This window comes from Labrenzia sp. 5N, assembly GCF_012395805.1.
Lineage (GTDB): Bacteria > Pseudomonadota > Alphaproteobacteria > Rhizobiales > Stappiaceae > Roseibium > Roseibium algicola.
Window position 1 is genome coordinate 1 of the sequence record NZ_JAAZTM010000012.1, and the last position, 42,855, is coordinate 42,855.

Consider the following 42,855-nt stretch of genomic DNA (forward strand, 5'->3'; position numbering starts at 1 on the left):
GCATCCGGTCGTCAGACCAACACCCCGACGACCGGATGCATTCACATGCGCATGCGTTCGGCTTTCGGGTCGAACAGCGGTTCGCTGATGATGGTGGCCTTGCGGCGCTCGCCTAGGATTTCGATCTCGAAGGCGCCTTCCTGCGTGTTCGCTGCCAGTTCCGAGGGAATATACCCTTGTGCGAGGGATTTCCGCAGGTAGTGGGCGTAGCCGCCGGAAGTCACCCAGCCGATCACCTTGCCATCGTGCCAAACGGGCTCATCGCCCATGACGTCGGCGTCCGACGCGTCGACCACGAAGCTGACACGCAGGCGCTTCGGTCCTTCATCGAATTCTTTCTGGGCCGCCTCCTTGCCGATGAAGGTGTCCTTGGACAGCTTCACGAACCGGCCAAGATCGGCTTCGAATGCGCCGTAGATCGGGCGGAACTCGCGGAACCAGGTGCCGAAGTTCTTTTCTAGCCGCAGGCAGAGCAGGGCGCGCATGCCGAAGTTGACGATGTTGAACTCGGCTCCGGCCTTCATCAGCGCATCATAGACCTGACGCTGGTACTCCGGCGCCATCCAGATCTCGTAGCCAAGGTCGCCCGTGTAGGTGATGCGATTGACCTTGCAGGGGGCGTTGGCAACGTCCATTTCGCGGAAGTCCATGAACCGGAAGGCCTCGCCCGAGACATCGTCTCCGGTGATCTTCTCCAGAACCTTGCGCGAATTGGGACCGGCGATGGAGAGGCCAACCCAGCCGAGGTTGATTGCGCGGATCGTCACCGAGCCGTCCTCTGGCAGGTGCTTCTCGAACCAGCGCATGTGATAGATCTCGGCCTGGGACGAGCCCCACATGTAGAACTTCTGGTCGCTGGCCCGGGCGATGGTGAAATCACCGATCAGTTTGCCGTTCTCGTTCAGCATCGGCGTCAGGATGATGCGGCCGACCTTCGGCATTGTGTTGGTCATCAAAAGCGACAGGAAGCTTTCCGCGCCTGGCCCGGTGATCTCGTATTTGGCGAAGTTGGCCGTCTCCGTCACGCCCACGCTCTCGCGCACAGCCCGGCACTCGGCGCCGATGTGCTCAAAATCGTTGGAGCGATGGTAGGAGACGATGTCCCTGGCTTCCACGCCTTCCGGAGCGAACCAGAGCGGTGTCTCCAGGCCCCAGCTGTCGCCCATGACGGCGCCTTGCGCCAGCATGCGGTCGTAAAGCGGGGTTGTCTGCTGCGGGCGGGCAGCCGGAAGTTCCTCGTTGGGGAAACGGATCCGGAACCGGCGGCGATAATTTTCCTGAACCTTGGCATTGGTATAGGAGAGCGTTGCCCAGGTGCCGTAGCGGGCAACATCCATGCCCCAGATGTCGTAGCCGGGGTCGCCGTTGATCATCCAGTTGGCGAGCGTCAGGCCGACACCGCCGCCCTGGCTGAACCCGGCCATGACGCCGCAGGCAACCCAGTAGTTCCGAAGACCGCGAACCGGGCCGACCAGTGGGTTACCGTCCGGCGCGAAGGTGAAAGGCCCGTTGATGATCTGCTTGATACCGGCATTCTGCAGGGCGGGGAAATGCTCGAAGCCGACTTCCAGCTCCGGCGCGATCCGGTCGAGATCCGGCGCCAGCAGTTCGTGGCCGAAATCCCAGGGGGTCTGGCGCGGGCTCCACGGGCGGCAGTTCTGCTCGTAGGTGCCGAGCAGCACACCCTTGCCTTCCTGGCGGGTGTAGATCTCACCACCGAAATCCAGAACGCCGATCAGTTCCTTGCCGGTGGCCTCGTTGTGTGAGGTCACTTCCTCCATCTCGTCGGTCAGGAGGTACATGTGCTCCATGGCGAGCACCGGCAGTTCGATGCCGACCATGCGTCCGCATTCGCGTGCCCACAGGCCACCGGCGTTGACCACGTGTTCGGCGTGGATCGTGCCCTTGTTGGTGATGACATCCCAGGTGCCGTCGGGCGTTTGAACCAGTTCTTCCACCTTGGTGTGGCGCAGGACTGTCGCGCCTTTGACGCGGGCCGCCTTGGCATAGGCATGGGTGGTGCCGGAGGGGTCGAGATGGCCTTCAATCGGGTCCCAGAGCGCGCCGATGAAGTGTTTCTCGTCCAGAAGAGGGAACATCTTCTTGGCTTCGGAGACCGAGATCAGCTCCAGGTCCATGCCAAGATAGCGCCCCTTGGCCTGGGCAAGACGCAGGAAATCCATTCGCTCGGGCGTATCGGCCAGCATGACGCCGCCGGTCAGGTGCAGGCTGCAGGACTGGCCGGAGATTTCTTCCAGTTCCTTGTAGAGGTCGACGGTGTAACTTTGCAGCTGGGCTACGTTCGGATCGCCGTTCAGGGTGTGGAAGCCACCTGCTGCGTGCCAGGAGGAGCCGGATGTCAGTTCGTCGCGCTCGATCAGCGTGACGTCTTTCCAGCCGAGCTTGGTCAGGTGATACAGAACGCTGCAGCCGACAACGCCACCGCCAATGACAACAACCTGAGTGTGGGTATTCATGCAATCTGCTCCGGAAGCGCCTGCTCTTGCGCGGCAGGCCGTGTTCGAACGTGAAACGCGAAATGATCAGAAGTCGGTCGGGGCGCCGCCCTCGGCCTTTCGCCTCTCGACAAAGGCGGTGATTTCCTCGTCGATGGCCGGATCAAGCGGGGGCTGCTCATAGGCTTCCAGAGCCTTCTTGTAGAGCATGTTCGCCTTGTCGTAGGCGGTTGGGCTGCCTGCCTCCGACCAGCTTTCGTAATTGCGCCAGTCGGAAACGATGGGCGCGTAGAAAGCGTCCTTGTAACGGTCCTGGGTGTGCTGGGTGCCGAAGAAGTGGCCCGCCGGACCGACCTCGCGGATCGCATCGACGGCAAGGGCTGCCTCTGACACATCAAGCGGCGTCAGGTATTCGGCGATCTTCTGGAGCAGATCGATGTCGGTGATGAATTTCTCGAAACCGGCACTCAGTCCGCCTTCCAGCCATCCGGCGGCATGCTTGATGATATGGGCCCCGCCGTTGATCGCGCCCCATTCCGACAAGGTGGTTTCCAGCGCTGCCTGATAGTCGACCGTGTTGGCCGCGCAAACGCCTGACGACCTGTAGGGAAGATGATAGCGCCGGGCGAGCTGGCCGCCGACGATTGCTGCCTTCATGTATTCCGGCGTGCCGAAGGCTGGCGCGCCGGATTTCATGTCGACGTTGGACGTGAAGCCGCCATAGACCACCGGCACACCCGGGCGGACAAGCTGGGCGAAGGCAATCCCGGCAAGGGCTTCCGCGTTCTGCAGGGTCAGCGCGCCGGCAACGGTGACCGGAGCCATGGCACCGGCAAGAGTGAAAGGCGTGACGATGGAAACCTGTCCGGCCTTGGCCATTTCGATCAGGCCTTGCAGCATTGGTGTGTCGAGCCTCAGCGGCGAGGACGTGTTGATGACCGTTGCCACGCACGGCGTTTCGACGAATTCTTCCGGGGTAAGGCCGTAGCCGATCCGGGTCAGTTCCAGTCCATCGAGGTTGCGCTCCTTGCCGAGCGAATAGATGTGATAGACCTTGTCGGTGAGCCGGAGCATGTCTGCAACGCAGTCGAGATGGCGCACGGAAGCGTGGATATCGACCGGTTCGACCGGGTAGCCCATGACGCAGTGAATGATGTTAAAGAACTGCGACAGTTTCAGGAAGTTGCGATAGTCCTCCTGGTTGCCCGGGCGGCGGCCGTGGTCGCGGTCGACGGCATTGGGCGCGCTGGCCACACAGGAAAAGGCAAGGGCATTGCCGCCCACCTGCAGATCATGCGCCCGGTTGCGCGCACGGATCGTGAATTCGGTCGGGGCCTTGGCAACAAGCTCTTCCACCATTGCCCGGTCCATGCGTACACGGTCTTCACCCGGCTTGATGTCGGCCCCGGCATCCTTCAGGATCTGCTTTGCTTCCTCGTGCAGGAAGTCGATGCCGATCTCTTCCAGAACGCGCATGGATGCGTCGTGGATCGCTTCAAGTTCGTCAGCGGAAACGGCTTCCAACGGCTTGAAGATATGCCGCGGCTGCTTGAAGGGTTTTTGCGGAAAGAGATCCGGACCGGTCTTCTCGCCGCCCCTGCGCCGCCGTCCGCGCCGTGCGGGAGCCGTCTCGGCAAGCGAGGCCGTTTCGATGTCATGCGTCATGTCGTCCGCCACTATTCCTGAAAGCCGGACCTGTTGCCCTGGAAAGGCTTGGGCGCGGCCCGGTCTGCGCCATCTCATCAGACGTTACTTGAGAGGGGACTTTCAGCGGGCAGTCTCAGAACGACGGCCAGTGCTTCAACTCCGACATCCGGCACCGTGTCCTCGATCCAGCCGTGGTCTCGCCAATCGAAGGGCTTGACGGCAAGGGACTTCAAAGCGATCAGAACAAGGAGACTTTTTGTGGGGACCCTTGGTGCGCGTGTTGCTGTCGGATTCGGAACTGCTGGCTTTTCTGAAAACGCTACTGCCGGTGAAGGACTGGTCAGTTGCACGGCTGCGACCGTTGCCGGTCGCGTATACCGCCCGGTTCTGGCGCCTGGATACGCCTGGCCGAAGCTTTGTTATCAAGGAATTCTTCCCCGAAAACGAAGACAACCCTCTGTATCCGACCTTGCCGAGGCAGGAGGCGGACGCCCTTGCCGTTCTAGCCCGCCATGGCCTCTCGCCGGAACTTGAAGCGTTCACCTACAGTCCGGCGAAAACACCGCTGTTGATCTATGGCTATCCGACCCCCGTCGACAACGAGATTGATGTCGGAGAAGCCGCCGAGCTGATCGGTCGGTTTGCCGCCTTGAGTGAACCGGTGCCGGGACACCAGACCGTTCCGGCCGGATATCACGAGGTGCTGGCGCGGGGCGATGCCATGCTGGCGCTCATTCCGCATAGCCGCAAGGCGGCGAACCTGAAGCGGTCGCGCCCGGCGGAGGGCGCCGTCAAAAAGCGCGAGATCAAGCGTTCGCTGGTTCATCGCAGTTTCTGTCTGGGCACGATCCAGGCAACCGGCGATGGTGCCCGGCTGATCGATTGGCAATTCGCCGGGCTTGGTGACCCGGTCGAGGATATCGCCTGTTTCGTCTCTCCCGGTCTTGCAACGCTCTATGGCCTGCATCCGCTTGTCGCCCATGCGGAGGAAATGTTCCTGACGCGCTATCCTGACCAGGAGACGGTCGAGCATTTTCTGAAGGAGCGCGGCGCCTATCACTGGTGCCTTGCAGCCTATTGCCTGTTCCGCCACGAAACACTGATGCATTCCAACGCCCCGGCGGCCAGGGCCTATGGCCGCGCGCTGGAAGAGGAAGTCGATCTGCTGCTGCGTTTGCGGGGCCGATGAGGGGCGTTTGCAGTAGTTGTAATCAATCTGTCATGGGAGAAGGCTAACGGGAGGCATGTCCATCCAGCTTGCTTCCGTTTCCAAGTCCTTCGATGCCCAAAAGGCGCTGAACAGCGTGTCCCTTTCGATTGAGGGCGGCACGTTTTTCGTGGTGCTCGGCCCGTCCGGTTGCGGCAAGTCGACCTTGCTGCGCGCCATTGCCGGGTTGGAGCCGGTCGATGCGGGAGAGATCAAACTCAGTGGGCAGGCCGTTGCCGGCAAGGGCCTGCACCTGCCGCCCGAGCAGCGCCAGGTGGGAGTAGTGTTTCAGTCCTATGCGCTGTGGCCGCACATGAATGTTGCCGCCAATGTCGCCTTTCCGCTGGAGACGGCGGGTGAAAGGCGGAGCGCGGTGACGGCCCGTGTGGCGGAGTGCCTGGAAACGGTGGCCCTGACACCGTTCCGGCAGCGCAAGCCGGCCGAACTTTCCGGTGGTCAACGCCAACGGGTGGCTCTGGCGCGGTGCCTGGCGCAGGGCGCGCGCACCGTGCTGATGGACGAGCCTCTCGCCAATCTCGATCCGCATCTGCGCAGCACGATGGAAGAAGAGCTGGCGGCATTCCACAGGGCGAGCGGCGCGACGACGCTTTTCATTACGCACGACCAGCGCGAGGCAATGGCCCTTGCCGACAAGGTGGCGGTGATGTGGGATGGCTCCATCCTGCAGGCGGACGATCCCGACACGCTTTACCGCCGTCCGAATTCGAAGAAGGTCGCCGGTTTCATCGGCCGCAGCACACTCATTCCGGTGGATGTGCTGCGAGTTGAAAACGGCGAGGCGCAAGTGCGCTTCGGCAATGTCATCGCGGTCGTCGATTGTCCTGACCAAACAGTTTCGGGCCCAGCAACGTTGTTGCTCAGGCCGGAACATCTGGTGCTCGCAACGGGCACTTCCGGCTTCGAGGCAACGGTCGAACGGACGATCTACCGGGGTGGCTATTGGGAAGTCTTCGTCCGTCTCGAAGGCCTTTCGCAGCCGCTTCTCATGGTGCTTCACCGAAAGGCGGACCCTGGCGAGCTCCTTCAGCTCGATATCCTGCACGGGTGGGTGTTGCCGGAGTGAGTTTTGTTCCTTGTTATCACCCAGGGTAAAGCGCAGTGCAGACCCGGGATGACAAGAGCTTCGACTATCCCTCAATCCTTCCAGGGAATCGTCCCGGCCGGAACCTTGCGGGCCAGTGCATTCATTGTCAGCATGATCAAAATCGTTGCGGCGACGACCACAACCGACATGGCGGCGGCAAGCGTAGTGTAGCCGCCGTCTTCGTAGTTGAAGATTGTCGTGCCGATGGTCTCGTTGCCGGTGGACCAGAGCAGGGCGGAGACCGTGACCTCGTTGTAAGCGGTCAGAAACACCAGAATTGCACCGGAGGCAGCCGCGGGAGCTGCGAGCGGGGTGAAGATCCTTGTCATGCGCCGGTAGAACCCGGCGCCAGCCACCCGAGCCGCATCTTCCAATGTACCATCCATTTGCAGGAAGGCGGCGGCAACCGGTTTCAGGCCCACCGCCAGGAAAACGGAGACATAGGCAATCAGAATTATCCAGAGGGTGCCGTAGAGCGAGATGTTCAATACCGGCAGAGGGCGGATGAATGCCAGGATGAAGGCGATCGACATCACCAGGCCGGGCACGGCAAAGGCTATTTCCGACTGTGTGAGCGCAAGGCTCGCCCAGGTTCTGTGAGCCGGCTTCCGATGGGCGAGGAAATAGGCCAGGAACAGGCTGATGACAGCAATGACAAGTGCGGCAACCCCGGCAACGAGAGTTGAGTTGGCGAAGGCCCTGAGCGTGACGGACTGGCGCCAGAGCACCTCGGTGAAGTTTTCGAGTGTCAGGGTTTCCGCAGACAGCGGCAGGCCGTACGTGCGGACCAGCGAGGTCGCCAGCAACGAGGTTGCCGGCAACAGCAGTACGAAGGCCACGAACAGCCAGAGAGTGGCTTCCACAAAGGGACGCTTACGGCCAAGGGAGATCGCCAGAGGGTCTTGCGGCAGACCGATGAGGCTGGTGCGCAGGCGCCGCTGCAGCACACCTTGCAGCAGGATCGCGGCAAGGGCGACAACGGCCAGGATAACCGAAATGACCGCCACGTTTGGCAGGACATCCGGACCGAAGCTTGCCAGTCTCCGCCAGACCAGAACGGGCAACGTGGTGTAGCGTGCCGGAATGCCGATCAGGGCATTGATGCCGAAATTGCCAAGTGCGGCAACGAAGGCGAGCGCAAAACCGGCCAGCAGGGATGGCGCGAGCAACGGCAAGGTGATCCTGCGCAACATCAAGAGGCTTCCGGAGCCGGAAACGCGGGCTGCGTCTGAGAGTTCGCGCGGAAACGACCTCAACGCGGCACGGACAAGCAGGAACACCAGCGGGCTGTGCTGCAGGGTCAGCAGCAGGACGAGGCCTTCACGGGAGTAGAGAGGGTGGGTGGAGCCGAGTTCCGGAGCCAGCCCAAGCCAGCGCAGCACCGGGCTGCCCGGGCCGAGCGCCTGTATCCAGGCAATAGCCGTTACATGCGGCGGGATCATCATCGGCAGCAGGATCAGGAAAACCAGCAGACCCTTGGCGCGAATATCGGTGAGGCCGATCAGGAGTGCGAGCAGGGTGCCGAGCGCGGTTGCTGCCAGTGCCGACAAGAAACTGCTCTCAACGGAATGCCATAGCGCGCTTCGGACCGACCGGCTCTGCACGGCTTCCGTCAACGGGCCTAGGTCGAGACCGCCATCACCCGTCAGTCCGGTCTTGAACAAAAGCAGCAGCGGCAGCCCGCAGATCAGCGTTGCGCCGAGAAAAAGCGCGAGAAGGGTGGTCTTTTCGGAAAGCTTCGATAGCTGCACAGGGATTTGCCGTTGCTTCTCGCAGTCATTCCGGACAAGTGAGGCGTAGCCGAGCGATGATCCGGAATCCAGACATGTTTCGCGCCGGAGGCGCGGCCAAATTCCAAATGGAACAGTATTCGCTTTGCTCATGCTGATGTCTGGCTTCCGGATCAGCATGCAGCAACGCCGCATTTGTCCGGATTGACGGGGGAACGGAAAAAAGCAGCGAGGCTTCCGCCACGCTGCCCGTTGTCGAAAGGAGGCGTTGGCCTTACCCGCCGAAGATCTCGGAGAATTTCATCTTGTCGGCCTGGTCCTGTTCCAGGGCCTTGGCCGGATCGAAATCCATGAGCTTGATCTGGTCGCGCGCGGGAAAGCCTTCCGGAGCGGGGACGCCCGGGTGTGCCGGCAGGTAGCCCTGGGATGCGGCGAGCTTCTGACCGTCTTCGGAAATCAGGAAGTCGACAAATGCCTTGGCGGCATCCGGGTTCTGGGCAGTGGAGAGGATCGCAACCGGCTCGGTGACGGCGGAGACGCCTTCTTCCGGGAAGACGAACTCAACCGGTGCGCCTTTTACCTTTTCGCGGATCGGCAGGAAGTCGACGACGAAGCCGTAGAGTTTCTCGCCACCGGCAATCGCCTTGTAGACGCCGCCATTGCCGCCCTGCGGGTTGGCGCCCTGGTCTGCGAGGCCTTCGTAGTAGGCCCAGCCAAGCTCCGGGTTGGAGGTCAGCGCAGTCATGTGGATGGTCGCGGCGCCGGACGTCAGCGGCGACGGCATTGCCAGCTTGTCCTTTGCTTCCGGCTTCAGGAGATCCTTGTAGGACGTCGGCTTCATCGGCGCGTTGGTGTTGTACATGATGCCGGTGGTGATCAGCTTGGTGGAGAAGTAGCTCTTGTCCTTGTCCATGATCGCCGGATCGTAGGCGGAAACGTCGGCCGCCTCATGCGCCATCAGACGACCTTCCTGCTTCAGGCTCTCCATGGTCACCATGTCGGCGATCAGCAGTACGTCCGGCTTCGGCGCGCCGGCTTCGAATTCGGCCAGCAGCTTCGCCATGATCTTGGTGGTGCCGTCACGGACCCACTCGACCTCAACGCCCGGATGCGCCGCGGTGAAGGCATCGACGGTTGCCTGGGCGTCGGCGTTCGGCTGGGAGGTGTAGAGCACGAGCTTGCCGGTAACATCTTCGGCGTAAGCGGAGGCGGATGCCGCGGCCAGGAGGCCGGCTGCGATCAGAAGCTTTTTCATGTGACAGATCCTTTGCACAGAGCAGCAAAAGGGTTGCGGATGAAAATCGCCTATCAGCTCTACATGACAGTTTTATTCAGACAGCGAGTATTTTTACGTGTAATTTTGCCGGCTAAGTTTAGTTTATTGGAGGCGTTTGCGGCAGCCGGCATCTCCTTTGGAGACGCCGGTGCCCCGTTGTTTTCGTGGTCAGACGTAACTTACGCAGGTGCCTTCCGAAACAAGATCCAGTCCCTGCGTCTTGCCGGCAAGCGCAGTCGGCAGGCTGGTGACGGGTTCAAGATAAAGCGCGTAAGTGGAGTGATGGATCGGCAGTACCTTGCCAGGCCGGAGCTTATCCACGAAATCGGCGGCATGATTTGCGCCCATGCTGATCTGCCCGAGAGGTCCTGAAGTGCCGACGCCGCCAAGATGTGGAATGAGCACGTCCGGCGATCCGAAACCCTTGAGCGCGTCGAGGACATTTGGCGTCGGGAAGGTATCGCCGGTCCAATAGACCGACTTTGCCCAGTCGCCCTGGCGGATCTCCAGCCAGTAGCCATTACCTGGGCCAAGCAGCGAGGCAATCTCCGGGTTTTCCGAGTGTTCGGCAGGTAGTGCGGTCAGCGAGAGCGTGACGTCACCTCTGGTGATCACGTGAGGTTTCATCCAGTCGGCCACCTGAACCTGCGTGAACCCCTTTGCGGTCAATCGCTCCCGGTCATGTGAGGGAACGAGGAATGGCATGTCCGGGGCAATTGCGCTTTCCGCCGTCTGGTCGAAATGATCTTCATGCAGGTGGGACAGCAGGACTTGATCCACCCTGGAAAGATCGACACCGCGAAACGGGGTCAGCCGTTTGTGTGTCACCACATCGGGTCCCGTGGCGAGATCGAACATCTGGTTGGGATCACCCATGCGAAACGCGTGCTCACCTTCGCCGAAGGCCGGGTCGGTCAGGAGGGTGAGGTCCCCGCATTCGATCAGCATCGTTGCACCGCCGAGCCAGGTGATGTCGAGCCGGGGAGATCCTGTTGCGGTTCTTGCGGGAGCGGACGAAACACCGGTCAAGATTGCGGGAGCAGCCAGCGACATGGTGCCGGCTGACTTCAGAAAACTGCGCCGTTTCATGGGAATACCTCTTGGGACCATTGATGGTGCGTTGTAGGTAGACCGCAGATATTGTTCGGTGTAGCTGTATAAAAATGAACAGTCTGGCTGAAAATGTCGCGCAATGACAACGTTGGCACATCTGGAAACCTTTGTTGAAGTGGCCGGTCTTGGCAGTTTCGCTGCTGCCGCCCGGCAGCTTGACTTGCCGAGGTCGACAGTGACGGCTCGTATCAAGGCACTGGAGGAAGAGCTTGGCGTCGCCCTGTTCCAGCGCACGACCAGGCAGGTGCGCCTGACGGTGGAAGGCGAGGCCTATCGGGAAAAAGTGCAGCCGGCCTTGCGGGACCTGGAGGAGGCCGGAGAACAGCTGAAATCGGCACAGGCGCCGCAGGGGATGGTGCGAGTGTCCGTCCCGGTCGACCTGCCGCTGGATGTTCTGGCAGAGGCGATGGCCAGCTTCAACTTACGATATCCGGAGGTCCGGATCGAAGTGCATGTCAGCGATCGACCCGTTGATCTGACCGGCGAGCGGTTCGACTTCGCCCTCCGCGGCAACCGGGTTGCATCGGAAAGTGTCATCGTCCGCAAGATCGCCTCCAGTTTCCTTGTTCTTGTTGCCCGGCCGGAGCTCATGGAAGAGGCGTCGTTCGGCGAGCTGTTGACGTCAGGACGGGTGATCGATCCCGCCGAAGTGCTGGTGGAGGCAGGGCAAGGAGGAGGCGCCCCTGTTTACAGGACGCGAAACCTGCAGCTTGCGCTGGCCCTGGTGCTGAATGGCGGTGTGGCGGGTATCTTGCCGAAATCGATGTGTGCCGAATTCCTGGCGGATGGACGCTTGGTCGAGGCTGCGTGTCCGGTCGATCTGCCGGAGTTGCCGCTCTTTGCGGTCCTGCCGTCACGACGGTTCATCCCCAAGCGCGTTCGCCTGCTGGTGGATCATCTGGCAAGTGCTTTCGGCTGATCGGATTTTACACGGTCTTGCCCCAACCAGACATTGCCGTTGGGCAGCTTGTCGGCTATCACCGCCCCACCAGACATTAATCGATTTATGAAAGGCATGTTCATGAGCACAAACGGCGCGGCCGCGGAAATCGGCCTGATCGGTCTCGGTACCATGGGTGGCAACCTTGCGCTCAATATTGCCGAACATGGCTTTCAGATCGCGGTGTTCAACCGGACCACGGAGAAGACCGACCAATTCATGGCGAAGGCCGGGGAACTCGCGCCGAAACTGGTTCCGACCAAGACGCTGGAAGACTTCGTTGCATCCATCAAGACCCCGCGCGCGGTCATCCTGATGGTTCCGGCCGGTGAAGCGGTCGATGCACAGATCGAGGCTCTGCGGCCGCTATTCGATGCAGGCGATCTCATCATCGATGCGGGCAATGCCAATTACCACGACACGAACCGCCGCGCGGCGGAAGCTGCCGAAAAAGGCCCTCGCTTCATGGGGATCGGTGTTTCCGGTGGCGAGGAAGGCGCACGCTTCGGTCCGTCCATCATGGGCGGTGGTGCGAAGGACGCCTGGGATCAGGTCGGCCATATTCTGGAAGCGATTTCCGCCAAACACGAAGAAACGCCCTGCGCGGCCTTTCTGGGTGAAGCAGGCGCGGGTCATCTGGTCAAGACAGTCCACAACGGCATCGAGTATGCCGACATGCAGATGATTGCCGAAGTCTACGGCGTCATGCGCGACGGTTTTGGCATGTCGGCTACAGAGATCGGGGATGTCTTCGAGAAGTGGAATGGCGGCATCCTGCAGTCCTACCTGATCGAGATTTCCGGCAAGGTTGCCAAGACGGCGGATCCGGACACCGGCAGACCGATGCTCGACATCATCCTGGACAAGGCCGGCCAGAAAGGCACCGGTCGCTGGACGGCCATCGAGGCACTGATGCTGGGCACCCCGGCAAGCGCCATCGAGGCGGCCGTTGCCGTGCGCAACATGTCCGCGCGGTATGAGGAGCGCAAGGAAGGCGAAGCCGAATTTGGCGCGGCTCCGAGCGGCATGGACCGCGAAGCTGTGACGATCGATGCGCTGGAAGCAGCTCTCGTTGCCGGCAAGATCATCTGTTATGCGCAAGGCTTCGGTCTGATCCTGGAAGCGGCCAAACAATATGGCTGGGCAATGCCTCTGCCGGAAATCGCCAAGATCTGGCGGAACGGCTGCATCATTCGCTCGTCCATGCTGAACGACATGTCGTCCGCACTGTCCGACGACGCCGAACGCAACCTGATGCTGGCGCCGTTCTTCTCGGCAAAGCTGAAGGAAACCGAAGCGATGCTTCGCCAGGTCGTTGCCCAGTCCGCGCTGCATGGTTTGCCGGTACCGGCCCTTTCGGCGGCGCTGTCCTATTTCGACATCATGCGCACAGGCCGTTCCACCGCAAACATGCTTCAGGGCCAGCGCGATTTCTTCGGCGCGCATGGTTTTGAACGCACCGACAAGGACGGCGGCGGCTACCACGGCCCCTGGGCGATGGGCTGAGGCCAAAAATCAGACGCTCAGGCTTTCGCCTGGGCGTCATTGCGGCTCGGTGTGTGCGCTGCGAAGCACTTGTCCGCAATGACGGCGCACGGTTTTGCGCCGCCTCGCAGTGCCGTCCTTGTGGTTACTGCGCCAGTCCAAGTGCCGCCATGTTGGCAATTGACGCCGGCAGGCCGGAATGGTCGCGCAGTTCGATGATCAGACGGGGATCACTCTCGAGTTTGGAAAGCGCGCCGAACACGGAGTGCCAGTTGATGGTGCCCTGCCCAAGCGTCCAGTGGCGGTCGGCGTAGCCATCCGCGTCCTGCAGGTGGATATGGCGCAGACGATTGCCGGCGGCCCTGACGTAGTAATCGACCGGCGGGGCGCCAGTCGTGCCATGAGCATAGTGAGCGTGTCCTGTATCGATAGAGACTTTCACCGCCTGTGAACCGAAGCTCTCTGCAAGCTCTATCCGGGCATAAGGGTCCTTGTCTTCGATGTTCTCGATGACGAGTTCGCAGCCGATATCTTCTGCACGCTTGACTGCGTCGCTCATCGTCAGGTGACAGAGCTCTATCTTGCGCTGCCGGGCATTTTCATAATTGTCGAGGTTGTTGAAGTCCCAGGTCGTATAGGGGCTGTGCACGACCATGTGGGTGCCGCCCAGTGCCTCGCAGACTTCCAGCCCTTGCAACAGGCGCTTGCGTACGATCTCGCGGACGTCGACATCCATGCTGTCGACGGTGAAGCCAAAGAAGGGGCCGTGAATGCCGACACGGCCCTGATGGCCGTCCAGCAGTTTTTGGGCCTTCTCGACAATCGGTTTCCAGTCACCGTTCAGCACTTCGGCCGGCCAGAAGTCCTGAAGTTCCAGATCCCGCGGTTTGTCCAGCATCAGATTGCGATGGGTTTCCAGCGCGTCAACTGTCAGCGCGGCACCAAGAATTGGAAGATCGGTCATGAAACACCTTTGAAGGAGACGAAACGGTTGTCGCCTGATTAGAGGCTGATCCTTGACACTATTGCGACGGAGAGCGGATCAAATTTCAGTATCCACGTTCCCGGTCGACGGCTGGGGGAATCGTACCGTCTTCGTAATACCGGCCGATGTTGTCTGCCACGATCCTGGACGCTGTGCTGATGATGGTCGGGGCGGATATGTGCGGCAGCACCGTGACCTTGTCATGATCCCACAGCGGACTTGACGGTGGCAGGGGCTCTTCATCGAAGACGTCGAGAACGGCATGGCCGAGCGGGCCGTTGTCGAGTTTGTTGATGAGAGCGGCAGTGTTGATAATCGGCCCTCGGGCGAAGTTGATGATCGAAGCGCCCTTCTTGCAGGCGCTCAGCTCGTCCTGGCCGAGCAATCCGCGTGTTTCATCCGTCAGCGGCATCAGCAGGACGATGAAATCCGACTGGCCGAGCACCTCCAGAAGTCCGGCGCGACCATGCCGGCAGGCTATGCCTTCAATTGATTTTTCGGTACGGCTCCAGCCGAGCACATTGAAGCCGTTGGCTTTCATCCGCAAGGCGGCGGCTGCGCCGAGCTTGCCAAGACCCAGAACACCAACCGTGCGTTCCTGTGGGCGTTCGAGTGCATGATCCTGCCAGACCTTCTGCCGCTGCTGGGCAATGTACCGGGGCATGCCCCTGTGCAGGTAAAGCGTCCAGGCAAGAACCGCTTCCGACATGGTTTCCGCCATTTGCGGATCCGTCAGGCGGACGATCTTCGGACCGTTTGCGGGAAGCTCACCCATCAGGCGCTCCACCCCGGCCCACAGGCTTTGTACCCAGACCAGATTGGGAAGTGCCGCCACATTGGCGGGGTCGGGATTGGCGACGATGGCAACGCGCGCTTCGGATCGTTGGTCCTCCGTCAGGTCTTCGAACAGCTTGACGTCGGCGATGCCGTCGAGAGCCTTCGGCAGTGCCTCGCGCCAGCTCTGGCGCTCATCAGGGCTTGCGGAGGAAACAAAGGGAACGACGGGCCTCATGCGGCGAAAACCCCGGCTTCATCGGCAAAGCCCTTGATTTCGATTGGGTTGCCGGAAGGGTCCTTGAAAAACATGGTGCTCTGCTCGCCGGGTTGGCCCTCGAACCGGACGGTCGGGGCGATGACGAAGGCGAGGTTAGCGTCTGTCAGCTTTTGCGCAAGCGTCTTCCAGGTCTCCATGTCCAGCACCACGCCCAGGTGCGGCATCGGCACCATGTGATCGCCGACCTTGCCGGTGTTGGTCGTCTCGAAAGGCTTGCCGAGATGGAGGGACACCTGATGGCCGAAGAAGTTGAAGTCGACCCAGGTCTGCGTGCTGCGGCCTTCCTTGCAGCCAAGCATGCCGCCGTAGAACGCGCGGGCTTCGTCCAGATCGGTTACGTGATAGGCAAGGTGAAAACAGGGTTGCATCGCTCGGCTCCTTTGAAAACGGATGTTGAGTAGCAGATCCGATTCAAAACATTTAAGATGTTTTTCTGCTTCTGAGCGAAGGAAAATGTTTTGGATACCCGATTTCTTGAAAGCCTGCTGGCCGTTGCCGAAACCGGATCCATTGCTGCGGCTGCGCGGCAGCAGGGGCTCACGGCCGCTGCCGTCAGCCAGCGTATTCGTGTGCTGGAAGCCGAATTGGGGGCAACGCTTCTCAACCGAACGGCACACGCAGCCCTGCCGACCGAAACCTGTTTCCGGCTGTTGCCCGCAGCACGTCGCCTTGTGCGGGACGCGGAGCAGCTGACAAACCGCATAGATGCTGATGGGTTAAGCGGTCCATTTCGGCTTGGGGCGGTATCGACGGCCCTTTCGGACAACGTGCCCACGGTCATCCAGCAGTTCCGGCAAAAGGCGCCTCAGGCGGTGCTGACCGTTCGGCCCGGCACGTCGGCCGATCTTTACGAGGGATTGCGCAGCGGAGCGCTGGACGCGGCCATTACGGTTGCCGCCCCATTTGAATTGCCCAAGGACATCATCTGCAGAACACTGGAGGCGCAGGCTATCGTTCATGCCTTGCCGCCCGAACGCGATCTATCCAAAACCGAGGCCGGAAAACTGCCCTGGATTGTCTATGACAGGCAATCGTGGGGCGGCCGCAAACTCTGGGCAGATTTTGGCGCGTTGGTTGGCGAAGAACACATCCTGTGTGAGCTCGATGCTCCGGAAACGATCGCGCAGATGGTGTCTCAGGGAGCAGGACAGGCGATTTTGCCCGTCTGGCAAGGGTTGCGGATGCATGGTCCGGAGATGACCTTGAAAGATCTTCAGGGCGGGGCCGGACGCGAAATGGTTTTCTTGCGAAAGCACACTTGTGCCGCACCGGTACTTGCCGACCTCGTGCACAAGGTGTTGCGCGATCAGGTCATCAGTACACATGGTTAAATTCGGCACTTACTGGTTGATCTTATTGAGTTTAAACACCTTTTAAGGGTGAAAAGAATCACTGTCATAGTAAGAAAATTATGTGTCATGACGAATACCGGCATTAAAATGTCGTTTGCAGGCATGTTCACGAAATTTGACGTATGAATGGTATGAGAATTGCGACTATACTGTTGTGCTAGGAGCCTCTTAATGCAATTGTATTGGTCGTTGGGCCTGAGCTCGGTACAAATACCGAGTATGACCTTCTTCTCAAGTAGAGACGGCGGTCAGGCTTATTTCGAGCAAGAACAACGTATATGCGTCAAATGAAGGCTGAATTAATAAGATTTAATCTAGAGGCCTTCACGGCTCAATTCTGTTCTCAACTCGTTATTCTTTTCCATTGGACGCGCAGGGAGGTGATTGCTTTCACGGAAGCTTTCGCGCGCCGCGCCCAATTCAATCTCAAGCAAACAGACTGCACAGGAGCATCCTCATGAAGAAGTTGTTTGTCTCGGTCGCCGCGACCGCTCTTATCGGCATGGCCTCGTCCGCCATGGCAGAAGAGTGCGGCACGGTCACCGTTGCGGAAATGAACTGGGCGTCGGCAGGCGCTATCGCGCAGATCGACAAGATCATTCTGGAAAATGGTTACGGCTGCGACGTCGAACTGGTCACAGGCGACACGATGCCGACCTTCACCTCCATGAGTTCCAAAGGGAAGCCGGACATGGCGCCGGAACTCTGGATCAACGCCGTGCGCGAGCCTCTCGACAAGGAAGTGGCCGAAGGCTCCCTGATCATTGGCGGCGAAATCCTGAACGAAGGCGGTGTCGAAGGCTTCTGGGTTCCGACCTATATCGCCGAAGAGCATAATATTTACACAGTGAAGGACGCTCTTGCGCATCCGGAACTGTTCCCTGGCGCGGAAGACGAAAGCAAGGGTGCCTTCTTCACGTGTCCGACCGGCTGGAACTGCCGCATCACAACCGGAAACCTGTTCCGCGCCTTCGGCTTCGACAAGGGCGGTTTCGAACTGGTCGATCCGGGTTCTGCTGCCGGTCTCGATGGCTCACTCGCCAAAGCCAACGAGCGCAAGGAAGGCTGGCTCGGTTACTATTGGGCACCGACCGCGATCCTCGGCAAGTACGACATGACCCTGCTCGACTTCGAAGTCCCGCATGACAAGGAAGAGTGGGACACCTGCACCGTGATCGAGGACTGCCCGGAGCCTAAGCCGAACTCCTGGGTGAAGTCTGAAGTCTTTACCGTCGTCACCGACGACTTTGCCAACAAAGCAGGCCCGGCCATGGAGTACATCAAGGGCCGCACCTGGGATAACCGGACGGCCGGCAAGGTTCTTGCCTGGATGACCGACAACCAGGCGACCAATGAAGATGGTGCCTACTACTTCCTCGAAAACTTCGAGGATGTCTGGACCAAGTGGGTTAGCCCGGAAACGGCCGAAAAGGTCAAGTCGGCACTCTGAGCCGGCAATAAGTAGAAGGGCCGCCCCAGCAGGTGCGGCCCTTTCCATATGGGGCAAAAAGAATACCATCAGGATTGGTTAGATGGATTGGATTGAATTTCCCTCGTTAAGCAGGGGTACGTTGCGAGACATTCGCGTGACGATCGACGGCACCGTTGACACTTTTCTGGGGGCCTATGGCGAAGCGATCGAACACGCTTTCGATCCCCTGAAAGATTTTCTCATCTGGCTGGAAGACCTACTGATTTCGTCGCCTTGGCCAATTGTGCTGGCTGTTCTTCTCAGCATCGTCTTCTTGATGAGCCGGAACTACAAGATCGTTGCTGGATCACTCTTTTCACTCATCCTGATCGGTGTATTCGGTATGTGGGAAGACACCATGCGGACCATCGCCATGGTCACGGTCTGTACCATGTTGGCTATTCTTTTGGGAATCCCGCTCGGCATTTTGATGTCGCGCTCGGAACGGGTTCAAGGCTGGATCAACCCCATTTTGGACCTGATGCAGACGATGCCGAGCTTCGTCTACCTCATTCCGGTCGTGATGATTTTCGGAATTGGTAAAGTTGCCGGCCTGATCGCGATCGTTGTGTATGCTATCCCGCCGACCATCCGATTGACGAACCTTGGAATCCGCCTTGTCGATCAGGATGTCCTTGAGGCTGCCGATGCGTTTGGATCCAGCCCATGGCAAAAGCTAGTCAATGTTCAGTTGCCCCTGGCGCTACCAACCATCATGGCGGGGATCAACCAGACAATCATGATGGCACTGGCCATGGTTGTTGTCGCGGCCCTGATCGGGGTCAAAGGGCTTGGGCAGCCTGTCCTGAACGCTATCGCAAACCAGTATTTCTTCATGGGGGTTCAGAACGGTCTAGCGATTGTCGCGATCGCTATCATATTCGACCGGGCAACACAGGCATATGGAAAACGCCTTCAAAAACACTCGGAGGTGCTTCATGGCTGAGGCAACGGGTATCGAGATCAAGAATCTCTACAAGATCTTCGGATCGAACGGCAAGGAGATGGTCAAGAAGGTCAAGGACGGCATGTCCAAGTCCGAGTTGAACGAGAAATTCAACCATGTGCTTGGCCTCAACGACATCAACATCTCCATGCCAGGTGGCAAGATCCAGGTGGTGATGGGCCTTTCCGGCTCGGGCAAATCCACCTTGATCCGCCATATCAACCGGTTGATCGACCCGACCGATGGCGAAGTGCTTTATGGCAACGACGATGTCTGCAAGATGTCTCAGGCAGAACTTCGGGAATTCCGCCGCCACAAGACGGCGATGGTGTTCCAGAAGTTCGCGCTGCTGCCACACCGCACGGTGATGAAGAACGCCATCTACGGCCTGGAAATCCAGGGTGTGCCGGTCAAGGAAGCTGAAGAGCGTGCGGCCCGCTGGATTGCCCGCGTCGGGCTGGAAGGGTTCGAGAACCACTATCCCAACCAGCTGTCCGGCGGCATGCAGCAGCGTGTGGGGCTTGCGCGCGCACTCACCAACGATGCTGACATTCTGCTGATGGACGAGGCGTTCTCGGCGCTCGACCCGCTAATCCGCATGGACATGCAGACCGTGCTTCTCGACCTTCAGGAAGAGCTGCACAAGACCGTCGTCTTCATCACCCACGATCTGGACGAGGCGCTGCGCCTTGGCGACAGGATCGCGATCCTGCGCGACGGGGCAGTTGTGCAGCAGGGGACCGGGCAGGAAATCGTTCTGAAGCCTGCGGACGCCTACATTGCCGACTTCGTCAAGGAAGTGAACCGTGGCCGGGTGATCCTGGTCGACACGGTCATGGATACGTCCCGGACGCTGGAAAACGGACCGACGATTTCCAGCGGCATCCTGCTGGAAGAAGCGGCCCGGACCTTTGCCGACACGGGCGAGGGCGAGGCAAACATCGTCAACAGCGATGGCCGTCCGATCGGCGTGCTCAACGTGCATGACACGATCTATGCGATGGTGACGCCGGCAACCCACTGAGCCAATGAAGTGTGAAAACATCAAAACCCCGGAGTTCGCTCCGGGGTTTTTTGTATCCTGGGCGGCAACCTCCACTCTTTCTCGGAAGAAGCCTCGGTGTACCTGCAAGAAGAAAAAGCCCCGGAGTGTTTCCGGGGCTTCAGGATTTCCGGAAAACTCGACTTCAGCGCTCTGTGAAGATCGTTCGTGCCGCACGTGTTACAGGGTGCAGCAGGTAAAGGAGGATCGATTTCGATCCGGTGACCACTTGGGCGTTGACCTGCATGCCAGGGCGGATCGGCCGTTCGTGTGAACCGGCGCCGATGACCTGGCCGGGAAAGGCGAGGGTTGCCTTGAAGTAGTATTCGCCGAATTCGTCCTGGAAACTCGAGGCGGAAATGGTCTCCACTTCCGCGGCCACGGTGCCATAGATGTTCGGGTCGTAGCTGGTGATCGTGATGTCGGCCCTGTCGCCGATGTTGATATGGCCGACGTCCTTCGGATTGACCTTCACCTCGGCAACGAGGTTTTCGGACAGGGGGACGATCTCGGCAATCAGATCGCCGGGATTGACGACTGCACCACGACCGGTCGGGCCAAGGCTCTTGACGTAACCTGCCACCGGCGCCTTAACGAACAGGCGGTCCTGCCGGTCTTTCAGTTTGGCGATTTCCTGTTTCAGTTCGTCGCGCTCCTGGGCAATCCTGGCGCGCTCGTCGGCGACATCCCGGTTCACTTCGGCGCCGGCCTGACTGAGGCTGGCCTGGGCTTCGGTCAGCATTTCACGGGCCTGTGCGAGATTGCCGAACAGCTGTTCCAGTGTGACCTGCGACCGCTGAAAATCCCCCTTGGCCTCCAGGAAGCGGCGACGCGACGTGTAGCCGTCTTTCAGCAAACCTTCCTGGATCTGGAATTTTTCCTTTTCCAGTTCGACCTGTGATTTTTGAAGTTCGACCTGTGCTTCCAGGCTGACCACTTCGGCACGCCTCTGGGCGACACGCGCGGTGTAGGCTTCCTGTTCGTCGGCAACCGCCTTGCGGTTGGCGGTCAAGGCTGCCCGTTGCTGGGTGCTCAGGCCATCCACCGACGGGTCCAGGCGCAGGCCAACGGTGTTGGCATCGCTGTATTCCTGTGCAAGCAGACGGCGTTCCTCAAGTTCCAGATAGCTGAGACGGCTTTGAATGCGGGCGAGTTCCGTGGTCGTATCCTGTTTTTCCAGGTGGGCGAGTGGGTCTCCCGCCTGTACCAGCTGGCCTTCCTCAACAAGGATCTCCGAGACGATGCCGCCTTCCAGGTGCTCCACTTTCAAAATCTGGCCGGCAGGCGCTATCTCCCCGATCGTGTTGGCCACTTCCCGGATCTGGCCGACGGCAGCCCACAGCAACAGGAAGCCGGTCGCGATGGTCAGTCCCATGAGGAGGCGTGAATAAAAGGCTGGGGGCACGCCGTCTTCCAATTCCAGCGGAAGGCCGACGCGGCCGTAGACCGCCTTGCGGAGAGTGTCGGGATCGTCTTTTGCTGCCATTGGAAAGTCCTCGGCGGTTGTCTTGCAGCGGGCCGGCGACGGCCCCTTACGTTATTTCGATTGTTGCTTGAGCACGTCCTCAAGGATGTCCTTCGGGGCTCCGGCCATCGCCACCATGCCGTTCTGCATGTAGACAATGTTGTCTGCCATGCGCATGTGGCTGGGGCGGTAGGTCGTGATGATGACGGTCGACTTTCCGCGAACCTGGTCGATCTTCTTCATCAGGAACTTGTCGCCTTCGAAATCCAGATTTCCGGCAGGGTTGTCTAGCAGATAGATCGGGGCAGGGCGCATGAAGGCCCTGGCCAGCAGCAGGCGCTGTTTGACGTTGTCCGGCAGCACTTCGATCAGCTGGCCGGTCAACCGGGTCTCCACACCCTGGGGCAGAATTTCGCCATAGGCGTTGAGGCCGAATTCCTCGAAGGCCTTGCGAACCTGATCGTTGTCCGCCTGCGGATTGGCCATGCGGAAGTTCTGCGCAATCGTACCGTAGAAGAAATCGTGGTGTTCCGGTGCATAGCCGATGGAGTTGCGCCATTCGCCCGGGTCGAGCTGGCGGATGTCGAGATCGTCGACAAGGACAGCGCCCATATGGGGTCGATAAAGCCCGAGCACGGCCCGCACCAGCGAGGTCTTGCCGCAGCCGCTCGGGCCTGTGATCGCGGTGACGGATCCCTGCTCCATCTGAAGCGAAAAATTGCGCAAGGCCGGTTCCTGGCGGGAAGGGTAGCGCAGCACGACGTTGGAAAAGCGGATCGTGCCCTGGAACTGGCGGTGCAGGCTCGGCAGCCTGCCGGGCTGGCGTTCCATTTCGATTTTCAGAAGGCTGTTGATCCGTTCGATCGTCTGCTGGGCCTGGCCCAGTTGCGATACGCTGAGGAAGGCCTGATGCATCGGGCTGAGCGCACGCCAGGAAAGGGCCATGACGGCAATGAGCGCGCCTTGAGACAGGTCCTGGTTCATGACCAGAACGGCTCCGAAACCGAGGACCCCGATGCCGCACAGGGTCATGAACATCTGCGAGACCACTTGCATGACCTGCGACAGTTGCCTCGTCTTCAGGTTCTTCAGCGCAAAGTCCGCGGAAATTGCCCGGTATTTCTCGACCCAGATGTCGTCGGCGGACAGTTCCCGGATGGCCTTTCGCTTCGACAGGATCTCCACGGTGATGTTCTGCATGCGCGATTTTGCATCGCCGGCCTGATTGATTGCCTGTTTCATGCGCGGAACGATGAGCATGGCCGACAGGACATAGAGCACCAGCAGCCCAGCCGGCAGCAGTGCAAGCGGCCCGCCAATGAAGCCGAGAACCATGACGAAAATCACCGAGAAGGGAAGGTCGATCAACGCATTGGCGAGATTGCCGTGAAAGACGTCCCGCACGCCGTCGAACTGCTTCAGACGGGTGATTTGCGCTCCGATGGGGGCGGACGAAATCAGGGGGAGCGGCAGATGCAGGAAATGGCGGAAGGTGGTGTTGGCGACCACCGCGTCGAGCCTGGCGCCCAGGTAAGCCTGGAGATGCGATTTGGTGCCTCTGACCATCCAGTCCATGATCAGCACAAGTGCAATGCCGATCAGCAGCGTGACCAGCACGGAAACGGATTTGGCGCCGATAGCCTTGTCGTAAACGCTCATGACAAAGAGCGGCAGACCGAGCGCCAGGATGTTCGACAGCAGGCCGACGGTCATGATCGACAGCACCGTGCCCCTGAACTGATGGAACAGGCGGGAGGACCAGTGCTGAAAACCGGCGCTTTCGGTGCTGTCATCCGGCTCGATCACGAAGATCTCGGCATCCTTGAGTTCGCTGAAGGCAATGGCGACCGTGCGATGAGCCTCGCCGCTGTAGGCCTGGAACCGGCCGTCGCTCGAGCGCCCCAGGCCGACCAGTAGATTGTCTCCGTGTTTCACCAGGCAGGGAAACTGTTCCGCGGTCAGCTGCTTTGCGGACCGTCCGGTCGGAGTGACCCGAAAGTTCAGCCGGGTCAGCACGGCGCGAAGGTCGAAGATGCCCTTTATGCCTTCAAGGTGAGGCAGGGCTTCGAAGAGATGGCGTTCCATGCCATCCCAGCCGAGGGCTTCCAGAAGGGGCAGCAAACAGGCCTCTGCCGGAGACGCGCGGTCGATCGTACTGCCTGAATGCTGCTGGACACGGGTTTCCAGGTTCATCCGGCTCTCTGCCGGGTTCAGGTTCTGAAAGATCGAATCCGCGTTTTCAAAAGCCGCCAGGGACATGTTCAGCTCCTAAGCCTGCTTTTTGGTGTCGGCTGGCTCGCGCCGCCGCAATTTGTATCGAGGGGTGTTCGGCGTGTCCGGCAAGGCGCTAATCCGGCCGTGCTCCATCAGAAACTGCTTGTCGGCAATGGCGCGGAAAGAAGGGCGGTGGCTGACGATCAACGTCGTCAACTGGCCTTTGAGCCGCTTCAACGCTTCAACGAGCTGGGCTTCGCTCTTGTGGTCGAGAGCGCCGTTGGCATCGTTGAGGATAAGGATCTTCGGTTCGCCTGCGAGCGCGCGAGCAATGGCAATGCGCTGTACCATGCTGTCGGTGAGATTTTCTTCAATCGCGTTGCCGAGCATTGTGTCGTAGCCCAACGGCAGCAGGTGAATATCCTTTTCAAGGCCGATCAGGTCCGCCGCCAATCGGGCTTTTTGCGGGCTCGCGCGAGATCCGAAGAGAGTCAGGTTCTGCAGGATCGTGCCGGCGAACATCTGGGCGTCGTTGCTGACGTAGGCGATGTGCCGGCACAGATACCGGTGGTCGACACCGTACAAATCCTGTCCGTCTATCATGACCTTGCCGGAGGTCGGTTCGATATCACCGGAAATCAGGCGAGCAAGCGTCGTTCGGCCGCTGCCGTCGCTGCCCTCAAAGGCAACGGTTTCTCCGGCATTGATCGTCAGGCTCAGATTCTGGACAGGCACGATCGCATCGCTGCGCGCGGCGAAGCTGGCATTTTGCAGCTTGATGTTGCCGACAATTGTCAGGTTCCTGTTTCCTGATCGCTCTTCCTTTGGCAAATCGAACAGGGCGCGCGCTTCGCGGAAATCATGTTTGACCCGCTGCATGTCCGTCCAGTGGTTGATGCCGCGCAGCAGGGGCTGCACGACCTGACCTGCCAGCAGGGTGCAGGCCGCAACCGCCCCGACACTGATGAACCCGGACATGACCATGAGGGCCCCGGCCGACACCACGCAGACCGTTGTGAGGACGGTGAAGAACCCGGAGGAATTCCGTGCCCGGTTGGTGAGATCGATATAGTCGTAGCCAAGGCGAGAATTTTGCGTCTGCAGGCGTTCAAACCTTCGCAGGATGACGGGCTCGAAGGCCATCGCCTTGATGGTGTTGATGCCAGACAGAACCTCGAAGATGAAATCGTATTTGCGCTGATCCTGCTCTGCGCGTTTTTCGATCAGGCTGTCGATCCTTGTATTTAGAGCGGCGGTTCTCAGGGCAAACAAGGCCAGGAGAACAAGCGGCACGAAGCCGATCGGCCCCCCGATAAGAAACAGGACGGCAAGAAAGAGGAGGCTGGCGGGAAGGTCGATTGCCAGGAGGCGGGCCTGACCACCGTAATGGTCACCCATTGCTTGCAGCGAGCGCAGCGAGTCCAGGTGTTTGGTGACTGTCGCCTCAGAGTTGATGTCCGCTCTGGAGTGCAGAAGACGTCTGGCTGCTTCGACATTGGCCTGGTGGGTGAAAGAGGCTGCAAGCCAGCCCGTCAGATACGAACGTGTCGTTTTCAGAACTGCATCGATCACCAGAACGAAACCCAGTCCTGCGATCAGGATGACGAGCGTGTCGGTCGACTTGTTCGGCAGAATCCGGTCATAGACCTGCAAGATGGTCAGTGGCATCGCCAGACCGAGGATATTGATCAGGATGGAAGCGGTTACCACCGAGCGCGGGAGTTTCGGTGTTGATACTTTTTCTCCGGTTTCGGAGGAAAAAAACTCCATTTGCGGCAGTTTGATACTGGAAAAAGTATCAGTGATAAAAGATGCCATAGTAAGCGCCTCCTTGAATACATTAAGGCGCGTAATTGTTTCAAAACCGTTTACCAAAAATACCACAAATTCTAAATTTATCTCAAGTTGTACATGTAATTCGAAGAATGAGGTTGGTTTTTATTAAGATAACCCTGCGTGTGATGATGTCAGGTTTTAACGGAGCACGTGCAAGTCATGGCCGATACCGATACTTCAGCGAACGCAGGCAAGCCGGGCGTTTCTTCTTCAACGGAGAACGCAGCAAAGTCCAACGGCGGATCAGAACCGTCGCCTGCACGCATGGAGGCTCAAGCAGGCGATCCCTACCGCCCGGCCGGTGGCAATGATTATTCCCTGTCCGTGGAACCGGAAGATACCGGTGAAGCAACCTTGGCGAACCTTTATCAGGCTGTGCCTCTCGAAGATCGAGGATCTGGTGCTTCAACCCAGGATGCCGAGGGACTTGGCGGCGACGGCGGCACAGACGGCCAGGGTGCGCATGGGGGGCTGGGTCAGGGATTGGGCGGAGCTGGAACCGGTGACACGCTACTGCCGGACGGCGGTTCCGAAGTGGCCGAAACCGCCGATGGTGGTCCAAACGAAGACGGCGGCCTTGGCGACGGTGCCGTTCCGGAAGCGCGTGGACTCGACCCGACGTTGTCTCAATTCGATCTGGGCGGCGATGGCATTCAGTTATCGGGCTCCCAGGTTGGTGACGGAACCAGCGGCGGAGGCGGAGGTGCTGGTGAAGGCGGCGATGCTGGAAACACCGGGGTCGGCCCTGTTGAGGACGTCGACAGCACCGACAATTTTGTAACGGAAAACGCCGCAGGAGGTACCGTTGTCGGCGTAGTCGCCTTTGCGAATGATCCGGATGCGACCGACACGGTCACCTATTCCATCACAGACAGCCGCTTCGATATCGACCCGGATACGGGCGTCATTACCGTTGCCGATGGCGCGGTGATTGACCGCGAGACAACCCCCTATATCGATATTGAAGTCACTGCCACCTCGACAGATGGCTCGACTTCGACCGGGACCTTCCGGGTCACGGTGGGCGACGAGAACGAGTTCGACATTGGCCCGGTGACGGACGTCGATGGTGCCGACAACTTCGTTCAGGAGAACTCCGCTGGTGGTACAGTCGTCGGCGTGACGGCGTTTGCTGAAGACCCGGATGCAACGGACACGGTCACCTATTCCATCACAGACAGCCGCTTCGATATCGACCCGGATACGGGCGTGATTACCGTTGCCGATGGCGCGGTGATTGACCGCGAGACAACCCCCTATATCGATATTGAAGTCACTGCCACCTCGACAGATGGCTCGACTTCGACCGGGACCTTCCGGGTCACGGTGGGCGACGAGAACGAGTTCGACATTGGCCCGGTGACGGACGTCGATGGTGCCGACAACTTCGTTCAGGAGAACTCCGCTGGTGGTACAGTCGTCGGCGTGACGGCGTTTGCTGAAGACCCGGATGCAACGGACACGGTCACCTATTCCATCACAGACAGCCGCTTCGATATCGACCCGGATACGGGCGTCATTACCGTTGCCGATGGCGCGGTGATTGACCGCGAGACAACCCCCTATATCGACATCGAGGTGACGGCGACGTCAACGGATGGGTCAACCTCGACCGGCATCTTCCGGGTCACGGTGGGCGACGAGAACGAGTTCGATATCGGCCCGGTGACGGACGTTGATGGTGCCGACAACTTCGTCCAGGAGAACTCTGCCGGTGGCACGGTTGTCGGTGTGACGGCGTTTGCCGAGGATCCGGATGCGACCGACACGGTCACCTATTCCATCACAGACAGCCGGTTCGAGATCGACCCGGATACGGGCGTGATTACCGTTGCCGATGGCGCGGTGATCGACCGCGAGACGACGCCTTTTATCGATATTGAAGTGACGGCGACGTCCACGGATGGATCGACTTCGACCGGTACCTTCCGGGTCACGGTGGGCGACGAGAACGAGTTCGACATTGGCCCGGTGACGGATGTGGACGGAGCCGACAACTTCGTCCAGGAGAATTCTGCCGGTGGCACGGTTGTCGGTGTGACGGCGTTCGCCGAGGATCCGGATGCGACCGACACGGTCACCTATTCCATCACCGATAGTCGGTTCGAGATCGACCCGGATACGGGCGTTATCACCGTTGCTGATGGCGCGGTGCTCGATCGCGAGACGACGCCTTTTATCGATATCGAGGTCACTGCCACCTCGACAGATGGGTCAACCTCGACCGGTATCTTCCGGGTCACGGTGGGAGACGAGAACGAGTTCGACATTGGACCGGTGACGGACGTTGATGGTGCCGACAACTTCGTCCAGGAGAATTCTGCCGGTGGCACGGTTGTCGGTGTGACGGCGTTTGCCGAGGATCCGGATGCAACGGACTCGGTTTCCTATTCCATCACCGATGGTCGGTTCGAGATCGACCCGGATACGGGTGTGATTACCGTTGCCGATGGTGCCGTGATTGACCGCGAGACAACCCCCTATATCGATATCGAGGTCACAGCGACGTCGACAGATGGCTCGACTTCGACCGGGACCTTCCGGGTCACGGTGGGCGACGAGAACGAGTTCGATATTGGACCGGTGAACGACATCGACCCGGCAGCCAACAGCATTTCAGAGACCGCCAATGGCGGCGAATTTGCCGGGATCACTGCCTTCGCCGAGGATCCTGATCCGGCGGACAGTGTCACCTACCAGCTGACTGGTGACGACAGGTTCGAGATCGATCCGGACACAGGTGTCATCACCGTAAAGGATGGCGCGACATTCGATGCGGAAACAGAACCTTCCATCGAGATGACTGTCACCGCAACGTCAACGGATGGCTCTTCCTCAACTAAGACCTTCACCGTGGCCGTGACAGATAACAATGAAGCACCGGATCTGATCGTTCATCTGGAAAACGGCTCAGAACAGTTTGTCGTCAACGGCAGCTTCGAAATCTATGACGGGGTTCACGGCGGACCAGCCGGGTCCGGCTGGTACGAAAATCCAACTTCGATCGAGGGTTGGACCTACGACAACGTCGATGTGCATGAGGCGGGGCACAATAGTTACGGCGCGACAGACGGCGGTCATCATCTGGACCTTGCCGCCATGAACAATGGCTGGGCTTCTCAGCAAATAGAGGGGCAGCTTGATGGTCAGGTCTATCATCTGACATTCGACATGAAGTCGCGCGGCGGCGTGGGGGAAAGTGTCGCCGAGGTCTATTGGAACGGCGAGTTGATCGACACGATCGACCCGGCCACAACGGGAACGGGCTGGCAGGCCTATGCCTATGACATCGTTGGCGGATCCGGCGACGGCTCCAATACGCTGACATTCGTTGAGATCGGTTCCGATAACCTGGGTGGTGCGCTGATCGACAGTGTGTCCATCGTTTCCGACAACCGCACTGCGGTCGTCGAGGAATATTACGGCGCAGAGATTGCACCCTTGTCAGTATTCGATCCGGATGTGGGCGATACGCATACATTCACGGTTTCGGACGACCGGTTTGAGGTGGTCGTATCCGGCGACAGATACCTGCTCAAATTGAAAGACGATCAGGCTTTCGATTATGAAACCGAGACTCAGGTGACCCTTGAGGTGACGGCAACCGACCAAGGCGGTCTTTCCGACACGGAGATCGTGGTGATCGACGTGATCGATATCGATGACACCAATTCTCCCATCGGTCCACTCACCGACATTGATGCCAGCGCAAACCAGGTTCTTGAAAACGCCGCTGCAGGTGCCGTCGTGGGTCTGACTGCCTTTGCAAACGATCCGGATGCAGGCGACAGCGTGACGTATCAGCTCAGCGGTGATGCGCGCTTCGAGATCGACCCGGTGTCGGGGGTGATCACCGTCGCCAGTGGGGCAAGCTTCGACAAGGAAACCGAACCGGAAATCGATGTTCTGGTGACGGCTACTTCGACTGACGGATCAGTCTCAACTGAAACCTTCACGATTGCGATTGCCGATGCCAATGAGGCGCCGGACCTCGACTTCGATCCCGAACTTGGGCCGGGTGTTTCCGTGACACTGACCTTTGTCGAGGAATACGCCGGCCACAGCAATGTGCTGGGTGTCTTCTACGTGGATGGCAACGGCAATCCCGTGGCTGGCGAAATCGTCTGGGTCAACCAGAACCAATTGACACCGGGCGATACGGCGACCCTCTATCTGGAAGGCGTCGAAGCGAGCGAAATCGGCTATTTCCTGATCCCGGATGGTGCAGACACGAACAATGGTCTTCTTGCCGGTGACAAGGTGACGTTCCAGAAAGACGGGCAGGGGAACTGGCAGGCCGTCGGACCCGACGGGACGCTGCTGGTCGGGGCCGAGGCCAATGTTCTTTTCTCCGGTAACGGGTCACTCAATCCGGATGGATACGACTACACGGTGGAAAGCGGCATCAGGATCGGCTTTGAGGACATTGCCGGCGGGGGTGACGAGGATTTCGACGACGTCGTCTTTGACCAGACAACTTTCGAAACCACTGCTCGTGCCGCGGTCTATGAAGAAGATCCGGGGGCGGAAATCGGTACCTTGTCGGTATTCGATCCCGATGTCGGCGATACGCACAGCTTCACGGTTTCCGATAGTCGCTTCGAGGTCATATCGATCAACGGTGAGAACATTCTCAAACTGAAGGACGGTGTGGCGCTCGATTATGAGACCGAGACCCAGGTGACCGTTGAGGTTACCGTTACCGATAGCGGCGGGCTGTCGGACACGGAAACCATTGTGATCGACGTCATCGACGTGGAGCCGGAAGGGCCTGCCGACGACAATGAGCCGGTCGGGCCTGTCAGGGATGCCGATACGGCCCAGAATCTGGTTGTGGCGACAGCTGCGGCCGGAATGGTGATCGGCCTGACGGCATTCGCGGAAGATGCCGACGCCGGAGACACTGTGACCTATTCCATCGACGACAGCCGGTTTGATATCGACGCAGACACCGGTGTGGTGACCCTTGCCAGTGGTGCAACGCTGGTTGCAGGCGAGACCATCGACGTGACGATCACCGCCACATCAAGTGATGGATCCCAGTCGAGCGCGGTTTTCCCCGTGACGGTGACTTCGGGTGTAACTGAGAACTCGCCGCCTGATCTGATCGTCGGCAACGCGATCTACCGGCCGGACCAGGGCAACAAGCACTGGGACGATCATCATGATGGCCATTGGGGACATATCAAGGACGGGGAAACGGGGCACTATCATGAAGATGACGGTGTCCATGGTCAGACGTATCACGGCCACGACGACGACTGTACGGGCAACGAATATCACGTTCCAGAAAACCAGGCAGGTGTCGAACTTGTCGAACTTTCGGTAGTAGATCCCGATATCGGCGACACGCACACCTTCACGGTGTCGGATGATCGGTTTGAAGTCGTGAGCGATGGCGACAGCTATCTGCTGAAACTGAAGGATGATGCGGCAGTCGACTACGAAACGGAGCAAAGCATCACGATAGACGTTACCGCGACGGACAGCGGAGGCTTGTCGGATACCGAGACAATTACCCTGGATGTGGTCGACTTTGATGATGTGCCCCTGTGCGAGGTTGGGACCAGTGGTGCCGATACGATTGTTGGGGGTGGTTTCGTGGACAGCATTTCCGGACTTGGCGGAAATGACATCCTGCTGGGTCAGGGGGGCAACGACCTCATCTATGGCGGGGCTGGTGACGATGTGATCCGGGGTGGCGCGGGCGACGACGTTCTTTCCGGTGGCGACGGGTCGGATCTGTTCGCCTACATGCTCGGCGACGGGCATGACAGCATTTACGGCGGCGCCGGCGAGAGCTGGATCGATATCGTCGATCTGAGCAAGGCCGCCGATGGCACCGATATCGGAACCTATGGTGTCGACTGGTCCATCACCATGACGGAAGGTTCCATCGAGAGCATCGATGCAGCGGCGAGCGAGATCACCCTTTCGCAGGATTCGGGGGGCTACATCGAGTTTGCCGATGGCGGACGCATCGACTTCACGGATCTGGAAGGCGTTCAGTACTGATCAGAAGGAATGAAAAAAAGCGGGCTTGTTACGCCCGCTTTTTGTGTTGCCGGTTATTGAATCGGAGGCAGTGGTTCTGTCTCGATAAAGACGGTGTCGCTGGTCACGACCTCGACGACGGTCGACTGGAAGACATCGTTCTCCGACGGTCCAAGGCGCAGGTCCCAGGTATTGAACTCTGGCATGAGGCGCGGGACCGGTGCCGGCCGTTCCTCGATGATCCCGAAATGCTGCGGCGCCAGCCGGCCAATGTTGGCCAGCAGGAAAAAGTCTGCAATGCGGCTGTCATAGCGCGCCCGGACGTGATCGACCTTGCTGAGAAGAAGTTCGCGCTCGCCGTCCAGAACATCGAGCAGGGACCGCTGACCGCTGTCGAATTCCACCTGCAGGCCCTTGACCGCACGCTGGTTGGCCTCAATCGCGCGCTTTACCGCCTTGACCTTCAGCCTTGAGGCAGCCCGCTGCTTCATGGCACGGACAACGTTCTCGCGGATGATCTGCTGGGTGTCGTCCAGCTCGTATTCCTGTTGGGCTGCCGTGAAGTTTGCGCGTTTGACCGCGGCAATGTTGCGGCCTCCGGTGAAGAAAGGGGCCGTGACGCGCACGCCAAAGCGGAAGTCTTCTTCGTCCTGATTGCCAAGGTTGCCCTGGTAACCGGTTTGCCATTCGCTTTCCAGCGAGACACGCGGCAGCATGTCGCCGACTGCGGCGCGTGCGGCGTAACGTGCGGCCCTTGCATCTGCCGTTGCGGCGCGGATGGACGGATTGTTCTGCAGCGCGACGTTGATCGCGTCATCCAGACCGGCGGGCTCGATTGTCTGCGGAATGCCAGGCCAGCCGAGCTTGCCCGGCTTTTGTCCGGTCAGGCGCTCATAGACAGCCTCGGAGGCTTCGAGGTCGCCGACCGCCTGGTCGGAATTCCCCTGCGCTTCACCGAGACGGGCAAGCGCCTGTTCGATATCGGTGCGCGTTGCGTCTCCCGACTTGTAACGGGCACGGGCGGCGTTTACCTCCCGTTGCACCACGTTGGTGTAGGCCCGCAAGTGAGCGAGGATCGCCCGATCGCGAACAACGCGCAGATAGGCATCGGCTGTGTTGAACAGCAGCGTCTGTTCCGCGCCAATGAGCTGGTTGCGACCGGAATTTGCTTCCTCATGAGCCTGGTTCAGCCGATTGACACCCGCGAAACCCTGAAACACCGTCTGGGACATGGAGATGCCCAGCTCGTGGAAGAAGGACCTGTCGCTGTTGCCGCTGCGCTCGCTGCGGAAGGCGTTCTGTTCTCCCAGGTAGGTGCCGGTAACCGTCGGCAGAAACTCGGATCTGGCGGTCCAGACGTCCTGGTTGGTCGCTTCGTAACGCGACCGTTCCGCCTTGAGGCCCGGGTTGATGGCATAGGCCGACCCCATGGCTTCTTCGAGCGACTGGGCGGATACAGTTGCGCTGGCGAAGGACAGGCTGATCAGTGACGCGCCTGCCAGAAGACCGGCGAGGTGGGTTTTCAATCCATGCATCAGTTTGGCAGGGGCAAGGAAGGTCGTCATTGCAGCACCGTGATTGTTGTCTGCCCTTAAGGTAAAATTTTATAGTTAATCAAAAGTAAGTTGAGATTAGAGAATATGGCCAAGAATTTTCAGTAATTACCTAGGGTAATCTTTGTTTGGTGCTACTTCTTTTGGGATATTGATATTAATATCAAGGTTTAATTTGATAATAATTTAAGTTGAATTCAGTGATAAGTCAGCTTCCCGTTCGGTCTAAGCTCGGGTGAAACTTTTTGATCTGCGAAGGCAGTAGATGTTTCCCGAATAGAAAGCCCTGCACCTGCAGGCATCCGGCTTGTTGCAGGAATTGCAGCTGTCGTTCCGTTTCGACACCTTCGGCGATTACTGGGATCTTGAAACTATGGCCGAGCAGAACGGCAGAGCGCAGGATTGCCCGGGCATGGGGGTTGGTTTCCAGCGACTGGGTAAAGGCTCTGTCGACCTTGATCTTGTCGAAGGGAAAGGCTTGCAGCGTGTTGAGCGAGGAATAGCCCTTGCCGAAGTCGTCCATGGCAACGCGCACCCCCATTTTGCGCAGCGAGAGGATCGTCTCGTGAACCCGTTCGTGATCCTCGATCGGGGTGGATTCGGTGAGTTCTACTTCCAGGCGTTCTGCGGGCAGGCCTGTCTTCATCAGCACGGTGGAAACGAGACCGGCAAAATCGCAACGGGAGAACTGCAGCGGGGAAGCGTTGACCGACAGCGTTACCGGATTTTCCCAGCAGGCAGCTTCCTTGCAGGCAGCTTCGAGAACCCAATTGCCGATATCCAGGATGATGCCTGACCGTTCGGCAATCGGAATGAAGTCCTCCGGCGGAATCGGACCTTTTTCCGCGTGACGCCACCGGACCAGAGCTTCGTAGCCAATCAACTCGCCAGTCTTTGTCAGATTCTGTTTCTGGAAGACCAGGTTGAGCTGGTTTTCGAGCGTTGCATTGCGCAAGTCAGCCGCCAGGCCCGCCTCCCAGCGATTGGTTTCCTCCATGCCCGTGACATAGGGCTGGATGAGGTTGCCGCCGATCGATTTCGCTTGCTTGGCAGCTAGGTTTGCCCTTTGCACCAGCTTGTTCAGGTCCTTGCCGTCGCGTGGAAACACGGCAAGGCCAATACTGGAGCGGATGGACAGGCGGTAGGAATTCCACTGAACCGGCCTTCGGGCAAGGGAGCGAACCAGACGGGCGAAGTCTACGGCGTCATCCAATGTGTCGAGCGACGGATTGATGACCAGAAATTCGTCACCGTAGAAGCGGGAGATGAAGACCCTGTCGCTCAGGTTGTTTTTCAGCGTATTGGCCAAGGTGCACAGGACAGTGTCGCCGACTTCGTAGCCGTGAAGGTCGTTGATGGCCTTGAACTGGTCGAGGCTGATCAGCACGACGGCGCATGTCTTGCCCTCCAGTTCGGCCTTTTCCAGAAGGTCTGCCGCAGCCTTCTGCACAAAATGCCGGTTTGGAAGTCGTGTCAGAGAATCTTGCAGCGACAGGTGTTTATAGGCTCGCCTGGCCGCGTTTTTCCTGTACCGGTCGAGCAGCGCACCAGTTGCAGCCACAAAGGTGCATAGACCGAAGATGACCAGCGACATCACCATCATGTGCCTTTCGGACATGAGCATGATTTCGCGCGGGAAACTGACTTCGCGAAGGGGCGTGGCCGGGGAATGCACCGGCATGTGTATCGAAACTGCTGACAGGAAAAGGAACAGCGTTGCACTTACAAATGCGCGTCTGGACTGCAGCTGCGGAACGAAACTCATTGCAATTGCCCCAAGGCACGTTCCGAACAGAAATGTCCAAAGTCCGAAGGCTTCGCTCGTATCAGGTAAACCGGCGATCTCTCTGGCCGTCGTCAGCGTCAGACCCATTCCTGCAATGGCAAGGCCAAAGAGGATGCCGCCAAGTTCCGGTGCGAGCCGGATGTTTCGCCGCACAGCAAGCGCATAACCTGACAGGAGTCCGGCAAAGACGACAAGCAGGGCAAGCAGAGCCGTTTGAAGCCGGTACCCTGATTCCGCGGGAAGCTTTACCGAAGAAAAGGCGATGATCTGGGCCGCCCAGATTGCCGAGGCGCCGACGAGTGCAGACCAGATGAGCCAGATGACCCGTGCAGGGCTTGCATCGCGGTCAACCTTCGCAAGGAGCAGGAAGGAAAAGGCGCATCCGAAGAGACACGTTGCGATCGCAAGTGTCAAAAGAGCATGGTCATGCTCAAAAGACAAAACTGTTGCGACGCGTTCCATAAAAGCTCCCACCGACGGTTGATTTCATGAAAGCTTAAAAAGCATAACAAACTGTGTTTTTTCGGAGTATTTCAAGTATTGCTCATTGTTTAATCTGGTATTGTTGTAATTACGCATGAAGTATCCGGTCAATTGCTGGCTTTTATTGTCAGTATTGACCTGTTTTACAAGCGGCTTTGGGGCGCATAGGTGCCGCTTCCGGTTTGCCAGCGTGCAATTGGAGCGGAAGAGCTGCTTCTGAAGAGCGTGGCGACACCCGCCCTTTGTCCGAGCCAGGCAAAATCGTAAACATCTGCCGCCAAAAGCACGGCATTTTCAGGCAGAGGCGCGTTCAGCAGGGTTGACTTGACGCTTCGGTAACTGGAGCATGTCCTTAAGTCACCGTAATTTTTGACAATATTTTTTCAGCCTCAAGAAAGCCCGAAATTCGTGCAAAATCCAGCAAATGAGCGGATCCGGAAGGTCGCGACTCTACCCGGGTGCCCTGAGGGCATGGGGATGGATAAAATTCTATCGATATAATTAGCAATACGGCATTTATTTGCTTCCAAAACAGGGCGGCCGCGCCGGAGGGCAATGCCTTCAGCGATCAGAAATGCCGCTCCGGCCTCGAGCGAGAGGTGCGGGACAATGCAAACTGTTTAAGACACGTCAGGAGAACGGGTGCATCCCGCAATGCCAACGAAAGCCAGATCCACTCGCGTCGATAACGCTTATGAACGCTTGAAAACCGAGATCCTGAACGGGCAATTGCCGCCCGGATTTCAGGCGCCGGAACCGGACATCGCGACACGGCTGGGCATGAGCCGGACGCCGGTTCGCGAAGCGCTTATCCGGCTGGAGGCTGACGGTCTGGTGGACCTCGTGCCCCGCCGGGGAGCAAAGGTTCTGCCGATTTCGCTGCAGGACATCTGCGAGATCTACCAGATCCTTTCGGCGCTTGAAGCCCTCGCCGCAGGCACCGCTTGCCGCAAGGCGGGCGACGAGACGCTCGTGGAAATCGAAGAAGTGCTCAACGAGGCCGATGATGCGCTGGAACGCCAGGATATCGAGGCCTGGGCCGTTCACGATGACAGGTTCCACAGGCTGATGGCCAAGGCGAGCGGCAATCTGCGTCTGGAAGCTGAAATCGAGGGGTTTCTCGATCAGGTCTACCGGGCTAACACCGTGTTGCTGCGCCTGAACAAGGCACCGGCCTCAAATGCTGCCGATCATCGCAAGATTGTGCAGGCGATCCGGGACGGCGACACCGACAGCGCCACGGAGACGGCGCGGTTACACCGTCTCAACGGAATGCTCAGGATGAAGGATCTGCTGCAGGACTGTGGTCTCAGCCACGTTTGATCATTTTGGCGCGGCGGGGGCGGGGCCGGTGGACTGTCCGATGATCAGCTCCGCGTCCAGATGCAGGGAAGCCGGTTTGCTGGCCGGATTGGAAATCATGTTCAGGAGCAGCTCGGCAGCTTTTTCCCCGGCGTAGCGCACCGAGGAGCGGGTGCAGGTGAAAATCGGCACTTCGCCGCTGTTGGGCAGGAAAGACAGGGCATCATCATGGGTGATGATGGACACGTCCCTGCCTGTCTTCAATCCGCACTGGCCGACAGCGCGGGCGACGCCGATCGCCGATATCATGGACGAAATCAGGAAGGCGGTCGGCGGATTGTCGCTCTTCAGCATCTCCATCGCATTGTCGCAGCCGTAGGGTTCGGTCATGTCCGCACTGCGCATCAAGGCCGGGTCCGGTGTCAGGCCCCGTGCTGCCAGCGCTTCCTCGAAGCCGCGCCGGCGCCGGTTGGCGAAGTCCATATGTTCCAGACCGTTCAACAGTGCGATCCGGGTGTGGCCGAGGTCCAGCAGCAGGTTTGTCGCCCGCTCGAAGGCCCGCCGGTTGTTCATGTCGATCCACGATGTTTCTTCCTCGGCACCCGGGATGCGTCCGTGAACGACGAAGGGCAGATTGAGTTCTTTCAGAAGCCTGTGCCTGCGCTCGTCATTTGCGGGGCCGTGAATGATCACGCCGTCGGCCTTCTTGCGTGAGGCGATCTGCCGGTAGGCGTCTTCTTCCTTGGCATCGTCGACGACGGAAATGATCATGTCGTAGCCGTGGCGCGAATAGGTCTCCCCGGCGCCGGCTATGAACTCCAGAAAGATCGGGTTCATCATCTCGTGAATTGAGCGCGGTATGACATGGCCGATGGCCATTGCGCGGCCGGTGGCAAGCCGCCGTGCCTGGCTGTTGGGCGCGTAGCCGAGCTTGTCGGCCATCTCGGTTACGCGTTTGCGCGTTTCTTCGCTGACTTCCGGATAGCCGTTGAGTGCGCGGCTTACCGTGGTCTGAGACAGGTTCAGCCGTTGCGACAGTTCTTTCAGGTTTACGCCATTGCTCATTCTGGCCCAAAACGCTTTGAAAGCGCCCTCCCAACAGGCTGTTATTGAAATGCAACATTAATTCGCGCGTTGCGCGCTTGACAAGGCCGAAGCCTGAAGACATGGTTAGGGCCAAATCCAAAGCGGTTTGGATAAAGGGTTCTGGTAGAATTGCCGACCTGGAAAAACGGGTAGGTATTGCTGCAAGGTGGCGAGGTATGCCACCTTGGGTGGAGTGTTCCAGCATAGGGACAATCTGGGAGGACAGATATGAAACTACGTTTGAAAGCCTGCACGGCAGGCCTGGCGCTTGCCATCGGGCTTGGCGCGGGCTCTGCATCCGCGGCCGACCTGAAATTCGCTCCGGGCGAAGGCCCGTTCAACTGGGACAGCTACAACGCATGGGCTGAGAGCGCGCCTGACCTGAAGGGGCAGACCGTGACGATCGCCGGCCCGTGGCTGCAGCCGGAAGACGGCTATTTCCGCAACGTGCTAGCCTATTTCACCGAAGCTACCGGCGCTGAAGTCATTTACACTGGTTCGGATTCCTTCGAACAGCAGATCGTGATTGATGCCGAAGCCGGCGCCGCACCGAATATCGCTGTCTTCCCGCAGCCGGGCCTTGCCGCCGACATGGCTGCGCGCGGCCTGCTGAAGCCGCTCCCGGAAGGCATGGCTGACTGGGTCGCCAACAACTACGGGGCCGGCGAAAGCTGGGTGAACCTCGGCACCTACAAGGATGCCGACGGCCAGGATCAGCTGTTCGGCTTCTTCTATAACGTCAACGTCAAGAGCCTTGTCTGGTACGTGCCGGAAAACTTCGAGGACGCCGGCTATGAAGTGCCGACGACCATGGAAGAGCTGAAGGCGCTGACCGAGCAGATCGTTGCCGATGGCGAAACACCCTGGTGTATCGGTCTGGGTTCAGGTGCTGCCACGGGCTGGCCGGCAACCGACTGGGTCGAGGATCTGATGCTGCGCACGCAGCCGGCTGACGTCTACGACCAGTGGACCACCAACGAGATCCCCTTTGACGACGAGCGTGTCGTTGCCGCGATCGAGGAATTCGGCTGGTTCGCACGCGACGATGCCAAGGTCGCGGGCGGTGCGGGAGCCGTTGCTTCCACCGATTTCCGTGACAGCCCGAAGGGTCTCTTCTCCTCGCCGCCGCAGTGCTACCTGCACCGCCAGGCATCCTTCGTGCCGGCCTTCTTCCCGGATGGCGTCGAGTTCGGCACCGATGTCGACTTCTTCTACTTCCCGGCCTACGCGGAAAAGGATCTCGGCAGCCCGGTTCTCGGTGGTGGCACGCTGATGGCGATCACCAATCCGTCCGACGCGACCAACGAACTGATGAAGTTCTTCGAACTGCCGCTCTCGCATGAAGTGATGATGGCCCAGACTGGCTTCCTCACGCCTCACAAGGGTGCCAACCCGGCAGCCTACAAGGACGACACGCTGCGCGGTCAGGGCGAGATCCTGGTCAATGCCAGCACCTTCCGTTTCGATGGTTCCGACCTGATGCCGGGTGCCGTTGGCGCGGGCACGTTCTGGACCGGAATGGTCGACTATACCGGCGGCAAGGACGCAAAAGCCGTCGCCGAGGAAATCCAGAAAAGCTGGGACGCCCTCAAGTAATCCTTCAGGCGGCCGGTCTCCCCAGGGAGGCTGGCCGTTCTTCTGACGGATCGGCGAAAACGTCCAAGAAACAAAGTTCCTAAACGCAGGAAGCCCCCGGTCTTCCGGGTGCCTCCCCATAATCAATAATGGGAGGGAACGGCCATGCTATCGGACAATCCGGCACTGTTAGGGCTCTTTACCATCGTCGTTGGCGTTGGAGCCTGCCTTGCCTATTTCTTCTTTTCGAATGTCTTTCTCGACAAGGTCCTGTTTCCGGCGCGCGGCCCCAATGCAGGAAAGAACATCAACCGGGCCAACATGATCCGGCCCTGGCTGTTCCTGTTCCCGGCCTTGTTCGCGCTGACGCTGTATCTTGCCTATCCGGTCTTCGAGACCTTGCGGCTGTCGCTGACAGACCGCTCCCAGGGAGGGGCCTTTGTCGGCCTTGCCAACTATCGCCAGATGATGAACGAGGCGAAGTTCTGGGAAGCGGTGCGCAACAACATGCTGTGGCTGATTGTCGTGCCGGCTGCCTCGACGGCTTTCGGGCTGCTGGTCGCCCAGCTCACGGACCGGATCAGATGGGGCAACTTCGCCAAGTCACTGATCTTCATGCCGATGGCGATCTCTTTCGTTGGCGCATCGGTCATCTTCAAGCTGATCTACGATACGCGCGCCGCCGATCAGAACCAGATCGGCGTTCTGAACGCGATCTGGCTGAAGTTTGACGGTGGTATCGGCTCCGTTGTCTTTCTTCAGCTTCTGCCGACCCTTCTCCTGCTGGCATTCGCTGTTGTTGTTGCCTATGTGGCCTGGACCTTCGTGCGCGGCATTGTCGCCCGGGGGGAGGACAAGTCGATCTGGCTTCTGCCCCTGCGCCTTCTGGTCGCCGTTGGCGGGATCTGGCTGATCTGGATTTCGCTGAATTCCGCGCTCGGTGTCTGGATGGCCGAAGTGCCCTACGGCGAACCGCAGACCTGGCTGACCTTGCCGCTGTGGAACAACTTTTTCCTGATGGTGGTGCTGATCTGGATTCAGACCGGCTTTGCCATGGTGATCCTGTCCGCGGCCCTGCGCGGCATTCCGGAGGAAACCGTGGAAGCTGCGATCGTTGACGGTGCCAATCCGTTCCAGATCTTCTTCAAGATCAAGGTGCCGCAGATCATGGGGACCATCGTGGTGGTCTGGACCACGATCACACTCACCGTGCTCAAGGTGTTCGACATCGTCTTCGCGATGACCAACGGCCAGTGGGAGACGCAGGTTCTGGCCAACTACATGTACGACAAGCTTTTCCGTGCCAACGATTGGGGAGTGGGGTCGGCGAGTGCCATCATCATCATGTTGCTCGTCACGCCGATCCTCGTCTGGAACGTTTACAACGCCCGGAAGGAGATGAAGTGATGGCCAGTATTGCTGGGAAAAAATCCGGCCTGACCTGGGCCGTTCAGATCTCCGTCGCAGCGCTCGTTCTGTTGTGGCTGTTTCCGACCGTCGGGCTGTTCGTCTCGTCCTTCCGGACCGCGGACCAGATCTCCAGCTCCGGCTGGTGGGCGGCGCTGTTTCCGGCCGAACAGAACGAGGTCTACCGAACTTCGGATCCGGACGAGACCCGTGTTGCCGACGGAGACCTTTTCACCGTGTCCGGCAACATCTTCGAAGGTGAGCCGCGCGAGATCCGCTCGTGGGGCGTCTCATCCAGAGACGTGTCTGCTTACCAGGCGGGTGAAACGGCGGATATGGGCGATGGCGAAAGCCTGACGCTCCAGGCCGACGGGTCCTATGTCTGGAAGGGCAATGACAAGCAGATCTCCGGCCGTGGCCAGCGTGTTTTCGTGACCGCGACCGTGCCGCCGGAATTCACGCTGGAAAACTACCAGACCATCCTGTTTTCCGGCACCGGACAGGACAACATGGGCAAGGCGTTCTTCAACACGCTGACGGTCACCATTCCGGCGACGATCATCCCGATCGTCATTGCGGCGTTCGCAGCCTATGCCCTTGCCTGGATGGAATTTCCCGGCCGCGCCCTCTTGATTGCCGCCGTTGTGGCGCTGCTCGTCGTGCCGTTGCAACTGGCGCTCATTCCGCTGCTGCGGCTCCATCTCGCCGTCGGTATCGGCAAGGGCTATATGGGGGTCTGGCTGGCCCATACGGCCTTCGGCATGCCGCTCGCGGTCTATCTGCTCAGGAACTACATGGTCGGATTGCCGCGGGACATCATCGAGAATGCCAAGGTGGACGGGGCGACGGATTTCCAGATCTTCACCCGCATCATTCTGCCGCTCAGCTTTCCGGCCCTGGCGTCCTTCGCCATCTTCCAGTTCCTGTGGACCTGGAACGATCTGCTGGTGGCGAAGGTGTTCCTGATCGATGCCACAGGCTCGACCACGGTCATGACCAACCAGATCGTCGAACTCCTGGGAACGCGCGGCGGCAACTGGGAAATTCTCGCGACGGCGGCCTTTGTGTCCATCGCAGTGCCGCTCTTCGTGTTCTTCGCGATGCAGCGCTACCTCGTGCGCGGCCTGTTGGCCGGGTCGGTGAAATAACATGAACAAAATCAACAATCGGGAGCAGCCGGCATGACATCGTTGTCCTTGAAGAATGTCAGCAAGTCCTATGGATCGGTCGAAGTTCTGCGCAACATCAACATGGAGATCAACGCAGGCGAGCTGATCGTTTTCGTCGGTCCGTCCGGGTGCGGAAAGTCGACATTGCTGCGGATGATCGCAGGACTTGAAAAGATCACCGGCGGAACGCTGGAGATCGACGGTGTGGTCGTCAACGATGTGCCGCCGGCACAGCGCGGCATCGCCATGGTGTTCCAGTCCTATGCGCTTTATCCGCATATGACGGTCTACGACAACATGGCCTTCGCCCTGAAGCTGGCGGGCAAGTCGCGCGACGAAATCGACAAGGCGGTGCGGGCGGCTGCGGACAGGCTGCAGCTCACCGCCTATCTCGACCGTCTGCCCAAAGCACTGTCCGGCGGTCAACGCCAGCGCGTTGCCATCGGCCGCTCGATCGTGCGGGATCCCAAGGTATTCCTGTTCGACGAACCGTTGTCGAACCTCGATGCCGCCTTGCGTGTTGCCACCCGGATCGAGATCGCACAGCTGAAGGAGAGCATGCCGGAAAGCACCATGATCTACGTCACCCACGATCAGGTGGAAGCGATGACCCTCGCGACCCGGATTGTCGTGCTGCATGGTGGAGACGTGGAGCAATTCGGTGCGCCGCTGGACCTTTACGAGCGTCCCGCAAACACCTTCGTTGCCCAGTTCATCGGCTCTCCGGCAATGAACCTTGTCGATGCCAAGGTGACGGCGACCGGCCAGATGACATCCGTCCAGATGTCCGATGGCGGTCATGCGGATGTACCGATTGCCTCGCTCGACAGCGACAAGGGTGCGCGCGTCAAGCTGGGCGTGCGTCCGGAAGATCTCAGCGTTACCGAAGATGATGATTATCTGGTCGCGGCGAATGTCGAAATCGTGGAAGCCCTCGGCGAGACAACAGTGCTCTATTTCGCGCCGAGAGAAGGCCACGATGCTTTCATTGCCAAGATCCCGGGTATCTACAAGGTTGAAAAGGGCACGGAGCTGCGCCTGACGGCCCCGCCGGAAAAGCTGCATCTGTTCGATGGCGAAGGGCGGTCGTTCCTTTACAGGTGATATTCCCGGCAGGGTTGGGTGTTTTTGGTAACGCTGTTGACCCCCACCCCTAACCCCTCCCCACAAGGGGGA

The 42,855-nt window shown here is 59.3% G+C and carries 28 protein-coding genes; 14 read left to right on the forward strand and 14 right to left on the reverse strand.

Annotated elements, in window-relative coordinates:
- Window positions 1–41: 41 nt before the first annotated feature.
- Together HEP89_RS12445 and HEP89_RS12450 are read right to left on the reverse strand one after the other, a co-directional pair.
- Complete coding sequence (locus HEP89_RS12445) at window positions 42–2,477, reverse strand: FAD-dependent oxidoreductase (RefSeq protein ID WP_168692149.1); 2,436 nt, start codon at window positions 2,475–2,477, stop codon at window positions 42–44.
- A 66-nt stretch (window positions 2,478–2,543) separates the two neighbouring features.
- Entirely contained in the window at window positions 2,544–4,121 is a 1,578-nt protein-coding gene (locus HEP89_RS12450; RefSeq protein WP_168692150.1) for a trimethylamine methyltransferase family protein, read from the reverse strand.
- 238 nt (window positions 4,122–4,359) lie between these two features.
- Between HEP89_RS12450 and HEP89_RS12455 the strand changes: the two genes are divergently transcribed.
- Entirely contained in the window at window positions 4,360–5,292 is a 933-nt protein-coding gene (locus HEP89_RS12455) for a phosphotransferase (RefSeq protein WP_209014643.1), read from the forward strand.
- Between the two features lie 55 nt (window positions 5,293–5,347).
- Window positions 5,348–6,394: an ABC transporter ATP-binding protein gene (locus HEP89_RS12460; RefSeq protein ID WP_168692151.1), complete on the forward strand. Its 1,047-nt coding sequence runs from the start codon at window positions 5,348–5,350 to the stop codon at window positions 6,392–6,394.
- 71 nt (window positions 6,395–6,465) lie between these two features.
- Here HEP89_RS12460 and HEP89_RS12465 read toward each other — a convergent pair whose 3' ends face one another.
- The 3 genes from HEP89_RS12465 to HEP89_RS12475 all read right to left on the reverse strand — a co-directional run bounded on the left by HEP89_RS12465 (window position 6,466) and on the right by HEP89_RS12475 (window position 10,510).
- Window positions 6,466–8,166, reverse strand: coding sequence for an iron ABC transporter permease (locus tag HEP89_RS12465; protein WP_168692152.1), 1,701 nt, complete (start codon window positions 8,164–8,166; stop codon window positions 6,466–6,468).
- Window positions 8,167–8,419: 253 nt separating this feature from the next.
- Window positions 8,420–9,400 carry an ABC transporter substrate-binding protein gene (locus tag HEP89_RS12470; protein WP_077291800.1) on the reverse strand — a complete coding sequence of 327 codons (981 nt, stop codon included), beginning with the start codon at window positions 9,398–9,400 and terminating at the stop codon, window positions 8,420–8,422.
- A gap of 189 nt (window positions 9,401–9,589) precedes the next feature.
- Window positions 9,590–10,510, reverse strand: coding sequence for an MBL fold metallo-hydrolase (locus tag HEP89_RS12475; RefSeq protein WP_168692153.1), 921 nt, complete (start codon window positions 10,508–10,510; stop codon window positions 9,590–9,592).
- Between the two features lie 103 nt (window positions 10,511–10,613).
- Here HEP89_RS12475 and HEP89_RS12480 point away from each other — a divergent pair, with 103 nt between their 5' ends.
- Window positions 10,614–11,453 carry a LysR family transcriptional regulator gene (locus tag HEP89_RS12480; RefSeq protein ID WP_168692154.1) on the forward strand — a complete coding sequence of 280 codons (840 nt, stop codon included), beginning with the start codon at window positions 10,614–10,616 and terminating at the stop codon, window positions 11,451–11,453.
- A 102-nt stretch (window positions 11,454–11,555) separates the two neighbouring features.
- Window positions 11,556–12,980 (forward strand): NADP-dependent phosphogluconate dehydrogenase, encoded by a 1,425-nt coding sequence (gene gndA, locus HEP89_RS12485; protein ID WP_168692155.1) that lies wholly within the window; start codon window positions 11,556–11,558, stop codon window positions 12,978–12,980.
- Between the two features lie 124 nt (window positions 12,981–13,104).
- Here gndA and HEP89_RS12490 read toward each other — a convergent pair whose 3' ends face one another.
- From HEP89_RS12490 to HEP89_RS12500, 3 genes are all read right to left on the reverse strand, one after another.
- Window positions 13,105–13,923, reverse strand: a complete 819-nt coding sequence (locus HEP89_RS12490) for a sugar phosphate isomerase/epimerase family protein (RefSeq protein ID WP_168692156.1) — start codon at window positions 13,921–13,923, stop codon at window positions 13,105–13,107.
- Window positions 13,924–14,008: 85 nt separating this feature from the next.
- Window positions 14,009–14,956 carry a glyoxylate/hydroxypyruvate reductase A gene (locus tag HEP89_RS12495; protein WP_168692157.1) on the reverse strand — a complete coding sequence of 316 codons (948 nt, stop codon included), beginning with the start codon at window positions 14,954–14,956 and terminating at the stop codon, window positions 14,009–14,011.
- Entirely contained in the window at window positions 14,953–15,366 is a 414-nt protein-coding gene (locus tag HEP89_RS12500; protein WP_168692158.1) for a VOC family protein, read from the reverse strand. Before HEP89_RS12500 ends, HEP89_RS12495 begins: the two co-directional genes overlap by 4 nt.
- Window positions 15,367–15,456: 90 nt before the next feature.
- On the opposite strand from HEP89_RS12500, the gene HEP89_RS12505 reads away from it, so the two are divergent.
- The 4 genes from HEP89_RS12505 (at window position 15,457) to HEP89_RS12520 (ending at window position 19,791) form a co-directional block, all read left to right on the forward strand.
- Window positions 15,457–16,329 carry a LysR family transcriptional regulator gene (locus HEP89_RS12505; protein WP_168692159.1) on the forward strand — a complete coding sequence of 291 codons (873 nt, stop codon included), beginning with the start codon at window positions 15,457–15,459 and terminating at the stop codon, window positions 16,327–16,329.
- Between the two features lie 478 nt (window positions 16,330–16,807).
- Window positions 16,808–17,800 carry an ABC transporter substrate-binding protein gene (locus HEP89_RS12510; protein WP_055661242.1) on the forward strand — a complete coding sequence of 331 codons (993 nt, stop codon included), beginning with the start codon at window positions 16,808–16,810 and terminating at the stop codon, window positions 17,798–17,800.
- Between the two features lie 82 nt (window positions 17,801–17,882).
- Window positions 17,883–18,767 carry a proline/glycine betaine ABC transporter permease gene (locus HEP89_RS12515; protein WP_152505558.1) on the forward strand — a complete coding sequence of 295 codons (885 nt, stop codon included), beginning with the start codon at window positions 17,883–17,885 and terminating at the stop codon, window positions 18,765–18,767.
- A complete protein-coding gene (locus tag HEP89_RS12520; RefSeq protein WP_168692160.1) occupies window positions 18,760–19,791 on the forward strand; it encodes a glycine betaine/L-proline ABC transporter ATP-binding protein in 1,032 nt (343 codons plus the stop codon). The genes HEP89_RS12515 and HEP89_RS12520 overlap by 8 nt, the downstream gene beginning before the upstream one ends.
- A gap of 163 nt (window positions 19,792–19,954) precedes the next feature.
- On the opposite strand, the gene HEP89_RS12525 is transcribed toward HEP89_RS12520, so the two are convergent.
- The 3 genes from HEP89_RS12525 to HEP89_RS12535 are packed head-to-tail and all read right to left on the reverse strand — an operon-like array spanning window position 19,955 to window position 25,306.
- Window positions 19,955–21,295, reverse strand: coding sequence for an HlyD family type I secretion periplasmic adaptor subunit (locus HEP89_RS12525; protein ID WP_023003359.1), 1,341 nt, complete (start codon window positions 21,293–21,295; stop codon window positions 19,955–19,957).
- Between the two features lie 51 nt (window positions 21,296–21,346).
- A complete protein-coding gene (locus HEP89_RS12530; protein ID WP_077291810.1) occupies window positions 21,347–23,533 on the reverse strand; it encodes an ATP-binding cassette domain-containing protein in 2,187 nt (728 codons plus the stop codon).
- A gap of 9 nt (window positions 23,534–23,542) precedes the next feature.
- On the reverse strand, window positions 23,543–25,306 hold the full coding sequence (locus tag HEP89_RS12535) for an ATP-binding cassette domain-containing protein (RefSeq protein WP_168692161.1): 1,764 nt from the start codon (window positions 25,304–25,306) through the stop codon (window positions 23,543–23,545).
- Between the two features lie 177 nt (window positions 25,307–25,483).
- Here HEP89_RS12535 and HEP89_RS12540 point away from each other — a divergent pair, with 177 nt between their 5' ends.
- Complete coding sequence (locus HEP89_RS12540; protein WP_168692162.1) at window positions 25,484–31,339, forward strand: cadherin domain-containing protein; 5,856 nt, start codon at window positions 25,484–25,486, stop codon at window positions 31,337–31,339.
- A 53-nt stretch (window positions 31,340–31,392) separates the two neighbouring features.
- Here the strand turns inward: HEP89_RS12540 and HEP89_RS12545 are convergent, their stop codons facing one another.
- Window positions 31,393–32,883 carry a TolC family outer membrane protein gene (locus HEP89_RS12545; protein ID WP_209014647.1) on the reverse strand — a complete coding sequence of 497 codons (1,491 nt, stop codon included), beginning with the start codon at window positions 32,881–32,883 and terminating at the stop codon, window positions 31,393–31,395.
- A 196-nt stretch (window positions 32,884–33,079) separates the two neighbouring features.
- On the reverse strand, window positions 33,080–35,119 hold the full coding sequence (locus tag HEP89_RS12550) for an EAL domain-containing protein (protein WP_168692163.1): 2,040 nt from the start codon (window positions 35,117–35,119) through the stop codon (window positions 33,080–33,082).
- A gap of 675 nt (window positions 35,120–35,794) precedes the next feature.
- Here HEP89_RS12550 and HEP89_RS12555 point away from each other — a divergent pair.
- Window positions 35,795–36,463 carry a GntR family transcriptional regulator gene (locus tag HEP89_RS12555; protein ID WP_168692164.1) on the forward strand — a complete coding sequence of 223 codons (669 nt, stop codon included), beginning with the start codon at window positions 35,795–35,797 and terminating at the stop codon, window positions 36,461–36,463.
- On the opposite strand, the gene HEP89_RS12560 is transcribed toward HEP89_RS12555, so the two are convergent.
- Complete coding sequence (locus tag HEP89_RS12560) at window positions 36,464–37,507, reverse strand: substrate-binding domain-containing protein (protein ID WP_023001178.1); 1,044 nt, start codon at window positions 37,505–37,507, stop codon at window positions 36,464–36,466.
- Between the two features lie 249 nt (window positions 37,508–37,756).
- On the opposite strand from HEP89_RS12560, the gene HEP89_RS12565 reads away from it, so the two are divergent.
- The 4 genes from HEP89_RS12565 (at window position 37,757) to ugpC (ending at window position 42,783) form a co-directional block, all read left to right on the forward strand.
- On the forward strand, window positions 37,757–39,124 hold the full coding sequence (locus tag HEP89_RS12565) for an ABC transporter substrate-binding protein (RefSeq protein WP_023001179.1): 1,368 nt from the start codon (window positions 37,757–37,759) through the stop codon (window positions 39,122–39,124).
- Window positions 39,125–39,268: 144 nt separating this feature from the next.
- Window positions 39,269–40,510 carry a sugar ABC transporter permease gene (locus HEP89_RS12570; RefSeq protein ID WP_168692165.1) on the forward strand — a complete coding sequence of 414 codons (1,242 nt, stop codon included), beginning with the start codon at window positions 39,269–39,271 and terminating at the stop codon, window positions 40,508–40,510.
- Complete coding sequence (locus tag HEP89_RS12575; protein WP_077291815.1) at window positions 40,510–41,658, forward strand: carbohydrate ABC transporter permease; 1,149 nt, start codon at window positions 40,510–40,512, stop codon at window positions 41,656–41,658. The genes HEP89_RS12570 and HEP89_RS12575 overlap by 1 nt, the downstream gene beginning before the upstream one ends.
- Before the next feature lie 33 nt (window positions 41,659–41,691).
- Window positions 41,692–42,783: a sn-glycerol-3-phosphate ABC transporter ATP-binding protein UgpC gene (ugpC, locus tag HEP89_RS12580; protein ID WP_168692166.1), complete on the forward strand. Its 1,092-nt coding sequence runs from the start codon at window positions 41,692–41,694 to the stop codon at window positions 42,781–42,783.
- Window positions 42,784–42,855: the final 72 nt, after the last annotated feature.

What these genes read in the sequence shown, in the direction of transcription:
- HEP89_RS12445 (WP_168692149.1), bottom strand. Translation starts at nt 2,477, where the DNA reads ATGAATACCCACACTCAGGTTGTTGTCATTGGCGGTGGCGTTGTCGGC.
- HEP89_RS12450 (WP_168692150.1), bottom strand. Translation starts at nt 4,121, where the DNA reads ATGACGCATGACATCGAAACGGCCTCGCTTGCCGAGACGGCTCCCGCA.
- HEP89_RS12460 (WP_168692151.1), top strand. Translation starts at nt 5,348, where the DNA reads ATGTCCATCCAGCTTGCTTCCGTTTCCAAGTCCTTCGATGCCCAAAAG.
- HEP89_RS12470 (WP_077291800.1), bottom strand. Translation starts at nt 9,400, where the DNA reads ATGAAAAAGCTTCTGATCGCAGCCGGCCTCCTGGCCGCGGCATCCGCC.
- HEP89_RS12475 (WP_168692153.1), bottom strand. Translation starts at nt 10,510, where the DNA reads ATGAAACGGCGCAGTTTTCTGAAGTCAGCCGGCACCATGTCGCTGGCT.
- HEP89_RS12480 (WP_168692154.1), top strand. Translation starts at nt 10,614, where the DNA reads ATGACAACGTTGGCACATCTGGAAACCTTTGTTGAAGTGGCCGGTCTT.
- gndA (WP_168692155.1), top strand. Translation starts at nt 11,556, where the DNA reads ATGAGCACAAACGGCGCGGCCGCGGAAATCGGCCTGATCGGTCTCGGT.
- HEP89_RS12490 (WP_168692156.1), bottom strand. Translation starts at nt 13,923, where the DNA reads ATGACCGATCTTCCAATTCTTGGTGCCGCGCTGACAGTTGACGCGCTG.
- HEP89_RS12495 (WP_168692157.1), bottom strand. Translation starts at nt 14,956, where the DNA reads ATGAGGCCCGTCGTTCCCTTTGTTTCCTCCGCAAGCCCTGATGAGCGC.
- HEP89_RS12500 (WP_168692158.1), bottom strand. Translation starts at nt 15,366, where the DNA reads ATGCAACCCTGTTTTCACCTTGCCTATCACGTAACCGATCTGGACGAA.
- HEP89_RS12510 (WP_055661242.1), top strand. Translation starts at nt 16,808, where the DNA reads ATGAAGAAGTTGTTTGTCTCGGTCGCCGCGACCGCTCTTATCGGCATG.
- HEP89_RS12515 (WP_152505558.1), top strand. Translation starts at nt 17,883, where the DNA reads ATGGATTGGATTGAATTTCCCTCGTTAAGCAGGGGTACGTTGCGAGAC.
- HEP89_RS12520 (WP_168692160.1), top strand. Translation starts at nt 18,760, where the DNA reads ATGGCTGAGGCAACGGGTATCGAGATCAAGAATCTCTACAAGATCTTC.
- HEP89_RS12525 (WP_023003359.1), bottom strand. Translation starts at nt 21,295, where the DNA reads ATGGCAGCAAAAGACGATCCCGACACTCTCCGCAAGGCGGTCTACGGC.
- HEP89_RS12530 (WP_077291810.1), bottom strand. Translation starts at nt 23,533, where the DNA reads ATGTCCCTGGCGGCTTTTGAAAACGCGGATTCGATCTTTCAGAACCTG.
- HEP89_RS12535 (WP_168692161.1), bottom strand. Translation starts at nt 25,306, where the DNA reads ATGGCATCTTTTATCACTGATACTTTTTCCAGTATCAAACTGCCGCAA.
- HEP89_RS12540 (WP_168692162.1), top strand. Translation starts at nt 25,484, where the DNA reads ATGGCCGATACCGATACTTCAGCGAACGCAGGCAAGCCGGGCGTTTCT.
- HEP89_RS12545 (WP_209014647.1), bottom strand. Translation starts at nt 32,883, where the DNA reads ATGACGACCTTCCTTGCCCCTGCCAAACTGATGCATGGATTGAAAACC.
- HEP89_RS12550 (WP_168692163.1), bottom strand. Translation starts at nt 35,119, where the DNA reads ATGGAACGCGTCGCAACAGTTTTGTCTTTTGAGCATGACCATGCTCTT.
- HEP89_RS12555 (WP_168692164.1), top strand. Translation starts at nt 35,795, where the DNA reads ATGCCAACGAAAGCCAGATCCACTCGCGTCGATAACGCTTATGAACGC.
- HEP89_RS12560 (WP_023001178.1), bottom strand. Translation starts at nt 37,507, where the DNA reads ATGAGCAATGGCGTAAACCTGAAAGAACTGTCGCAACGGCTGAACCTG.
- HEP89_RS12565 (WP_023001179.1), top strand. Translation starts at nt 37,757, where the DNA reads ATGAAACTACGTTTGAAAGCCTGCACGGCAGGCCTGGCGCTTGCCATC.
- HEP89_RS12570 (WP_168692165.1), top strand. Translation starts at nt 39,269, where the DNA reads ATGCTATCGGACAATCCGGCACTGTTAGGGCTCTTTACCATCGTCGTT.
- HEP89_RS12575 (WP_077291815.1), top strand. Translation starts at nt 40,510, where the DNA reads ATGGCCAGTATTGCTGGGAAAAAATCCGGCCTGACCTGGGCCGTTCAG.
- ugpC (WP_168692166.1), top strand. Translation starts at nt 41,692, where the DNA reads ATGACATCGTTGTCCTTGAAGAATGTCAGCAAGTCCTATGGATCGGTC.